The 57,671-nt window shown below is 71.2% G+C and carries 44 protein-coding genes (1 of these 44 running past the window's edge); 24 read left to right on the top strand and 20 right to left on the bottom strand.

Features of this window, described 5'->3' with window-relative positions; all coding sequences use genetic code 11:
- The 7 genes from ADL25_RS12660 to ADL25_RS12630 form a co-directional block, all read left to right on the top strand.
- Positions 1–1,960, top strand: the 3' portion of a protein-coding gene (locus tag ADL25_RS12660; protein WP_059127790.1) for an FHA domain-containing protein. It extends 1,457 nt beyond the left edge of the window; only the last 1,960 of its 3,417 coding nucleotides appear in the window; the start codon falls outside the window, past its left edge; its stop codon occupies positions 1,958–1,960.
- Between the two features lie 187 nt (positions 1,961–2,147).
- Positions 2,148–3,557 (top strand): ABC transporter substrate-binding protein, encoded by a 1,410-nt coding sequence (locus ADL25_RS12655; RefSeq protein ID WP_059127789.1) that lies wholly within the window; start codon positions 2,148–2,150, stop codon positions 3,555–3,557.
- A gap of 7 nt (positions 3,558–3,564) precedes the next feature.
- Positions 3,565–4,917: a carbohydrate ABC transporter permease gene (locus tag ADL25_RS12650; RefSeq protein WP_079050314.1), complete on the top strand. Its 1,353-nt coding sequence runs from the start codon at positions 3,565–3,567 to the stop codon at positions 4,915–4,917.
- Entirely contained in the window at positions 4,914–5,822 is a 909-nt protein-coding gene (locus tag ADL25_RS12645; RefSeq protein WP_059127788.1) for a carbohydrate ABC transporter permease, read from the top strand. Before ADL25_RS12650 ends, ADL25_RS12645 begins: the two co-directional genes overlap by 4 nt.
- A 165-nt stretch (positions 5,823–5,987) precedes the next feature.
- Entirely contained in the window at positions 5,988–8,258 is a 2,271-nt protein-coding gene (locus ADL25_RS12640) for a bifunctional glycosyltransferase/CDP-glycerol:glycerophosphate glycerophosphotransferase (protein ID WP_059127787.1), read from the top strand.
- Between the two features lie 146 nt (positions 8,259–8,404).
- Complete coding sequence (locus tag ADL25_RS12635; RefSeq protein WP_059127786.1) at positions 8,405–10,597, top strand: bifunctional glycosyltransferase/CDP-glycerol:glycerophosphate glycerophosphotransferase; 2,193 nt, start codon at positions 8,405–8,407, stop codon at positions 10,595–10,597.
- 5 nt (positions 10,598–10,602) lie between these two features.
- The gene (locus ADL25_RS12630; RefSeq protein ID WP_059127785.1) at positions 10,603–12,804 is read left to right on the top strand and encodes a bifunctional glycosyltransferase/CDP-glycerol:glycerophosphate glycerophosphotransferase; all 2,202 of its coding nucleotides are present in this window, start codon (positions 10,603–10,605) and stop codon (positions 12,802–12,804) included.
- Positions 12,805–12,901: 97 nt separating this feature from the next.
- Here ADL25_RS12630 and ADL25_RS12625 read toward each other — a convergent pair whose 3' ends face one another.
- Positions 12,902–13,315 carry an organic hydroperoxide resistance protein gene (locus ADL25_RS12625; RefSeq protein ID WP_059127784.1) on the bottom strand — a complete coding sequence of 138 codons (414 nt, stop codon included), beginning with the start codon at positions 13,313–13,315 and terminating at the stop codon, positions 12,902–12,904.
- Positions 13,316–13,442: 127 nt separating this feature from the next.
- Here ADL25_RS12625 and ADL25_RS12620 point away from each other — a divergent pair, with 127 nt between their 5' ends.
- The gene (locus ADL25_RS12620; protein ID WP_059127783.1) at positions 13,443–13,973 is read left to right on the top strand and encodes a MarR family winged helix-turn-helix transcriptional regulator; all 531 of its coding nucleotides are present in this window, start codon (positions 13,443–13,445) and stop codon (positions 13,971–13,973) included.
- Here the strand turns inward: ADL25_RS12620 and ADL25_RS49720 are convergent.
- Entirely contained in the window at positions 13,916–15,607 is a 1,692-nt protein-coding gene (locus ADL25_RS49720; RefSeq protein ID WP_059127782.1) for a glycosyltransferase family 39 protein, read from the bottom strand. The genes ADL25_RS12620 and ADL25_RS49720 overlap by 58 nt on opposite strands.
- 242 nt (positions 15,608–15,849) lie before the next feature.
- On the opposite strand from ADL25_RS49720, the gene ADL25_RS12610 reads away from it, so the two are divergent.
- From ADL25_RS12610 to galE, 3 genes are read left to right on the top strand one after another with little or no spacing between them, the layout of a single operon-like run.
- A complete protein-coding gene (locus ADL25_RS12610; protein WP_234380888.1) occupies positions 15,850–17,064 on the top strand; it encodes a glycosyltransferase family 87 protein in 1,215 nt (404 codons plus the stop codon).
- Between the two features lie 37 nt (positions 17,065–17,101).
- On the top strand, positions 17,102–18,703 hold the full coding sequence (locus ADL25_RS12605) for a glycosyltransferase family 2 protein (RefSeq protein ID WP_059127869.1): 1,602 nt from the start codon (positions 17,102–17,104) through the stop codon (positions 18,701–18,703).
- A gap of 43 nt (positions 18,704–18,746) precedes the next feature.
- Positions 18,747–19,721 carry a UDP-glucose 4-epimerase GalE gene (galE, locus tag ADL25_RS12600; protein ID WP_059127781.1) on the top strand — a complete coding sequence of 325 codons (975 nt, stop codon included), beginning with the start codon at positions 18,747–18,749 and terminating at the stop codon, positions 19,719–19,721.
- Between the two features lie 17 nt (positions 19,722–19,738).
- Here galE and ADL25_RS12595 read toward each other — a convergent pair whose 3' ends face one another.
- Positions 19,739–20,671, bottom strand: coding sequence for an oxidoreductase (locus ADL25_RS12595; RefSeq protein ID WP_059127780.1), 933 nt, complete (start codon positions 20,669–20,671; stop codon positions 19,739–19,741).
- A 98-nt stretch (positions 20,672–20,769) separates the two neighbouring features.
- Between ADL25_RS12595 and ADL25_RS12590 the strand changes: the two genes are divergently transcribed.
- Together ADL25_RS12590 and ADL25_RS12585 are read left to right on the top strand one after the other, a co-directional pair.
- The gene (locus ADL25_RS12590; protein WP_059127779.1) at positions 20,770–21,369 is read left to right on the top strand and encodes a TetR/AcrR family transcriptional regulator; all 600 of its coding nucleotides are present in this window, start codon (positions 20,770–20,772) and stop codon (positions 21,367–21,369) included.
- Between the two features lie 28 nt (positions 21,370–21,397).
- Positions 21,398–22,372: an ADP-ribosylglycohydrolase family protein gene (locus ADL25_RS12585; protein ID WP_059127778.1), complete on the top strand. Its 975-nt coding sequence runs from the start codon at positions 21,398–21,400 to the stop codon at positions 22,370–22,372.
- 127 nt (positions 22,373–22,499) lie between these two features.
- Here the strand turns inward: ADL25_RS12585 and ADL25_RS12580 are convergent, their stop codons facing one another.
- Positions 22,500–23,126, bottom strand: a complete 627-nt coding sequence (locus ADL25_RS12580) for a TetR/AcrR family transcriptional regulator (RefSeq protein WP_059127868.1) — start codon at positions 23,124–23,126, stop codon at positions 22,500–22,502.
- Between the two features lie 260 nt (positions 23,127–23,386).
- Here ADL25_RS12580 and ADL25_RS12575 point away from each other — a divergent pair, with 260 nt between their 5' ends.
- Both ADL25_RS12575 and ADL25_RS12570 read left to right on the top strand, forming a co-directional pair.
- Positions 23,387–24,304 (top strand): ABC transporter permease, encoded by a 918-nt coding sequence (locus tag ADL25_RS12575; protein WP_059127777.1) that lies wholly within the window; start codon positions 23,387–23,389, stop codon positions 24,302–24,304.
- The gene (locus ADL25_RS12570; RefSeq protein WP_059127776.1) at positions 24,297–25,169 is read left to right on the top strand and encodes an ABC transporter ATP-binding protein; all 873 of its coding nucleotides are present in this window, start codon (positions 24,297–24,299) and stop codon (positions 25,167–25,169) included. The genes ADL25_RS12575 and ADL25_RS12570 overlap by 8 nt, the downstream gene beginning before the upstream one ends.
- Positions 25,170–25,319: 150 nt before the next feature.
- On the opposite strand, the gene ADL25_RS12565 is transcribed toward ADL25_RS12570, so the two are convergent.
- From ADL25_RS12565 to ADL25_RS12555, 3 genes are all read right to left on the bottom strand, one after another.
- The gene (locus ADL25_RS12565) at positions 25,320–26,732 is read right to left on the bottom strand and encodes a hypothetical protein (protein WP_059127867.1); all 1,413 of its coding nucleotides are present in this window, start codon (positions 26,730–26,732) and stop codon (positions 25,320–25,322) included.
- Between the two features lie 179 nt (positions 26,733–26,911).
- Positions 26,912–27,424: a GtrA family protein gene (locus ADL25_RS12560; RefSeq protein WP_234380884.1), complete on the bottom strand. Its 513-nt coding sequence runs from the start codon at positions 27,422–27,424 to the stop codon at positions 26,912–26,914.
- Between the two features lie 222 nt (positions 27,425–27,646).
- Complete coding sequence (locus ADL25_RS12555; protein ID WP_059127775.1) at positions 27,647–32,587, bottom strand: NAD-glutamate dehydrogenase; 4,941 nt, start codon at positions 32,585–32,587, stop codon at positions 27,647–27,649.
- Positions 32,588–33,202: 615 nt separating this feature from the next.
- On the opposite strand from ADL25_RS12555, the gene ADL25_RS12550 reads away from it, so the two are divergent.
- Positions 33,203–33,769 carry a DJ-1/PfpI family protein gene (locus tag ADL25_RS12550; protein ID WP_059127774.1) on the top strand — a complete coding sequence of 189 codons (567 nt, stop codon included), beginning with the start codon at positions 33,203–33,205 and terminating at the stop codon, positions 33,767–33,769.
- Positions 33,770–33,806: 37 nt separating this feature from the next.
- Here ADL25_RS12550 and ADL25_RS12545 read toward each other — a convergent pair whose 3' ends face one another.
- Together ADL25_RS12545 and ADL25_RS12540 are read right to left on the bottom strand one after the other, a co-directional pair.
- Positions 33,807–34,472 (bottom strand): HAD family hydrolase, encoded by a 666-nt coding sequence (locus ADL25_RS12545; protein WP_059127773.1) that lies wholly within the window; start codon positions 34,470–34,472, stop codon positions 33,807–33,809.
- A gap of 82 nt (positions 34,473–34,554) precedes the next feature.
- Positions 34,555–35,070 (bottom strand): DUF6912 family protein, encoded by a 516-nt coding sequence (locus ADL25_RS12540; RefSeq protein WP_059127772.1) that lies wholly within the window; start codon positions 35,068–35,070, stop codon positions 34,555–34,557.
- 345 nt (positions 35,071–35,415) lie between these two features.
- Here ADL25_RS12540 and ADL25_RS12535 point away from each other — a divergent pair, with 345 nt between their 5' ends.
- Positions 35,416–35,940: an Rv3235 family protein gene (locus ADL25_RS12535; RefSeq protein ID WP_059127771.1), complete on the top strand. Its 525-nt coding sequence runs from the start codon at positions 35,416–35,418 to the stop codon at positions 35,938–35,940.
- Positions 35,941–36,013: 73 nt separating this feature from the next.
- Here ADL25_RS12535 and secA read toward each other — a convergent pair whose 3' ends face one another.
- A complete protein-coding gene (gene secA / locus ADL25_RS12530; protein ID WP_059127770.1) occupies positions 36,014–38,824 on the bottom strand; it encodes a preprotein translocase subunit SecA in 2,811 nt (936 codons plus the stop codon).
- A gap of 301 nt (positions 38,825–39,125) precedes the next feature.
- On the opposite strand from secA, the gene ADL25_RS12525 reads away from it, so the two are divergent.
- Positions 39,126–39,704 (top strand): GNAT family N-acetyltransferase, encoded by a 579-nt coding sequence (locus ADL25_RS12525; RefSeq protein WP_059127865.1) that lies wholly within the window; start codon positions 39,126–39,128, stop codon positions 39,702–39,704.
- Between the two features lie 81 nt (positions 39,705–39,785).
- Entirely contained in the window at positions 39,786–40,988 is a 1,203-nt protein-coding gene (locus tag ADL25_RS12520) for a winged helix-turn-helix domain-containing protein (RefSeq protein WP_059127769.1), read from the top strand.
- A 36-nt stretch (positions 40,989–41,024) separates the two neighbouring features.
- On the opposite strand, the gene ADL25_RS12515 is transcribed toward ADL25_RS12520, so the two are convergent.
- The 10 genes from ADL25_RS12515 to mtnA all read right to left on the bottom strand — a co-directional run bounded on the left by ADL25_RS12515 (position 41,025) and on the right by mtnA (position 51,804).
- Positions 41,025–41,771, bottom strand: a complete 747-nt coding sequence (locus tag ADL25_RS12515; RefSeq protein ID WP_059127768.1) for a response regulator — start codon at positions 41,769–41,771, stop codon at positions 41,025–41,027.
- A 206-nt stretch (positions 41,772–41,977) separates the two neighbouring features.
- A complete protein-coding gene (gene hpf / locus ADL25_RS12510; RefSeq protein WP_374203022.1) occupies positions 41,978–42,670 on the bottom strand; it encodes a ribosome hibernation-promoting factor, HPF/YfiA family in 693 nt (230 codons plus the stop codon).
- A gap of 315 nt (positions 42,671–42,985) precedes the next feature.
- Positions 42,986–43,879, bottom strand: coding sequence for a ComF family protein (locus tag ADL25_RS12505; protein WP_059127766.1), 894 nt, complete (start codon positions 43,877–43,879; stop codon positions 42,986–42,988).
- Between the two features lie 117 nt (positions 43,880–43,996).
- On the bottom strand, positions 43,997–45,820 hold the full coding sequence (locus ADL25_RS12500) for an LpqB family beta-propeller domain-containing protein (protein ID WP_107116585.1): 1,824 nt from the start codon (positions 45,818–45,820) through the stop codon (positions 43,997–43,999).
- Positions 45,810–47,843: an MtrAB system histidine kinase MtrB gene (gene mtrB / locus ADL25_RS12495; RefSeq protein WP_059127764.1), complete on the bottom strand. Its 2,034-nt coding sequence runs from the start codon at positions 47,841–47,843 to the stop codon at positions 45,810–45,812. Before mtrB ends, ADL25_RS12500 begins: the two co-directional genes overlap by 11 nt.
- A 1-nt stretch (position 47,844) precedes the next feature.
- A complete protein-coding gene (mtrA, locus tag ADL25_RS12490; protein WP_015659998.1) occupies positions 47,845–48,534 on the bottom strand; it encodes a two-component system response regulator MtrA in 690 nt (229 codons plus the stop codon).
- A 174-nt stretch (positions 48,535–48,708) separates the two neighbouring features.
- Positions 48,709–48,936, bottom strand: coding sequence for a hypothetical protein (locus tag ADL25_RS48935; protein ID WP_147317922.1), 228 nt, complete (start codon positions 48,934–48,936; stop codon positions 48,709–48,711).
- 78 nt (positions 48,937–49,014) lie between these two features.
- Positions 49,015–49,581 (bottom strand): GNAT family N-acetyltransferase, encoded by a 567-nt coding sequence (locus ADL25_RS12485; protein ID WP_079050318.1) that lies wholly within the window; start codon positions 49,579–49,581, stop codon positions 49,015–49,017.
- Positions 49,582–49,634: 53 nt separating this feature from the next.
- Complete coding sequence (locus ADL25_RS12480; protein WP_059127763.1) at positions 49,635–50,567, bottom strand: MerR family transcriptional regulator; 933 nt, start codon at positions 50,565–50,567, stop codon at positions 49,635–49,637.
- A gap of 94 nt (positions 50,568–50,661) precedes the next feature.
- Positions 50,662–51,804 carry an S-methyl-5-thioribose-1-phosphate isomerase gene (gene mtnA, locus ADL25_RS12475; RefSeq protein WP_059127762.1) on the bottom strand — a complete coding sequence of 381 codons (1,143 nt, stop codon included), beginning with the start codon at positions 51,802–51,804 and terminating at the stop codon, positions 50,662–50,664.
- A 141-nt stretch (positions 51,805–51,945) separates the two neighbouring features.
- Here mtnA and ADL25_RS12470 point away from each other — a divergent pair, with 141 nt between their 5' ends.
- The 5 genes from ADL25_RS12470 to ADL25_RS12450 are packed head-to-tail and all read left to right on the top strand — an operon-like array spanning position 51,946 to position 57,499.
- Positions 51,946–53,304, top strand: a complete 1,359-nt coding sequence (locus tag ADL25_RS12470) for a glycerophosphoryl diester phosphodiesterase membrane domain-containing protein (protein ID WP_059127761.1) — start codon at positions 51,946–51,948, stop codon at positions 53,302–53,304.
- A 4-nt stretch (positions 53,305–53,308) separates the two neighbouring features.
- A complete protein-coding gene (locus tag ADL25_RS12465; protein WP_059127760.1) occupies positions 53,309–54,013 on the top strand; it encodes a DUF4129 domain-containing protein in 705 nt (234 codons plus the stop codon).
- Entirely contained in the window at positions 54,010–55,200 is a 1,191-nt protein-coding gene (locus tag ADL25_RS12460; RefSeq protein WP_059127759.1) for a DUF4350 domain-containing protein, read from the top strand. The genes ADL25_RS12465 and ADL25_RS12460 overlap by 4 nt, the downstream gene beginning before the upstream one ends.
- Positions 55,200–56,189: an AAA family ATPase gene (locus ADL25_RS12455; protein WP_107116584.1), complete on the top strand. Its 990-nt coding sequence runs from the start codon at positions 55,200–55,202 to the stop codon at positions 56,187–56,189. The genes ADL25_RS12460 and ADL25_RS12455 overlap by 1 nt, the downstream gene beginning before the upstream one ends.
- The gene (locus tag ADL25_RS12450; protein WP_059127757.1) at positions 56,189–57,499 is read left to right on the top strand and encodes a DUF58 domain-containing protein; all 1,311 of its coding nucleotides are present in this window, start codon (positions 56,189–56,191) and stop codon (positions 57,497–57,499) included. The genes ADL25_RS12455 and ADL25_RS12450 overlap by 1 nt, the downstream gene beginning before the upstream one ends.
- Positions 57,500–57,671: the final 172 nt, after the last annotated feature.

Genomic DNA, 57,671 nt, shown 5'->3' with positions numbered 1-57,671 from the left:
CGCCGCGCTGCACTCCCCCGACACGCTGGAGCTGGTCCTGATCAGCGCGGACCGCTCCCGTCCGCTGGAGGAGCGCACCGCCGACTGGTCCTGGCTCGGCTGGCTGCCCCATCTGCGCCCGGCCCATGGGCAGGACTGCAGGCTCCTGCTGGCCTACGACCGCGAACAGGCGGCGGCACGCACGGACGAGCTGCTGCGCCGCCTCGAGGACCACCTCACCGACCAGGACGGGCTCACGGGTCCCCCGCACGGAACCGCCCCGGACGGTCCGGCCGGCGAGCCCCGGGGCCTCCCTCCGCACCCCGCCGATCCGGTCGGTCCCCAGGACGCCTCACCGCGCGGTGCCGCCCGTCGCCCCTCCTGGGCGCGGGAGGACGGCCCCGCGGGCGGCGCGTTCCCCGGGCCGTACACCGTGGTGATCGTCGACGGGGACCCCGGCGGTGCCGCCGTGCGCGAGGCCGTGGCGCGGCTGGCGCAGCAGGGCGCGCGGGCCGGGATCCATGTGGTCTGCCTGGCCGAGGCGCCTCCTGCCTCGCCCGCCTCGCCGATGACGGCGACCTTCGAGGCGGCGTGCGCCGTCTCGCCCGCGTTCCGCGAGTGCGGGGCCGTGGCACTGCTGAGCGGCGACGTGGCCACGGCACTGCGCCTGCTGCGGGTCGCGCCGGGTGAGGGCGCGAACGCCGCGCTCGGACTCCGCGCCCCCGTGGGTCACGGCACGGTCGCCGCGGTCGACGCGGTGTCCCCGGCGTGGGCCGAGCGGTTCGCGCGGGCCCTCGCCCCGCTGCGTACCGACGGCGGCGGTGACCGGCACACGCGCGTCTCGGCGCCGCTGCCCCAGGCGGCGCGGCTGCTGGACGAGTTGGGCCTGGCCAGGGCCACCCCGGCGTCGCTGATGGCGCGTTGGGCGGATGCGATGGACGACACCCAGGCGCCGGGCGGACGTGTCTGGGCCGTGCTCGGCGCCGGGCCGCGCGGCCCGGTGTGTCTGGACCTGGCGGCGGAGGGGCCGCATCTGCTGCTGGAGGGACCGCCCGGCAGCGGCCGTACGGAACTGCTGCGCTCGATCGCCGCGTCGCTCGCGTCGGCCGAGCGGCCGGACCGGCTCGGGATCGTGCTGGTCGACGGCCGTGACTGCGGGACCAACGGCAACGCCGGCGGAGACGGCCTGCAGGCCTGCCTGGACCTGCCGCACGTCACGACGCACCTTGCGGCCAACGACCCGGTGCGCATGCGGGACTTCGCCCAGTCGCTGACCGCCGAGCTGAAGCGGCGGGCCGAACTGCTGGGACGGCTCGGCTTCGCCGAGTGGCACGCGCGCCAAGGGGTGTCGGGCCGCATCGGGCCGCAGCGGACGGGGAGTTCGGACTCCGGCGACCTGGACACGCCGCCGAGCACCACGCTGAGGCTGCGCCCCGCGGCGACCCGGCAGCGGACGGAGCAGGTGCCGCCGCCGGCGCGGCTGGTCGTGCTGGTCGACGACCTCGACGCGCTGCTGTCACCGGCGCTCGGCTCGCCGGGACGCCCGGCGGCCGGATCGGTGGTGCGCGCCCTGGAGGCGGTGGCCCGTGAGGGCAATCGGCTGGGCGTGCATCTTGTCGCCGCCGCCGCCCCCGGTGGGCGGACGGCGCAATGGGAGCCGGCCCGGACGGCCGCACTGCGGATCGCGCTCGAGGAGGTCTCCCCGGGCACGGACGAACCGGCGCCCGGACGTGGGCGGCTGACAGGGGCGGACGGCAGGGTGACGCCCTTCCAGGGTGGGCGGATCACCGGCCGCATCCCCCGCACGGCGACGCTGCGGCCCACGGTCGTCCCACTGGAGTGGCAGCGCATGGGCGACCCGCCTGCCCGGCGTCCCGTCCGCGAACTGGGCAACGGCCCGACGGACCTGGCCCTGCTGGCGAGCGCGCTGGAGCGGGCCGCACGTTCGGTGTCGGCGATCGAGGTGCCTTCGCTGCTGTGACGCCGGGGGCCCGTGCCCGGCCTGTACCGAGTCGCACCGGGCCGCATCGTTGACGGTACGTCACGACGCGGTCACGATCGCGGGGTTGACAGTGCAGGCGCTCTTGCCGACCCGAAGGACCCCGCGTAGACCGGAGCGCACGGGACAGCACTCGAACGTTCGACGAGGAACGAAGAACGGGGCAGTGATGCACAGCACTCTTCGTATGCGCAAGTCGCCGAAACAGCCCACCCACTCGACCCGCAGAGCCGCGCTGACCGCGGCGGCCGCCTTCCTCGCCGGGGCACTCGCCCTCACCGGCTGCGGCGGCGGCAACGACAAGAGCAGCGACGACAAACCGAGCGCCGACGGCAAGGAGAGCGGTTCCACCGTCACGCTCCCCGAGCTGAAAGGCCAGAGCCTGGAGGTCGCCGCCGTCTGGACCGGTGGCGAGCAGAAGAACTTCAAACAGGTCCTCGCGGAGTTCGGGAAGCGCACGGGCGCCAAGGTCACCTTCGTGCCCGCCCAGGACCCGATCATCAACTTCCTCGGTTCGAAGATCGCCGGCGGACAGCCGCCGGACGTCGCGCTGCTCCCCCAGCCCGGCGCCATCAAGCAGGCCGTCGACAAGAAGTGGGCGAAGCCGCTCGGCCCCGAGGCCCAGGCCGAGCTGAGCAAGAACTACTCCCAGGGCTGGCAGGACCTCGGCAAGGTCGGCGGCAAGCAGTACGCCGCCTACTACAAGGCCGCCAACAAGTCCTTGATCTGGTACAACGCGAAGGTCTTCGAGAACGCGGGAGCACAGGAGCCCAAGCGCTGGGAGGAGCTGATGACGGCGGCCCAGGCCGTCTACGACTCCGGGGTCACCCCGTTCTCCGTCGGCGGCGCCGACGGCTGGACCCTCACCGACTGGTTCGAGAACGTCTACCTCTCACAGGCGGGACCGGACAAGTACGACCAGCTCGCCCAGCACACGATCAAGTGGACCGACCCGTCCGTGAAGGAAGCGCTGACCACGCTCGCCCAGATCTGGGGCAGGAAGGACTTCGTCGCGGGCGGCGCGAACGGCGCGCTGCAGACGGAGTTCCCCGCATCCGTCACCCAGGCCTTCACCGGGGGCGACCAGCCCAAGGCCGGCATGGTCTTCGAGGGCGACTTCGCGCAGGTCAACATCGCGGAGACCAAGGCGAAGATCGGCACGGACGCGAAGGTGTTCCCCTTCCCGGCAGTGGGCGGCCAGGCACCCGTGGTCTCCGGCGGCGACGCGGCCGTCGTCCTCAAGGACTCCGAGGCGGCCCAGGCACTGGTCACCTTCCTGGCCTCGCCGGACGCCGCGACGATCCAGGCGAAGCTCGGCGGCTACCTCTCGCCGAACAAGTCGGTCGCACTGTCCGCCTACCCCAACGACGTGCAGCGGAAGATGGCCGAGGCACTCGTCTCGGCCGGCGACAACTTCCGTTTCGACATGTCCGATCAGGCCCCGCAGGCCTTCGGCGGCACGCCCGGCAAGGGTGAGTGGAAGGACCTCCAGGACTTCCTGAAGAACCCGAAGGACGTCGCGGGGACCCAGGCGAAGCTGGAGAAGGACGCGGCGGCGGCATACGGAAGCGGGAGCTGATCCGGCGATGTCGTCGGCAGCCGCGGAGGACGTCGCCGGCACACCGGCGACGCCCTCCGGCCCCCGTCGGCGCAAGAGCGTGACCGGCACCCGCAGAACCGCGGCAGCGCTGTTCCTGCTGCCCGCCCTGGTGCTGCTGGGCGCGCTCGTGGTCTACCCGATCGGGTACTCGCTGATCCGCAGCTTCCTCAGCCAGTCCGGCGACTCCTTCGCCGGAGTCGACAACTACCGCGCCCTGTTCACGGACGACGGCATCCGCACCGCCCTGAAGAACAACATCATCTGGGTGGTGTTCGCGCCGACCGTCTCGACCGCGTTGGGCCTGATCTTCGCGGTGCTCACCGAACGGGTGCGCTGGGGAACGGCGTTCAAGCTGGTCGTCTTCATGCCGATGGCGATCTCGATGCTGGCGGCGGGGATCATCTTCCGGCTGGTGTACGACCAGGACCCGGACAAGGGCGTCGCCAACGCGGTGTGGGTGGGCGTCCACGACTCGTTCGCCGAGTCGTCCGCGTTCCCCAAGGCCCACCCGGGCCGCCGGTCGCCCCTCAGGTCCGATCAGGGCGGCTTCGTCACCGCCGGCACGGTGCACACGGGGCGGACGGTCGCGCTCCCGCTGGTCGGCGTCGCGCCCGACCGGATGCCGAAGGGCGCCGAGCCGGCCGCCCGGGCGCAGCCGCAGCCGGGCAAGGTCACGGGCACGGCCTGGCAGGACTTCACGCGCGGCAAGGGTGTCGGGAAGCTCGGCGCGGTGGACCCGTCCGAGCAGGGCTATGCGGGCATGCGGATCGAGGCCGTGAAGGACGGCAAGGTCGTCGCCTCCACCAAGGCCGCCGCCGACGGGACCTTCACCCTGCCGGCCGCCGCCGACGGGGCTCGGCTGCGGCTGCCGGCGAGCAACTTCAGAGAGCCGTACAACGGCGTGGACTGGCTCGGCCCCGCGCTCGTGACCCCGGCCGTCATCGGCTCCTATGTGTGGATGTGGGCCGGTTTCGCGATGGTGCTGATCGCCGCGGGCCTCGCGGGCGTGCCGCGGGAGCTGCTGGAGGCGGCGCGCGTGGACGGCGCGAACGAGTGGCAGGTGTTCCGCCGGGTCACGGTGCCGCTGCTGGCGCCCGTGCTCGCCGTGGTCACGGTGACACTGATGATCAACGTACTGAAGATCTTCGATCTGGTCTTCATCATCCCGCCGGGCTCGTCCCAGGACGACGCGAACGTCCTCGCCCTGGAGCTGTACCGCAAGGGCTTCTCCGAGGACCAGCCGGGCATCGCGAGCGCGATCGCGGTGTTCCTGCTGCTGCTCGTCATCCCGGTGATGCTGTTCAACATCCGCAGGCTCAGGCGGGAGGTGCGGCGATGACGACGCAGGCCGGAAGTCTGCCGAAGGCGGCGTCCGCCACGGCCGTGCGGCCCGAGCGGTCCCTGGGCGCACGCCTCGCGGAGGGCGTGGGCGGGGGCCTGGTGCGGGTCTTCCTCATCGTGGTCGGGCTGTTCTGGCTGGTGCCTACGGTGGGTCTGCTGCTCGCCTCGCTGCGCACACCGGCCGACATGAGCGCCTCCGGCTGGTGGAAGGTCTTCAGCGAGCCCTCGCAGCTGACCTTCGAGAGCTACCAGAAGCTCCTGGAGAACGGCGACATCACCAACTCCCTGCTGAACACGGTCCTGATCACGGTCCCCGCGACCCTCCTGGTCGTGGCGATCGGCTCCCTCGCGGGCTACGCCTTCGCCTGGATGGAGTTCCCGGGCCGTGACTGGTGGTTCCTGGGCGTGATCGGCCTGCTGGTCGTCCCCGTGCAGGTGGCACTGATCCCGATCGCCGAACTCTTCGGGAAGATCGGCCTGTTCGGCACGGTCCTCGGTGTGATCCTCTTCCACACGGGCTTCGGCCTGCCCTTCGCGGTGTTCCTGCTGCGGAACTTCTTCGCGGAGATCCCCCGGGAGCTGCTCGAGGCGGCCCGGCTCGACGGTGCGGGCGAACTCCGGCTGTTCGCACGCGTGGTGCTGCCGCTCGGCGGTCCCGCGATCGCGAGCCTCGGCATCTTCCAGTTCCTGTGGGTGTGGAACGACATGCTGGTGGCGCTCGTGTTCACGAAGTCCGGTACGCAGCCGATCACCGTCGCACTGCAGACGCAGGTACGCCAGTTCGGCAACAACATCGACGTCCTGGCGCCGGGCGCGTTCATCTCGATGGTGATCCCGCTGGTCGTCTTCTTCGCCTTCCAGCGGCAGTTCGTGTCGGGGGTCATGGCGGGAGCCGTCAAGTAGAGCCGACCGTACGGAGGTTCCGGGGTGGGCCCGATGCCGGGGTCCACCCCCTTCGTTCACCTGGGGTTTCCGTCGACGTTCCCCCGGATGCCACATCCGGCGTAACCGAAGCGGCCCTTCGGCCGTTTCCGGGCAGTATGCCCGCGCCGATCCCATGGATGCCCCTTGCCCAGGTTCAGTGTCATCGTTCCCGCGTACAAGGTTCAGGCGTACCTGGAGGAATGCCTCACATCCGTGCTGGAGCAGTCGTTCACCGACGTCGAAGTGATCGCCGTCGACGACTGCTCGCCCGACGCCTGCGGCGCCCTCATCGACGAGGCCGCCGCCCGTGACCCCCGCGTCCGGCCGCTGCATCTGCCGCACAACGTGGGACTCGGCCCGGCCCGCAACGCGGGTCTCGAGCTCGCGACCGGCGACTATGTGCTCTTCCTCGACGGTGACGACACCCTGACCCCGGACGCGCTGCGGGACCTGGCGGACCGGCTGAAGGCGACGTCCGAGCCCGACGTCCTGGTCTTCGACTACGCCCGTACGTACTGGACCGGGCGCGAGGTCCGCAACCAGCTGGCCGATCTGCTCACCGAGGAGGGTCCGGCGCCCTTCCGTCTCGACGACCGACCCGGCCTGCTCTCGTTGCTGATGGTGGTCTGGAACAAGGCCTATCGCCGGGAGTTCGTCGAGCGCGCGGGGTTCGTCTTCCCGCCCGGCTACTACGAGGACACCGCGTGGACGTTCCCGGTGCTGCTGACCGCGGACACCGTCGCCACGCTCGACCGGGTCTGCGTCCACTACCGCCAGCGCCGCCAGGGCAGCATTCTCGTCTCGACCAGCCGCAGGCACTTCGACGTCTTCGACCAGTACGACCGGGTCTTCGCCCATCTCGACGCCCGTCCCGAACTCGACCGCTGGCGCCCGGTGCTGTTCCGCCGCATGGTCGACCACCTGGCCACCGTCTACGGCCGACGCGGTCGGCTGCCCCGGGACAGCCGTGCCGAGTTCCTGCGGCTCGCCCGCGCCCACTACCGCAGATACCGCGTCCCGGGTGCGCCGCTCAGGCCGCGCCACCTCCTGATCGGGCTCGGCAGCCACCGCACCTACCGGACGCTGTCGCTGGCGTCCGGCCTGGTGCGCCGCACCCGGCGCCTGGCCGCCGGGGCCGGCCGACGGCTGACCGCCGCCGCGCTCCGGGCGCACTACCGCATCCAGCTCCGCCTTCCGCTGCGCGCGGACCGCGCCGTCTTCACCCGGGACGAGGGCGGCAGGTACGGCTGCAATCCGGGCGCCCTGGAGTCGGCGTTCCGCAATCTGGTCCCGCACATCCGCACCGCGTGGATCGCTCGCCCCGAGCACCACCACACCGTCCCGCTCGCCACACGCCGGCTGCGGCCGGACTCGGCGGCGTACTGGACGGCGCTGGCCCGCTCCAAGTACCTCGTGCACAACGACGACTTCGGCCCCGGCGTGGTCAAGCGCACGGGCCAGATCCTGATCCAGACCCGGCAGGGCACTCCGCTCAAGCGCATGGGCCTTGACCTCCAGGACCGTCCGGCCGCCGCCCGCACCGCCGACTCCGGCCGGATGCTGCGTTCCGCCGACTCCTGGGACTTCGTCGTCTCGGGCAACCGCCACTCCACCCTCGTCTGGGAGCGTGTGTTCCCTTCCGGGTTCACCACACTGGAGTACGGCCTCCCCCGCAACGACGTCTTCGCCCGCGCGACCTCGGCGGACGTGGCCCGGCTGCGCCAGACGATGGGCATCCCCGAGGGCTCGGTGGCGATCCTGTACGCGCCGACGTTCCGCGACTACCGCCGCGACCACCGCCCCGCCCTCGATCCCGAACGCCTTCTGCACCGGCTCGGACCGCGTTTTGTGCTGCTGACCCGCTCGCACCCGTCGTTCGGCGAACCTCTCTCCCGGACCACCGGCGACCGAGTGATCGACGTCTCCGACCATCCGAGCGTCGAGGCGGTGTGCCTGGCCTCGGACGCGCTCGTCACGGACTTCTCGTCGCTGATGTTCGACTACGCCAACCTCGACCGGCCGGTCGTCGTGTACGCGGACGACTGGGAAGCGTACGAGGCGAGCCGTGGCACCTACTTCGACGTGCGCGACTTCCCGCCCGGCGCGGTCGCGCGCGACGAGGAGGAACTGGCCGACATCTTCGCGACCGGCCACTGGTGCGGATCACGCTCACAGCAGCGGCGCAGGGCGTTCCGCGAGCGCTTCTGCCCGCACGACGACGGGCGTGCGGCCGAACGGATCGTGCGCAGGGTGGTGTTCGGGGAGAACGCCTGGCTGCCGTCCGTGGTCCCGCCGGCCGGCCGGCACCCGGTCCCGCCCGCCATGGCGGGCGGGACCACCGCACCACTCACCACCGCACCGCCCACGACCGTCCCGGTCCCCGGCAGTCGCGTACCGGTCACCGAACGCCTCTGACCACCGAACCGCCCGAACCCCCGGAGTTCCGCCATGCCTCACAGGCCCCCCACCGTCCTCCCCGGAAGGCCCGGGCGCTGACCCACCCGCACGCGTACGACGCCCCGGCCCCGGGACGGGGAGCGGGGCCCGAGAGAAAGAGCAGAATGCCCCGCTTCAGCATCATCGTCCCCGCCTTCGGCGTCGCCGGCCGCCTGTCCCAGGCCCTGGACTCCGTCCTCGCCCAGTCCTTCGGCGACCTCGAGGTGATCCCGGTCTGCGACACGCCCGACTCCACGGCCGGCACGGTCGCCGCCGCGTACGCCGAGCGGGACCAGCGGGTCGTCCCGCTCACCTCGCCTCCCTCCGGCGGCCTGGGGGTGGCCCGTACCACCGGGGCGGAGGCGGCGACCGGGTCCTATCTGCTGTTCCTCGACGGCGACGACGTCCTCGCACCGGGCGCCCTCGCGGCGATCGACCGGCACCTGGCGGCGGTCGGCGAGGTGGACGTCCTCTACTTCGACCACGAGCGGGTCCACTGGTGGGACGCCGAGCCGTCCACTCCCCCGCTCGGCAGGGCTCCCGAGGGCGCCTTCGCCCCCGGCCTGGCCCCGGAGCTGACCGGTGTGTCCGTGCCCGCGTGGAGCGCGGCCTACCGGAGCGCGTTCGTCACCGCCCACCGGCTGGCCTTCCCGGCGAGCCACTTCACCGACATCGGCTGGGGCGGCCTGGTCACCCTCGCCGCCGAACGCATCTCGGTGCTGCGCTCGGTCTGCGTACGGCATCTGGTGCGCAGGCAGGGCAGCCGGCTCCACACCCCAGGCGAGCATCAGTTCGACCTACTCGACCAGGCCGACATGGTCCTGAGCCGGGCCGCCGAACTCGCCCTTGCCGCGGACCGGTTGCTACCGCTGTTCGAGCAGATCTTCGCCGTGGTCCTGCGGACGGCCGCGCATCCGGAACGCCTGCCGACGCCGCGCCGCCGGGCCTTCTTCCGGCAGGCCGCACGCCTCTACCGCCGCCACCGCCCGTCGGGTTACCGGCCGCCAGCGGGCAGCGCCGGGATCCAGCACCGGCTGCTCTCCTGCGGTGCCTACAGCGCTTTCCGGGCGCTGCGCGGCGTCAACCGCGGCGCCGCGAAGACGGTGCGCAGGGCCCCTGTTCCGCGCATGCTGCGCACCCGGCTCCGGTACGCCCTGGCGTTGCGCCGCCCGCTCGAGGCCGACCTGGCCGTGTACTGCGCGTACTGGGGCCGCGGCTACGCCTGCAACCCGGCCGCGATCCACGCCAAGGCCCGGGAACTGGCCCCGCACATCCGCTCGGTGTTCCTGGTCGAGCCGGACGCGGTGGCGACCCTTCCCCCGGACGTGGAGTACGCGGTGATCGGAAGCCGGGCCTACTGGGACGTGCTCGCCCGCGCCACCTTCTGCGTCAACAACGCCAACTTCGCGGACGGCGTGGTCAAGCGCCGCGGCAGCGTGCATCTGCAGACCCAGCACGGCACCCCGCTGAAGAAGATGGGCGTCGACCAGTCGACGTACCCCGTGGTCGCGGCCGCGACCGGCAGCTTCGCCAAGCTGCTGACCCGGGTGGACCGCTGGGACTACAACCTCTCCTCCAACCGGCACTCCACGGAGATGTGGGAGCGGGCCTTCCCCGGCTCCTACGAGACGCTCGAGTACGGCTATCCGCGCAACGACGTCTACTACACCGCGACCGCGCGCGACGTCGCCCGCATCCGCCGCGAACTGGGCGTCCCCGAGGGCAGGACGGCGATCCTCTACGCGCCCACGCACCGCGACTACAGCTCCGGTTTCGACACACGTCTCGACCTGGAGGCGTTCTGCGAGGCGATCGGCGACGACTACGTGGTCCTGCTGCGCGCCCACTACTTCTACGACGTGGGCGCCGCGCGGAACGACGGCCGGATCATCGACGTCACGGGGCACCGCTCCGCCGAGGACGTGTGCCTGGCCGCCGACGCGCTGATCACCGACTACTCGTCGATCATGTTCGACTACGCCAACCTCGACCGGCCGATCGTCGTGTACGCGGACGACTGGGACGTGTACCGGGAGACCAGGGGCGTCTACTTCGACCTCATGGAGGCACCGCCGGGCCGGGTGGCACACGCGCCCGAGGACCTGGCCGCCGTCTTCCGGGACGGCTCGTACGCGGACGGCTCCGCCGCCGCCCTGCGCGCCGCCTTCCGCAAGCGCTTCTGCGGGTTCGACGACGGGCGCGCCGCCGAACGCGTGGTGCGCCGGGTGCTGCTGGGCGAGCCGCCGGAGTCGATCCCGCCCGTGATCCCGCTCGCCGAGCGCATCCCGGCCCCTGCCCCCGCCCTCGTCAGGAGCTGAATCCCGTGCCTCGTTTCAGCATCATCGTCCCCGTCTTCAAGGTGCAGGGCTTCCTGCGCGAGTGCCTCGACTCGGTGCTCGGCCAGTCGTACGCCGACTTCGAGGTGATCGCCGTCGACGACCGCTCCCCCGACGGCAGCGGGGCGATCCTGGACGAGTACGCCGAACGCGACCCCCGCATGCGCGTGCTGCACCTGCCGGAGAACGTCGGCCTCGGCCGGGCGCGCAACGCCGGGATGCCGCACGCCACCGGGGACTACCTGCTGTTCCTGGACAGCGACGACACCCTCACCCCGGGCGCGCTGCGGGCGATCGCCGACCGGCTCGAGGAGACCCGGGATCCGGACGTCCTGGTCTTCGACTACGCCCGTTCCTACTGGTGGGGCGGCACCCGGCGCAACGCGCTGGCCCGGGTGCTCGCGGACGCCACCGGCACGTTCACCGCGGCCGAACGCCCGGAGATCCTCGACCTGCTGATGGTGGTGTGGAACAAGACCTACCGCCGGGACTACGTCACCGACCACGGCTTCAGCTTCCCGCCCGGCTACTACGAGGACACTCCCTGGACCTTCCCCGCTCTGCTCAGCGCCGGGCGGATCGCCGCCCTCGACCGGATCTGTCTCCTCTACCGGCAGCGCCGCCAGGGCAACATCCTGTCCACCACCAGCCGCAAGCACTTCGACATCCACGACCAGTACGAGCGGGTCTTCGCATACGTCGACGCGCACCCGGAGCTGAACCGCTGGCGGCCCTACCTGCATCGCAAGATGGGCGAGCACTGTCTGGACGTCCTCGCCAAGCCGGACCGGCTCCCCGCGTCCGCCAAGGCCGAGTTCTTCCGCCGCACGGCCGAGCTCTTCCGCAGGCACCGTACGCGGGAACCGGTTCCCGCCGCACTGCGCGTTCTGGAAGGGGGTTACCCCCGCTACCGGGCCCTGCAGCGCACCTCGGCCGCCGGCCGCGCGCTCGGTCTGCGTGCCGGACGGGTCCGCCGGGCGGCCGCCGGCCGTGTCGGGCGCGGCTGGTCCTGGGCGCACGAACACCGGCCGCTCGACCCGAACCTGGCGGTGTACTCGGCGTTCTCGCACCGCGGCGTCCTCGGGGACCCGGCCGCGATCCACCACGCGGCCCGCGACCTGGCGCCGCACATCCGGGGCGTGTGGGTGGTGCACCCGGAGGAGGTCGAGCGTCTGCCGCCGGACATCGAGTACGTCCTCCCGGGCTCCCCGGCGTATCGGCGGGTCACCGCGCGGGCGACCTACTTCGTCAACAACGTGAACTGGCCGGGCTCCCTGGTCAAACGGCCCGGCAGCGTGCACGTCCACACCCACCAGGGCACCCCGCTGAAGTACATGGGAGCCGATCTGCGGGGCAAACCGGGCGCCCGGCACGGCCTCGACGTGCCGGGGATGCTGCGCCGCGCGGACCGCTGGGACTACAGCCTTGTCGCCAACCGCCACTCCGAACTGGTGTGGGACCGGGCCTATCCCTGCCGCTTCGCCTCGCTCCGCACCGGCAGCCCGCGCAACGACGTCCTCGTGAACGCGAAACCCGGCGACGGGGCCGCCTTCCGGCTCCGGCACGGCATCCCCGAGGACCACACGGTCGTGCTCTACGCGCCCACCCGCCGCGACCATGTGCGGGGCGGTCATACGGAGCCCTTCGACCCCGCTCGGTTCGCCGAGGACCTGGGTGAGGGGCACACCCTCGTGGTCCGGCTCCACCCCTCGCTCGCGGACGGTCCCGCCCGCGGGATGGGGCTGGCGGAGCTGGACCGGCGGGGCGTGCTGGTCGACGCCACCGACGAGCCGCATGTGGAGGAGGTGATGCTCGCCTCGGACGCCCTGGTCACGGACTACTCGGCGCTCATGTTCGACTACGCCAACCTGGACCGGCCGATCGTCGTGCACGCCGGCGACTGGGGGGCGTACCGGGCCAGCAGGGGCACATACGTCGACATCACGGCGAACGCGCCCGGGCAGGTCTCGCGCTCCTACCGCGAGCTGGCCTGGCTCTTCACCTCCGGCTGCTGGCAGGACGCGGACGCGGCGGCGCTGCGAGCCGCCTTCCGGGGGCGCTACTGCGAGTTCGACGACGGCCGGGCGGCCCGCCGGGTGGTACGGACCCTGATGCTGGGCGAGCCGGACACCGCCGTCTCCATCCCGGCCCCGTCTGCGGGCGACCACGACGTGCCGGCCTCGACATGACACGCGCCCGGAGCCGGGAGGAGGTTCCGGCGCCGGGCGCAGGTCCGAGGACCGCCCCGTACGTCCTCGAAGGCGCACGGGGCCGCTCGGGATGGGACTACTCGACGACGAGCTCCACCGGGATGTTGCCGCGGGTGGCGTTGGAGTAGGGGCAGACCTGGTGGGCCTGCTCGACCAGCTTGCGGCCGGTCGCCTGGTCCACCGACTCCGGCAGCTCGACGCGCAGGGTTACCGCGAGACCGAAGCCCTCGCCCTGCTTGCCGATGGTGACCTCGCCGGTCACGGCGGCGTCGCTGACGTCGACCTTGGCCTGCCGGCCGACCACACCCAGGGCGCCGGCGAAGCAGGCCGCGTAGCCGATGGCGAACAGCTGCTCGGGGTTCGTGCCCTCGCCGTTGCCGCCCATCTCGACCGGCGGGGACAGCTGAAGATCGAGCTTGCCGTCGGAGGTGACGGCGCGGCCGTCACGACCGTGGGTGGCGGTGGCGACGGCGGTGTACAGCGCATCCATGGGGAACCATCCCTCTCGAAGTCGTCGGGGGCGTCCGGGCCTTCCGTCCGGACCGCCTCACGGACATAAGTAGAGCACACAATTCAGTTGGGCACAACTTAATCATCCGCAGAGCTATCCTGGAGTCATGACGACCACGCCGACCCCCGGTGCCGAGGCCTCCGCAGGCGAGGAGTTCCTGCGCCTGGACCGCCAGATCTGCTTCTCGCTCCACGCCGCGTCCCGCGCCTTCAACAGCGTCTACCGCATCGTCCTCAAGGACCTCGGGCTGACGTATCCCCAGTACCTCGTGATGCTGGTGCTCTGGGAGCACGGCGAGCTGCCGGTGAAGAGCCTCGGCGAGCATCTGCGGCTGGACTCCGGGACGTTGTCGCCGCTCCTGAAGCGCCTGGAGGCCGCGGGTCTGGTGCGACGCGAGCGCAGCCGCGAGGACGAGCGGTCCGTGCATGTGCGTCCCACCGAGGAGGGGACCGCCCTGAAGCAGCGCGCGCTGCTGGTGCCGATCCGGATCGCCGCCGCGACCGGCTTCGAGCTGGAGGAGGTCATGGACCTCCACGCCCGGCTCGACCGGCTGACCCACGCGCTCGACGAGACGGCGCTTCAGGAGGCGCGCGGCTGTGTCGAGCCGGCGGACCAGGGCTCCTCGCGGCGTACGTAAAGTCGAAGGGTGATACCGCGGCGGACGTACTCCTCACGGGTGATGAACTCCTGGGTCATCATCGCGAGTTTGGCGCGCTCCGTGGGGTTCGAGGGAGCCCAGGTGGACCTCAGTGCGAACGGCTCACTGACCACCCACACATAGGTGAGGCCGCCGAGTCGGCGCCGCAGCTCGGCGGGGCCGGCCTCCCGTCCGTACAGCGTCCCGTCCTCCGCGGCGGGCACGTCGAGCGCCACGTCGCGCACCCCTTTGAACCCGGCCGGATAGGCCAGCGCCGACCGTCGCTCCAGGGACGGCAGGAACAGCACGGGGTCGCCCGGACGCACCACCCGGCCGACAAGAGCGGAGACACCGGCCAGGTCGTCCGGCCGGTGATCGGCCCGGCGATCGGCCCTGAGCAGGGGCAACTGCGCCACCAGCACGGTGCAGACGGCGAGCACACCCAGCAGGGCGCCGCCCCGGCAACGGACCCACAGGGAGGGCGGGACGGCATCGTGGGCGCGGGACGCGGAGATCCGCGGCGCGTCCCGGAGGGCGACGCCCCCACCGCGGCCCGCGGGTCCGCGCGGTGCGGGCAGCACGGGGGCGCCGACGGCCGCACCGTGGCCGTACGACGCCTGCCGGGGCACGGCGGGCAGGCGACGGCGTCCCGTGCGCAACCGGCCGAGGACACCGGCCGCCCGTTCGGCGCCCGCCGCGGCCAGCAGCGGCGCCCCGGCCAGCGAATACAGCACGTACCGGTCGTCGTAGAGCGGGGAGATCTGCGAGATCCCCATCAGCACCGCCGGCGGGACCACCATCAGCGGCAGCGCCACCCCCGCCGGCGACAGGTCCCGCTTGGACCTCGCCATCCCGCCGGCCAGCGCCATCAGCACGAGATACGGCCCCAGCAGCACGGGGGAGGACCCCGTGAACCGCTCCAGCAGCTCCTCGACGCTCCGCCCGTCGGGCGCGGTCAGCCACGCCACCTGTGCCGACTGCCCCCACGAGACCAGGACCAGCGGCAGCAGTACGACCACGACCGCCCCGGCCGCACAGCCCCAGCGCCGCCACGTCGCCCCCGGCACCCGGGCGAACGCCAGCGTGCAGGCGTGCGCGAGCAGCACCAGCACGGCGAACTCGTGCAGCACACAGGTGACGGCGAGGACCGCCCCGTACGGCCACCACCTCCCGCCCCGCACGGCCCGCACCAGCAGCAGCGTCGCGCCCGCGACCCCTGCCGCGACCAGCGCGTACGAGCGGCCCTCCTGCGCGTAGTGGCCGACCATCGGCGTGGCCGCGTACGCCAGGCCCGCCCACAGTCCGACGCGCGGCCGGCACAGCCGGGCACCCAGCGCGGCGACCAGGCCCGTCGCCAGGGCCGCCCCGAAGACCGAGGGCAGCCGCAGCGCCACCTCGCCCGGGTGGACGGCCAGGACCAGGTGCATCAGCAGGTAGTACAGGCCGTGCACCGCGTCCACACTGCCCAGCAGGTGCCGGATCTGCGGCACCGAGCGGCGGGCGACCTGAAACGTGACCGCCTCGTCGCGCCACATCCCGTCGCGGTCCAGTCCCCACAGCCCGATCGCGCACATGACGACGACGGGTACGAGGACGGCCAGGTACTCCGCGCGTCTCTCCGACAACCGACTCATGCCCGCATTCAACATGCCCGGTTTTTGTACTATTAACTAATCTTTGTGGGTAGTTGACGGCGTATCTACGCACATGCCGCGTACAGACGGCCTACTATCCGGGCTTGATGAGTGCCTTGAAGAGTGCCACGGGGTCCCGAACGACCGTAGCCGCGCCGCTTTCGCCGCCCCTCGTGAAGAGGATCCGCAAAAAGCATCGGTTGCTTCTCCTCGGTGCAGGCTGGCTTGCCACCCGCGCCCTGATGCTGTGGCTGCTCACCCACGACCAGTACCCCCTGCTCGGCCGGGGCGGGGTCGCCAGGGAAGTGTGGAAGCTGTACTTCCACTGGTACGGCGTCCTGCGGCACGGCGCGTTCCCGTCGGGCGACCAGCTGTGGCAGTACCCGCCCGGAGCGGGCGCGGTGCTTCTCTCGCCCGCGCTCGTGCCGGGCCTGACGTACTTTCAGGCCTTTGTGGTCCTCACGCTGGTCACGGACGCCGTGATTGTGGTCGCCCTCGCGCGCGCGGGCACCCGCCGGGGCAGTACGCTGCTCGGCGCCGCCCTGTGGACGGCAGGCCTGCCGCTGCTGCTGCACCTCCCGCTCGCACGGTACGACGTCCAGGTCACCGCCTTCGCGGTGATCTCCCTGCTGGCGGTGCCGCGCCACGCGCGGACGTCCGGCGTCTTCGCCGCACTCGGCGCCCTGGTGAAGGTGTGGCCGGCGCTGGCCCTGATCGGCACGCCGCGCGGCCGTACGACCCGGCAGGCGTGGACCGCCGCCCTCGTCACCGTGGTGACACTGCTCGCCGTCGTCGAGGCCCTCTTCCGCAACCCGTTCGACTTCCTGCGTCAGCAGGGCGGCCGGGGCGTGCAGATCGAGTCACTGGGCGGCACCGTCCTGATGTTCGCGCGCCGGGCCGGCTGGCCGGGTCGCACCCGCTACCAGTACGGGGCCGTGGAGTTCGTGGGCCCGCACGTGCACCTGGTCGCCGTCGGCTCGCTCGTGCTGACCGGTGCCGCCTTCGCCCTCCTGCTCCTGTGGCGGCTGCAGAACCGCCGCTGGACGCCCGCGACCCCCTACGACGCGGCCCTCACCGCGGTCCTGCTCTTCACGGTGACGAGCCGGGTGATCAGCCCTCAGTACATGATCTGGCTGGTCGGCCTGGCCGCCGTCTGCCTGACGTCACGTCACACCACTCAGCGGCCGGTGGCGGTGCTCCTGCTGGCGGCCACCGCCGTGAGCGCCGTCGAGTACCCCGCGTACTACGGGGAAGTCATCAACAGCACCTGGACGGGCTGCGTGCTCATGCTCGCGCGCAACGGACTGCTGATGTCCGCCGCGGTCGTGTCCCTCGTCCGCCTGTGGCGTTCCGGACACCCCCTGGCGGAACGGCCGGAAACGGACGCGTCATCCTGGATCTCCGACCGGATTCCTGCATACTTCCGCACAGGTGGAGAATTGCCTCTTAACCGATGATTACCAGGCATCCCTAATGTTTCGGCTCGTGGAATCGATGCACCCTCACGATGCACAGGTCAGCGTCGTCGTCATCGGGTACGACGACGCCACTCATGTGACGGACGCGGTGCGTTCCGCCCTCGCCCAGGGCGGCTGCGTCCGCGAGGTGATCGCGGTCGACGACGCGTCGACCGACGGCAGCCCCGAACTGCTCGACGCCCTCGCGGCCGAGAACCCGCGCCTCAGGGTCGTCCGCAGAACGGTCAACAGCGGCGGCTGCGGCACCCCGCGCAACGACGGGATCGACGCGGCCGCCGCCCCGTACGTGATGTTCCTGGACAGCGACGACCTGCTGCCGCCCGGCGCGGTGGACGCGCTGCTGATGGCGGCCGTCGCGCACGGGTCCCCGCTCGCCGCGGGGCTCTGCGTGCGCCGCGAGCTGCCCTGCGGCCGCGAGACGCCCTGGCAACCCGAGCTGTACGAGCGTCCGGCGCTGGTCTCCCGCCCCTCCAAGCGCCCCCGTCTGGCCTACGACACGCTGTGCGTCAACAAGCTGTACCGGACCGACTTCCTGCGCGAGCACGGCATCCGCTTCCCCGAAGGCCGCTTCCCCTACGAGGACTTCGTGTTCGGCGCACGTGTCCTGGCCGCCGGACCCAGCGTGGCCCTGGTCCCGGACCGGGTCTACATCTGGCACGTCCGGCGCTCGGCCCGGCGTCTGTCCATCTCCCTGGACCGCGCCGACATCGAGAACTGGAAGGCGCGTACGGAGGCGAACCGGCAGGCGCACGAGATCCTGCTGGGCGCCGGCGAGAAGCGGCTCGCGCGCGCCGCACGCACCACCTTCCTCGACCGCGGACTGCGTCTGTACGCCCGGGAACTCCCGCTCCGCGACACCGAGTACCGGGACGAGTGGTGGAGGCTCACCCGCACGTATCTGTCGACTTTCGACGCGGCCGACCTCGCCCAGGCCTCGGTGCCGGGCAGGGTCGTCGCCCAGGTGGTGCTCGCCGCCGGGCGCCCGCGTGACCTGCACCGGCTCAAGGAGCTGGCGGCACGCCCCGCGCGGCTCACCCCGCCGTACGCGAGCACGCGGGACGGCACCCCGGTCTGGTCGGAGGATCTGCCCCAGGTCCAGTTGGAGCACCTGCTGTACCGCCCCGTGCGGCACCTGCCGATCGCCGTCGACGCGGAACTGCGCCCCCGGGTGCGGGCCACCCTGCTGCGGCTGCGCCTGCACGAGCTGTACGGGCGGGTGGAGAACGCCCGACCGGGCCGGGTGGACGTGGAGTTCGTCCGCCGGGAGGGCGGTACCCGGGTGGGGCCTTCGCATCCCGCGGTCCTCGAGCGCGACGCGGACTCGGACGGCTGGACGGCCGAGACGCCCGTGGACCTGGCGGCACTCGGCACGGGCACCTGGGACCTCTCGCTGACGCTCCGCTTCGACGACGGCACGAGCCGCGCCACCACGCCCCGTGCCCTCACCGGGCCCGGTCTGCTGCGCCGGCGCGCGGTGCCGAACCCCAGGTGCGGTGTGCTGCTGGTGCAGCCGTACGCGACGCATTCGGGGGCCCTGGCCCTGCGGGTGGCATGCGGGGTGCGCGGAGCGGCCTCCGTTCTGGGCCGCAGGCTGCGGCGCCTGCTTCACTGGACGTGAACGCACCGACACGGTGGGCCAACTGACGAGGGGACGGCCGCACATGACCTGGCTGATCACCGGCGGCGCCGGTTACATCGGAGCGCACGTCGTCCGCGCGATGACCGAGGCGGGCGAGCGGACCGCGGTGTACGACGACCTGTCCACGGGCCTCGTCGAACGTGTGCCCGCCGAGGTTCCGCTGGTGGTGGCGTCCACACTGGACGCCGAGTCACTGCGCCGCGCCCTGACGGACCACGCGGTGACGGGAGTCGTCCACCTGGCGGCGAAGAAGCAGGTGGGCGAATCGATGGAACTCCCCCTGCACTACTACCGCGAGAACGTGGAGGGCCTGCGCGTCCTGCTGGAAGCGGTGACGGGAGCCGGCGTTCCCTCGTTCGTGTTCTCCTCCTCCGCGGCCGTGTACGGAATGCCGGACGTCAGCCTGGTGACGGAGGAGACACCGTGCCTGCCGATGTCGCCCTACGGGGAGACGAAGCTCGTCGGCGAATGGCTGGTGCGCGCCACGGCCCGGGCGACCGGCCTGTCCACGGCGTGCCTGCGCTACTTCAACGTGGCGGGGGCGGCCGCGCCGGAACTGGCCGACGTCGGTGTCTTCAACCTGATCCCGATGGTCTTCGAGAAGCTGACGCAGAACGCGCCCCCGCGCATCTTCGGCGACGACTACCCCACACCGGACGGCACGTGCGTGCGGGACTACATCCATGTGGTCGACCTCGCCGAGGCTCATGTCGCCGCGGCCCGCGCCCTGCGGACCTCACCCGGCGCCGACCTCACCCTCAACATCGGCCGCGGGGAGGGGGTGTCGGTCCGCGAGATGGTCGACCGGATCAACGCGATCACCGGCTACGGCACTCCGCCCACGGTCACCCCCCGCCGCCCCGGCGACCCGGCCCGGGTCGTCGCCTCGGCCGACCGCATCGCCCGCGAACTGGGCTGGACGGCCAAGCACGATGTGGAGGACATGATCACCTCGGCGTGGGAGGGGTGGGTACGCAGGCATCCGGCGCGGGCATAGGGCCCGGGCGGCGGCCCTCAGGTCGTCGCCTTCGTGCGCTGCGAAAGGCGCGGGAACACGATCCCGGTCAGTTCCTCCGAGACCGTCCACAGGCGGCGGGCCGACTCCGGGTCACTGGCCGCGTGGGAGCGGCCGACCAGGGTCGGCGCGCCGCGCATCTCCCCGAGACCGTCGGGTCCCACATAGCTCGCGCCCGGCAGATCCCGGGTCGCCGCGTACAGGGTGGGCAGCGCGCCCGACTTGTTGTCCTGGGCGAGCACGCGGTTGCCGATCCGCATGGCGACCCGGCGCACCGCGCTGGCATCGTGGCCCTGGAGGTTGGTCGCGGCCCAGCCCGGATGCGCGGCGAGGGCCCGCAACGGTGAACCCGCCTCGGCGAGGCGGCGCTGGAGCTCCAGCGTGAACAGCAGATTGGCGAGCTTGGACTGGCCGTACGCCACCATCGGCGCGTATTCACCGGTCAGGTTCAGATTGTCGAAGTGGATGTGGATACCGGCCGGCAGTCGGTGCGCGCCGGAGGAGACGGTGACCACACGGTCGGTGATGTGCGGCAGCAGCAGGTTGGTCAGGGCGAAGTGCCCCAGGTGGTTGGTGCCGAACTGCATCTCGAAGCCGTCCTTGGTGGAGGCCTCGGGGATGTTCATGACACCGGCGTTGTTGACCAGCAGATCGAGGTCCCCCTGCCAGCCCGCGGCGAACTCCCCTACGGAGGAGAGGTCGGCGAGGTCGAGGCGGCGCACCTCGACGCTTCCCTTCGCGCCGCGCACGGTTGCGGCGGCGGCCTCGCCGCGCCGCACGTCCCGCACGGCGAGCACCACATGAGCGCCCGCGTGGGCCAGTGCGTCGACGGCCGCGAGCCCGATACCGCTGTTGGCGCCGGTGACGACGGCGGTGCGGCCGCTCTGATCGGCGATGTCGGAGATGTTCCATTTACGCGATGTCTGAGGCATGACTTCAATGTAGGCGTCGCCAACAATGCTGTCAATGACAACAATGGTGTCGCTGCCCACAATGTAGGCGCCGATCACATCCTCGATAGACTGCCTTCATGCAGACCCCTCGTCGTTACCACCACGGAGACCTCCGCGCCGCACTGCTCGCCGGCGCGGAGGACACGCTCCGGGAGAAGGGACCCGCCGCGCTGTCCCTCCGGGAACTCGCGCGCGACCTGGGCGTCAGCCATGCCGCCCCGAGCCGCCACTTCAAGGACAAGCAGGCACTGCTGGACGCCCTGGCACTCGTCGGCTTCGACCGGATCACACAGAGGATGACGGCGGCCCTGGAGGAGGCGGGCGAGTCGTTCGCCGACCAGCTGGCGGCGGGGGCGCGCTCCTATGTCGACTTCGCCGTCGCCAACGCCGAGCTGCTCGACCTCATGTACTCGATCAAGCACACCCCCGAGGCGTCCGAGGCACTGGGCGCGGCCTCCCAGCGGTGGACCGAGCAGATGATGAGCCTGATCGTCGAGGGCCAGCGCCGCGGAGAGGTGCGCGAGGGCCCTGTGGAGCGCGTGGGCATCGGGGTCTTCTCCACCCTCCACGGCTATTCCGCTCTCGCCGCGAGCGACTCCCTGCCGGAGGAGATGCGCGGACAGGACTTGGACGAACTGGTGGCGTACATCCTCCGGGGCTGCGCCCCGGGGGCGTGAGCGCCGTCGGGTCACCCGTACGCTTCCGATGACCGACTCCCACGGCCCCGCCCCCCTCTCCCGCACTCTGCGCGCGATCGGCGCGGTCCTCGGCTCCGCCGCCGGCGACGCACTCGGCGCCCCGTTCGAGTTCGGCCCCGAGGGCGCGTTCTCGGCACGCTTCCCGGCACCGGCCGACGGCGCCGGGATGTGCGGGGGTGGCGGCTGGGAGCCCGGTGAGGCGACCGACGACACGCAGATGGCGGTGCTCGTCGGGGAGTCGCTGCTGGAGCACGGCGGACTCGAGCTCCCGGACGTGTTCGCCCGGTTCCGGCGCTGGGCGGCGGCCGGCCCCAAGGACATCGGCCTGGCGACCGAGGCGGTTCTCACCGGCGGCGACCCCTGGGACCTGGCGGCGGCACTGCACTTCCAGACGAACGGGCGGGCGGCGGGCAACGGTGCGCTGATGCGTGCGTCGACCTCGGCCGTGTACTTCGCTCCGCACGGCCGGGAAGCCACGATGGACGCAGCCCGCCGGATCGCGGCACTCACCCACGGGGACCGGGCGGCCTGGGAGGGCACGGCGATCTTCCACGAGCTGATCCGCGTGGCACTCACCGGAGGGGACCCGCTCGAGGCAGTTCCCGAGACCCTCGGCGCCGTCCATCCGGGCCACCGCGCCCGCTACGCGCAGGTCCTGGCCCCTGACTGGCATCCGGACCTGGCGACGGAGTTCAACGGCGCGGTCTGGCCGTGCCTGGGCTCCGCCGTCTGGGCCCTGCGGACCACCACGTCGTACGAGGACGCCGTACGCGCCGCCGTCGACCTCGGCGGCGACACGGACACGGTCGCGGCGGTGACAGGGGGTCTCGCCGGAGCCGTGCACGGCCCGGCCGCGATCCCGGTCCGCTGGACGCAGCCGCTGCACGTGCCGCTGCCGGGCTTCGGCGACCGTGTGCTGAGCGGGCCGGAACTCGTGGGTCTGGCGCGGCGGCTCGCGTCCCCGGGAGGCGAGGCCGGCTGAATCGTCGTGGAGCGACCGCCGTCACGTGTCGCATCTCACCGGTCGGTTGTGCGACTGGACACCGCTTCGGCGCGCCATCGGCGCGGCGGTGGACCGGGCCGAGGCGCCGCCGTACGCGCCGGCGCCCTCACAGCGCCTTGAGTGCCCCCGCCGTGGCCCGGGCCAGTCCCGCCAGGTATCCCTTCGGCAGCTTCGGGCCGCGTACCACGACCGCCCGCCAGTACAGCGGGCCCGAGATCAGGTCGAGGGCCAGGTCCACGTCGATGCCGTCGCTGATCTCACCGCGAGCGGCGGCCGCGGCGACGACACCGCTCGCGACGCTCTGCTGGCCCTCGCGCAGCGCCTTCTGCATGGCCTCCGCGATGTCCGGATTGCGGGCCGCCTCCGCCTGGAGGTCCGGGATGATCTGGCCGGCCACCGGATGGCGCAGGGCGCGGGACGTCACCTCGTACAGGAGTCTCAGATCCCCCTCCAGGGAACCCGTGTCGGGGGCCGGCAGGCCCTGGACCGCCACCGCCGAGACCAGGTCGAGGACCAGGTGCAGCTTGGAGCGCCATCGGCGGTACACCGCCGTCTTGCCGACGCCCGCCCTGCGCGCGATGCCCTCGATGGACATTCGGGCGTAGCCGACCGCCGCGAGTTCCTCGAAGACGGCTGCGCGAATGGCCTCCGTCACGTCCTCGCGGAGGACGGCCGCGCCCGCTGGGGCCCGGCGGCGCCGTTTCACCTGGGAAGTGCCGGCGTTCGTGGTCATGCCGACCAGCATAGGGCGTTACGACGATACGGTTGCGTTCCGACGTCAGATCGGCTTAGGCTCGCGATGCGACGATACGGTCCCGTCCCGACGCAAAGAGCAGTCGTCCGAACCCCCAAGAGCTGTACAAGACCCTAAAGCAGAGCAAGACCCCGGCAAGAAAACGTGAGAAAAGCCGGAAAGCGGAGTCACCGGGGTCGATCCAGCGGAAGACTGCGGACCGGTTCGCGCACCCGACCCCCCGAGCGAAAGCAGCGGATGTGAGCCAGGTCCTCGACACACCGCCCCCCACGGCCACCGAATCGGCCGAGACCCCGGCGCAGCTCGCCGCACGGTACGGCCTCTCGGTCAGCGGTGCCCGTCCCTCCCTGCCGGAGTACGTCCGTCAGCTGTGGGCGCGGCGACACTTCATCTCGGCGTTCGCCACCGCCAAGCTGACCGCCCAGTACGCCCAGGCGAAGCTCGGCCAGGTCTGGCAGGTCATGACCCCGCTGCTGAACGCGGCGGTGTACTACTTCATCTTCGGTGTTCTGCTGCACACCAAGAAGGGCGTGCCGGACTACATCCCGTTCCTGGTCACGGGCGTGTTCATCTGGACGTTCACATCGAGCTCGATCCTGACCGGCACCCGTGCGATCTCCGGCAACCTCGGGCTGGTCCGGGCCCTGCACTTCCCGCGAGCCGCGCTGCCCATCTCGTTCTGCCTCCAGCAGCTCCAGCAGCTGCTGTTCTCGATGGCCGCCCTGCTCGTGATCCTGCTCTTCTTCGGCGTGCCGGTCGCCGCCTCCTGGTTGCTGGCGATCCCGGCCCTGATCCTGCAGTTCACCTTCAACGCCGGCGTCTCGATGATCATGGCGCGGTTGGGTGCCAAGACCCCGGACATCGCCCAGCTGATGCCGTTCGTGCTGCGCACCTGGATGTACATCTCCGGCGTCATGTGGAGCATCGACAAGCTGACCGATCAGCAGAGCGGTCTGCCGAGCTGGGTGGCTCCCGTACTCAAGGCCAACCCGGCCGCCGTCTACATCGACCTGATGCGTTTCGCCCTCATCGACAGCTTTCACGCGAGCCAGCTGCCGCCCCACGTGTGGGTGGTCGCGACGGGCTGGGCCCTGCTCGCCGGTGTCGGCGGCTTCATCTACTTCTGGAAGGCTGAGGAGACGTACGGCCGTGGCTAACCCGAACAGCGACCAGCGCATCCCCACCGTCATCTGCGACGGCGTCGACATCGTCTACCGCGTCAACGGCACCGGGGCCGGTCGTGGCTCCGCCACCGCCGCGCTCAACCGCATGCTGCGCCGCAAGACGGCGGAGAAGGCGGCCGGCGTGCGCCGCGTGCACGCCGTCAAGAACGTCTCCTTCACCGCCTACAAGGGCGAGGCCATCGGCCTGATCGGCACGAACGGGTCCGGCAAGTCGACCCTGCTCAAGGCCGTGGCCGGGCTGCTCCCGGTGGAGAACGGCGCCATCTACACCGATGGTCAGCCCTCCCTCCTCGGCGTCAACGCGGCCCTCATGGGCGACCTGACGGGCGAGAAGAACGTCTACCTCGGCGGCCTCGCCATGGGCATGTCCCGCGAGGAGATCAAGGAGCGCTACCAGGAGATCGTCGACTTCTCCGGCATCAACGACAAGGGCGACTTCATCACCCTCCCCATGCGGACCTACTCCTCCGGCATGGGCGCCCGGCTGCGGTTCTCCATCGCCGCCGCCAAGGACCACGACGTCCTCCTCATCGACGAGGCCCTGGCCACCGGTGACGCTTCCTTCCGCAAGCGCTCCGAGAAGCGCATCCGCGAACTGCGCCAGCACGCAGGCACGGTGTTCCTGGTCAGCCACAGCAACGCGTCCATCCGCGACACCTGCGAGCGGGCGCTGTGGCTGGAGCGCGGTGTGCTGCGCATGGACGGGCCGACCGAGGAGGTCCTCGAGGCGTACGAGGAGTTCACGGAGGGCAGCAGCAAGCCCAAGCGGCCGAATCCGAAGAAGCCGAAGCCCCAGAAGCAGGAACCCGCGGCCGCGGAAGCGCCCCTCTCCTCCTGAGGCGCGGCAGCGTGCCAGGCCCCCGGCGAGACGGTGCGCCGGGGGCGGCCGGGTGACGCTCACGGTCGTCGTGGATCGCGGGGCCATGGTCCGCCGCTCGGGCGGCGGGTGCGGGACACGTGGTGCCGGCCGGCCGCGCGAGGCGACCCCTCAGCGCTCCACCTCGTACAGAACCTGTCCCCCCGGCCCCGCGGCCACCCGCCGCAACGCCCGGTCTCCCGGCGGCAGTCCGCCGTCCGAGGGCCCCTGCACCACCCAATGCGCGCCGTAGGACCGCAGTGCACGAAGACGCGCGTTCCGCGGCACGGCCCTTGCGAAGTACGTCTCCACGGCCGACATCCGGCGTTCCTCGTCCGGCAGGAAGAAGTCCGGATACCCCGGAGCCACGGTGTACGCGCCGTACGCGGGAATCTGCCGCGCGGGATAGGTCTTCGCCATCACCACGTCCCCGTACCGCACCCAGGGCGTGATCCAGTGGTATCCGGTCCACGGCACCCGGTACTTCGCCGCGACCGGCCCGGGCAGTGCGCTGCGCCCCACCACATAGCCCACGGTCTGCACCTGCGTCCAGGCCCCGACGGCCAGCGCGGCGGCCAGCACACCGGCTGCGGCCCTGCGCAGCGTCCCGTATGCCGCCCCGGCCGCCTCCACGGCCGCCGCGATCTGTGCGGGGATCAGCACCGCCGGAAGCGCCCGGCCCCAGGAGTAGTGCCCGCTCAGCCCGCCCGCCGCGAACACCGCCACCCCGAGCAGGAAGAACAGCGCCAGAGGGTCCCGCGGATCGCGCCGCGCCCGGACCGCCAGCGCCGCCACCCCGATCAGCAGCAGGCAGAAGCGTGCGAACAGATCCTCGTAGAGCGCCCGGTGGATCGTCTCGAGGCCCCCCACGCGGAACAGTGCGAAGAAGTCGTAGTACGGCCATACCGACAGGATCAGGACCCCCAGCAGGATCCCGGCCCCGAGCCGCGGCAGGGCCCGGCGGCCGGCCCGCGCCCCCACCACCGTCGCCAGTGCCCCGAGCGTCGCCACCACGCCGGTGAACTGATGGCTCAGCAGGATCACCGCCCACAGCGCACCGAGCCCGAGGAAGACGGCCGGAGCCGCGGGCTCCCCCTTCAGCGCCCGTGCCAGCGCGGCCCAGAAGTGGAAGGCGAGTCCCAGCGCGAACACACTCGGGTAAGCCACCGTCAGCGCCAGCGAGTTGAGCCCGAGGAAGCCGCTCCATTTGAAGACCTGGGTGCCCCACAGGAACACCACGCACATCAGGGCGAGCGGCGGTGCGGCACTCCGATCGCTCAGTGTGCGGACGTATCGCCACAGGCCTGTCACCAGCAGCGCCAGACCGATCAGCGCGCCGATGCGCAGCACGACCCAGACGGACAGTCCCGTGAAGCGCGCGACAACGCCGAGAAACACGGTCCACGGCGAGTAGTAGGGGCTCGGCGTGTTCTCGTCGACCAGCGGATTGCCCGGGTCCAGGAGCCGGTGCCGCAGCCGTTCCACGGTCGCGGCGTGCATGCCGAGATCGCCGTCCCACGGCAGCCGGACGATCACGAGCAGCATCAGTACGACGATCAGGCCGGCAATCGCCCACTGCGCGGCCCCGGTCGTTCCGCGCCGCGCTCCGGTGCGGGTGCCTGCGTCACGGGAGCGCTTCGGTCCCTCACTCCCCGTGCCCGACCCGGCCGTCCCGGTCGTTCCCCCTGCCCCCTCTGCCCCGCCCGCCCCCTCGGACGCCAGGCTCATCGCGCTCCGGCGCCCTGCTTCGCCTCGTGCTGGAAGACCCACGTCCGGTACACCAGGAAGCGGAACGCCGACGCCAGCACGATCGACAGCGCCTTGGCGGCGTTGGAGCCGAGCGAACCGTTCATGCCCAGCCCGTGGTAGCCGATGTAGAACAGCAGGCTCTCCATCATCACGCCGATCCCGCTGAAGACGAAGAACAGCGCGATCTGCTGCCGGGTGCGCGAGGACCGGTCCCGGTAGGCGAAGAAACGGAAGCCCAGGTAGTTGGTGCCCATCGCGACGACGCTCGCCATCACGGTCGCCGTCATCGGTGCCCAACTCACCCCGTGAAGCAGCAAGTTGAAGACGAGGAAGTTGACCGCGACACCACTGCCGCCGACGACCCCGAACTTGGCCACCTCGACTGCGAGCCGCCGGACCCGGGCGAACGCCGGGACGGGGGCGGGCACGACGGTCTCGGCGACCGGGCGAGCGACCTGGGGTCGCTGCTCGGAGAGGTTCACTGTCACGGGTACGGGTCCTCCACACTCGTCCGGCGATCAGGCCAAACCCTAGCCCAAATGTCCCGTTTAGCAGGAAACGGTAAATTCAACGCCGGAATTGCCCAAGGTGTTGGCAAGAAAGCGGGGCAGGGAGGGCGCGCCGGAGGAGGACGCCCGGACACGCGGACGGGGGCGCCCCAACGGTGTTGGGACGCCCCCGTCGTCGACCGGGGACCGGCCGCACCCGGCCTAGCTGTGCGCCCGGAGCATCGTGCGCATCGTGCGCATCGCGACCGACAGATTCGCGAGATCGAAGGAGTCCGAGCCGGAGATCTCGTCGAGGGTGGTGCGCGCCCTCGCGAGGATCGCCGCGTTCTTCTCCTCCCAGGCCTTGAACCGCTGTTCCGGCGTGGAGCTGCCGTTGCCCACCGCCAGGACGTCGGAGGTCAGGCCGGCGTGGGCCGCGTACAGGTCCTCACGGATCGACGCGCGGGCCATGGACTGCCACCGGTCGGCGCGCGGCAGTTCGATGATGCGGTCCATGAGCCGGGTGATCCCCAGCCGGTCGGCGAGTTCGTAGTAGACCTCGGCGACGGCCATCGGGTCCTTGCCCATGCGATCGGCCACCGAGACGATGTCGAGCGCCGGGAAGGCGGAGGAGAACCCGGCGACACGCGTGGCGAGTTCGTCGGGGACCCCGGCGCTCGTCAGCTCGTCGTAGATCTTCTGCCACCATTCCAGGTCCGCGCCGCGCAGCAGCTTGGGCAGCTCCCTCCAGACCTGCTCGACACGCTCCGCGAAGAACTCGACCGTCTCGGCGAGTTGCAGCGGCTGCGGCCGGTTGTTGAGCAGCCAGCGCGTGCCGCGCTCGACCAGCCGGCGGGAATGCAGCCGGATCCGGGTCTGGACGTCGGCGTCGACCTTGTTGTCGAGGTCCTCCACCGCGTCCCACATCGCGCCGGAGTGGAAGATGACGCGGGACGCGGTCTGCGCCCGCACGATCTCCTCGAGCGAGGCGCCGGTCTCCTCGCGCAGACGGTGCAGGAAGCTCGTACCGCCCGTGTTGACCGTGTCGTTGACCAGCAGGGTCGTCACGATCTCACGGCTCAGCGCGTGGCTGTCGATCTGCTGCGGGAACCGCTCGCGCAGTGCCGTCGGGAAGTAGGCGTGCAGCAGGCTGCGCAGATACGCGTCGTCGGGCAGCTCAGTCTCCAGCAGCTGCTTGGCGACCGTGATCTTCGTGTACGCCAGCAGGACGGCGGTCTCCGGGCCGGTCAGGCCCTGGCCGGAGTTGAGCCGCTCGCGGATCTGCCGGTCGGTGGGCAGGAACTCCAGCGCCCGGTCGAGGTGGCCCTCACGCACCAGGTGGCGGATGAACCGCTGCTGCGCGTTCAGCATGTCCTTCGACTGGAACAGCGCGTTGGCGATCGCCACGTTCTGCGCGTAGTTGTTGCGCAGCACCAGGGTGCCGACCTCGTCGGTCATCTCGGCGAGCAGCTGGTTGCGCTGCTTGACCGTGAGATCGCCGTTGGCCACGACAGCGTTGAGCAGGATCTTGATGTTCACCTCGTGGTCGGAGGTGTCCACGCCCGCGCTGTTGTCGATGGCGTCCGTGTTGATCTTTCCGCCCTGCTGCGCGCACTCGATCCGGCCGAGCTGCGTCAGGCCCAGGTTGCCGCCCTCGCCGACCACCTTGGCCTGGAGGTCGCGTCCGTCCACGCGGATCGCGTCGTTGGCCTTGTCGCCGACATCCGCGTTCGACTCCACGGAGGACTTGACGTAGGTGCCGATGCCGCCGTTCCACAGCAGGTCGACCGGCGCCTTCAGAATGGCGCGCATCAGGTCGGCCGGGGTCATCTTGGCGATGCGGCCGTCGATGCCGAGCGCCTCGCGGATGTGCGCGTTGATCGGGATCGCCTTGGCCGAGCGGGGGAACACCCCGCCGCCGCCCGACAGCAGTTCGGTGTTGTAGTCGGCCCACGAGGAGCGGGGCAACTCGAACAGCCGGCGGCGCTCGGCGTACGAGGTCTCCGCGTCCGGATGGGGGTCGATGAAGATGTGCCGGTGGTCGAAGGCCGCGACCAGGCGGATGTGCTTGGACAGCAGCATGCCGTTGCCGAACACGTCACCGGACATGTCGCCGATGCCCACGACCGTGAAGTCCTCGGTCTGGGTGTCGACACCCAGCTCACGGAAGTGCCGCTTCACGGACTCCCAGGCACCGCGGGCGGTGATGCCCATCTTCTTGTGGTCGTAGCCCGCCGAGCCGCCGGAGGCGAAGGCATCGCCCAGCCAGAAGCCGTACTTCTCCGCGACCTCGTTGGCGATGTCCGAGAACGTCGCCGTGCCCTTGTCCGCGGCGACCACGAGGTAGGTGTCGTCCGAGTCGTGCCGGACCACGTCCGCGGGCGGTACGACCTCGCCGGCCACCATGTTGTCGGTGATGTCGAGCAGGGCCGAGATGAACATCCGGTAGCTGCGGATGCCCTCCGCGAGCCAGGCGTCACGGTCCACGGCCGGGTCGGGCAGCTGCTTGGCGACGAACCCGCCCTTGGCGCCCACCGGCACGATGACGGTGTTCTTCACCATCTGCGCCTTGACCAGACCGAGGATCTCGGTGCGGAAGTCCTCACGCCGGTCGGACCAGCGCAGACCACCGCGCGCGACCTTGCCGAAGCGCAGGTGCACACCCTCGACACGCGGCGAGTACACCCAGATCTCGTACGCCGGACGGGGCGCCGGAAGGTCCGGGATGGCCTGCGGGTCGAACTTCATGGAGATGTAGTCGTGCGGCTTGCCGCCCCTGGCCTCCTGGAAGAAGTTGGTGCGCAGGGTCGCCTTGATCAGCGTGAGGAAGGAGCGCAGGATGCGGTCCTCGTCGAGCGAGGCGACCTGGTCGAGAGCGGCGTCCAGCTCCTCCAGCAGCGCGTCGGTCAGCTCCACCCCGGCGCGCTGCCGCTCCGGCGACATCCGCGCCTCGAAGAGGGAGATCAGCAGCCGGGTGGTGTGGACGTTGTTGCGGAGGGTGTCCTCCATGTAGTCCTGGCTGAAGGTCGAACCGGCCTGGCGCAGGTACTTGGCGTATGCGCGCAGCACCATCGCCTGACGCCAGGTGAGCCCGGCGCTCAACACCAGGGCGTTGAAGCCGTCGTTCTCCGCCTGCCCGGTCCAGGTGGCGGAGAAGGCGTCCTGGAACCGCTCACGGGCGTCGTCGCCGAGGATCTCGCCGTTGTCGGTGAGCGAGGTGGGCAGCCGGAGGCCGAAGTCGTAGATCCACGCGATCGTGCGGTCCGCGCAGCGCAGCTCGTACGGGCGCTCGTCGATGACCTCCACGCCGAGCCGGTTGAGGACCGGCAGCACGGCGGACAGGGACACCGCCTCGCCCTTGCGGTAGATCTTGAAGCGGCGCTCACCGGGACCGACGCCCACGGGCTCGTACAGGCTGAGAGCGAACTTCCTGCCGCCCTCCTCCGTGGTCAGCTGCTCCAGGTGCACGAGGTCGGCGACCGCGGCGCGCGGCGTGTGGTCGGCCTTGTACCCCTCGGGGAAGGCGCCCGCGTAACGGCGCTGCAGCTCGGCCGCGCGCTCCTCGCCGAGTTCCGCGTTCAGCGCCTCGGTGAAGGCGTCGCTCCAGGAGCGGGCCGCCTCGACCAGGCGCGCCTCGATGCGATCCCTGTCGACGTCGGACAGCTGCGGCAGCTCCGTGCCCTGCGGGACGCGGACCACGAAGTGCAGCCGGGAGAGGATCGATTCGGTGTTCCAGGCCGTGAAGTCGACGCTGGTGCCGCCGAGCTCCTCCTTGAGGATGTCGATGATCCGCAGTCGGACACCGGTGGTGTAGCGGTCGCGCGGCAGGTAGACGAGGGCCGAGTAGTAGCGCCCGTACTCGTCCTGACGCAGGTACAGCCGCAGCCGGCGACGCTCCTGGAGGTAGAGGACCGAGGTGGCGATGGAGCGCAGCTCGTCGGTCGGGGTCTGGAACAGCTCGTCGCGCGGGTAGGTCTCCAGGATCTGGAGCAGGTCGCGGCCGTCGTGGCTGTTGGGTGAGAACCCGGCACCCCTGAGCACCTCTTCGACCTTGCGCCGGATGACCGGCACACGGCGCACGGACTCGGTGTAGGCGGCGGACGAGAACAGGCCGAGGAAGCGGCGCTCGCCGACCACGTTGCCCTGCTCGTCGAACTTCTTCACGCCGACGTAGTCGAGGTACGAGGGCCGGTGCACGGTGGCACGGCTGTTGGCCTTGGTGAGGACCAGCAGCTTGTGCTCACGGGCCTTGGCACGGGCGTCGGCGGGCAGCCGCTCGAAGGACGGGCTCACCGGGTGCTGGTCGTCGCCGGCGTGGCTCGGGTCCGATCGCAGTATGCCGAGCCCGGTGCCGGGCACCGCGGCCAGCACGTCGTCCTCGCGCAGCTCGTACTCGCGGTAGCCGAGGAACGTGAAGTGGTCGGCGGCCAGCCAGCGCAGCAGCTCGCCGGCCTCCTCCAGCTCCGCCACCGGCAGGTCCGTGGGCACGGCCTCCTTCTGGAGCCCCTCGGCGATGCGCAGCGCGCACTCGCGCATCTTCTCCCAGTCCTCGACGGCCTCGCGGACGTCGGACAGGACACGCATCAGATCCGCGGTGATCTGCTTCAGATCGGCGCGGTCGGTCTCCCGGTCGATCTCGACGTGGATCCACGACTCGATGTGCGCGTCGTGCGGCAGCTCGCCACCGGCCGCGTCGGGCAGCACCTCGAGGAGCTTGCCGGTCAGGTCGCGGCGGACGACGAACTGGGGGTGGATGACGACGTGGATTCCGCGCCCCTGCCGCGACAGCTCGTTGGTGACGGAGTCGACCAGGAAGGGCATGTCGTCGGTGACGACCTCGACGACGGAGTGGCTGCAGGTCCAGCCGTTCTCCTCCACGGTCGGGGTGTGCACCCGCACGCTGGCCGTGCCCTGCGGGCGCGTCTCGGCCAGTCTGTAGTGCGAGATCGCGGCTCCGAAGACATCGACCGGGTCACGGTCGGCGAGGTCCTCCGGGGCGGTGTGCAGGTAGTAGCGCTGGAGGAACGCGAGCACGGTGTCCCGGTCAGGGGTGCCCTCGCCCGTCGTCCCAGTCGGTAGGTGCCCCCCGACCGGGCTGTTCTCAGCTACCCGGGCAGCCCTCTCGAGCAGCTCGGCCTTGGCTTCGTCCAGCTTGGTCTGCATTGTCCTCTGGCTCCTGTCGCGCGCCGTTGCGTGACGTAGAAGGAAATACGGTCTCTTCTCCGACGTAACGCCGCGACGCGGGGTGTCCGGTCTGGTTCGACGCTATGCCGCACGGAGAGAAAGGTGGGGGCTTATCGGCCAATTCCGGCACCCTCGGCGACTGTGACGCTCGTCTCGGCGCACTGGGCGCCTCTCGCGTCCCCGGCGCTCCGGTAGCCGTGCCGGGCGCCTGCGGCGCCCTTTGCGACCGGCCCCGCCTGCCAGGATCAGCGACCGCCGCCCGGTCACGGATGTCGTCCGTGCTCACCGGGCGCAGGGCAGGGACGACGACGTCCCCGCGATGTATCGCGCTGATCACGCCACAAGGCTATCGCTCATCACGGGGGGCACGTCATGAGCCGTATGTGTACAAAACAGGGGGTCGAACTTTGACGTTCTGCACAGGGGCGCGGGGAGCGCTGCCGTGCACTCCCGTCGGTGCGAGCATGGCTGTACGAACAGCGAGCACGTCTGTACGAGTGGTACGAGGCCCCTTGGCAAGCACCCTCGACCTCGGGCACGTTGCCAGAAGCACCCGACGGAGCCGTCCGCACGACCGAGGGGAGCACGGCGAACATGACGCAGAAGATCCTGATCGTCACCGGCGACGCGGCAGAATCACTGGAAGTCCTGTATCCCTACCAGCGCCTGCGCGAGGAGGGGTACGAGGTCCATATCGCGGCCCCCACCCGCAAGACCCTCCGGTTCGTCGTCCACGACTTCGAACCCGGATTCGACACGTACACCGAGAAGCCCGGCTACACCTGGCCCGCGGACCTCGCCTTCTCCGAGGTCGACCCCGGTGAATACGCCGCCATCGTCATCCCCGGCGGCCGCGCCCCGGAGTACCTGCGCAACGACCCCGAGCTCCGCAAGATCCTCAAGTCGTTCTTCGACACCGACAAACCGGTGGCCCAGATCTGCCACGGCCCCCTGCTCACGGCCGCGGTCGACGCCCTGCGCGGGCGGCGCGTCACGGCCTATCCCGCGCTGGAGCTGGACATGCAGGCGGCGGGCGCCACCTTCCAGGACGCCGAGGCGGTCGTCGACGGCACGCTCGTCTCCTCGCGGGCCTGGCCCGACCACTCCGGCTGGATGCGTGAGTTCCTGACGGTCCTGCGCGCCAAGGCGCCGGTGACCTGATTCCGGGCGGTGCGGCGTCCTCGGACGCCGCACCCGCTCACGCCGCCAGCCGCTCCGCCTCCGCGACCGCCTCCGCCAGTGTGTCCACCACCGGGACGCCGACCTCCTCCAGGCTGGCACGGCTGTGGGAGCCCCCGGTGTACAGGACGGCCTGCGCTCCCACGTGCCGGGCCGCGACCGCGTCGTCCGCGGCATCCCCGATGATCACCGTGCGCGCCGGCTCCACGCCGTCCAGTGCCCGCAGGTGCCGGACCATGTGCTCGGCCTTGCTGCCACCGGAGGGCCCGGTCCGTCCGTCCACGCGCAGGAAGTGCGTCTCGATCCCGAAGCCCCTGACCAGCGGGACGAGCTCGTCGTGCCCGTACATGCTCAGAAGCGACTGGCTGCGGCCCGCCGACCGCCATCCCGCGAGCAGATCCGCGGCGCCCTCGGTCAGCCCGCACCGCACCCGGTGCAGCATGTAGTACCGGTGGAAGACCGCGTCCATGACCTCCCACTCGGCGTTCGTCGGCAGCCGCCCCATCAGCCGCTCGTAGAACTTCGGCACCGGCACGCAGTACAGCGTCCGGTACTTCTCCAGCGTGATCGGCTCCAGGCCCAGTTCGGCGAAGGCCGCGTTCGTCGCCCCGATGATCGCGTCATTGTCGTGGAACAGCGTGCCGTTCCAGTCCCAGACGATGTGCGCGCTTACGTACGTCCCCATGCCCGAAAACGTACCCGGCCACGGTGACAATCACGTGCCGACAGGCGCCGACGCGGACAGGGCTCGGAGAAAAAACGCCAGGTCAGACGCTCGGGCCGAGCAGTTGGGGAATCTCCTGCGTCGCGTACCAGAGCAGCTCGTGGTCCTCGGCGCCGTCCACGACGAACTGCGCGTCGTCGTCGCCGCCGTCCGCCGCCTCCAGCGCCTCGGCAGCCGCGGTCAGGTCCGCCTCCGCGTCGTCGGCGTCGGCGTGCACCGCGGCCGCCTTGCCGAGCGGTACGGGTCCGACGACCCGCACCTCGCCGAGGGCCGCCGGGTCCAGTGCGCGGTCGGGATCGGCGGCCGCGGCTCCGTCCGGTACGTCCACCGCGACGACCACACGTCGCCGCGGCGCCCCCGGGTCGGCCGCGAGCAGCCGCAGCGAGGCCAGCGCGGCCCGGTTGAGCGCGGCGTACTCCAGTTCCTCGATGTCGTCGGAGAGGTACCACTCGCGCAGTGCGGGCGTGACGGCGTAGGCCGCCATCTGCCCCGCGCCCAGCTCACCCGTCTTGTACGCCTCGGCGAGACCGTGGAGGGTCAGGGGGACGTAGACGCGCATGGCGAGCCGCTTTCGTAGTCGGAGAGGGCGGCCGGAGGGCGTGTACGAGGACCCTGTGGAGGTCGCCCGCGCGCCTTCGGCGAGTCACCCCAGGATACGTGCGGGCGTCCCCCTTCGGGTCTCGGCCGGAGCCTTCCCGGACGTCAACCGGGGCGCCCGTGGCTCACCCGGTGCGCCCCCGCGGTTCCAAGGCATCCCGCCCTGCTTCTCATCCTGATAGGTGAACCCACGGGCGGTCCCGGCGCGCTCCCGGCTTCCTTGCGGACGGGGTCCTCCACCTCGTACAAGATCCCCATCGAGAAGTTACCGACCGGTATCAGCCGGTCCCGCGAAACGGGGATTCCCATGAACAAGGTGATGACCAGGAACAAGCCGACGACCGGGGCCCGGCGGCACCCGGGCGGCCGTCCACCGGTCCGCCACGACACCCGCCGGCCGGGCCCCACACCCCGCCGCTCCGCACCGGGCCGCGGCACGTCCCGTACGGCGGCCGCTCCCGCCACGCCGGACCCGTCCGGCCCGGTCCCCCAGCCCCGTCCGACCGACCTCTTCGCCGACCGGCTGGTGTCCGTGCTGAGCGGCCGGCGGCCGGTGCACAGCATGCTCCGCCACACGGCCGGCCGGGCCTATGACGAGCTGGCGTGGCTCGCCGAACGCGGCCCGCTGCGCACCCGCGGCAGCCATCCGGTCGTCCGCGACATCGGCTACTACGTCCCGCGCCCGGGCGCCATCGAGGCGTTCGCCCGCATCGGCGCGGGCGACACGCTGCGCGCGATGGCATTCCGCCTGGAGTGCGGTCCTGACCACCGCTGGCGCTGCACGGCGGTGGAACTGGGCGGGCCGCGGATGCCACGGGCGGACGGCGACTGAAGGCAACGACACGAGGGGCCGGGCACCCTCGGGTGCCCGGCCCCTCACCACGGCAGTGTCGCCGGCGGCAGCGTCACTTCCTGCGGCGCCGTCCGCCCTTCGCCTGCTTGCGGCGCTCCGCGCGCGTGAGGCCGTCCGCCTCCGAGCGCACCGGCTCGTCGTCGCCGACGAAGTCGCCCTCGATGACGCCGCCCTCGCCGTCCACGGTCGGCGCGGAGAAGTGCAGCCGCTCGCGGCGCTGCGGGGCGTCGAGGCCCTTGGCACGGATCTCCGGGCGGGCGGCCTGCGCCGCGACCGCCTCTTCCTTCTCCAGGGACGGCTTGGCGTCCTCGACGGGGACCTCCTCGACCTGCTGCTCGACCTGGACCTCCAGGTTGAACAGGTAGCCGACGGACTCCTCCTTGATGCCCTCCATCATCGCGGTGAACATGTCGAAGCCCTCGCGCTGGTACTCGACCAGCGGGTCCTTCTGCGCCATGGCGCGCAGGCCGATGCCCTCCTGGAGGTAGTCCATCTCGTAGAGGTGCTCGCGCCACTTGCGGTCCAGGACCGACAGCACGACCCGGCGCTCCAGCTCACGCATGATCTCGGAGCCGAGCTGAGCCTCACGCTGCTCGTACTGCTCGTGGATGTCGTCCTTGATGGACTCGGCCACGAACTCGGCGGTCAGCCCGGCCCGGTCGCCGGTGGCCTCCTCGAGCTCGTCGACGGTGACCCGCACCGGGTAGAGCTGCTTGAAGGCGCCCCACAGCCGGTCCAGGTCCCACTCCTCGGAGAAGCCTTCGGCGGTCTCGGCGGCCACATAGGCGTCGATCGTGTCGTCCATGAAGTGCTGGATCTGCTCGTGCAGGTCCTCGCCCTCCAGGACGCGGCGCCGCTCGCCGTAGATGACCTCGCGCTGCCGGTTGAGGACCTCGTCGTACTTGAGGACGTTCTTCCGGGTCTCGAAGTTCTGCTGCTCGACCTGCGACTGGGCGGACGCGATCGCGCGCGTGACCATCTTGTTCTCGATCGGCACGTCGTCCGGCACGTTGGCCATCGCCATGACGCGCTCGACCATCTGGGCCTTGAACAGACGCATCAGGTCGTCGCCCAGGGAGAGGTAGAAGCGGGACTCGCCGGGGTCGCCCTGACGTCCGCTACGACCGCGCAGCTGGTTGTCGATACGGCGCGACTCGTGCCGCTCGGTGCCCAGCACGTACAGTCCGCCGAGCTCCTCGACCTCGTCCTTCTCGGTCTTGACCGCGAGCTCGGCACGCTCCAGGGCGGTGGGCAAGGCCGCGGCCCACTCCTCGATGTGCTCCTCGGGGTCGAGCCCGCGCTGGCGCAGCTCGGCCTCGGCGAGGTCCTCGGGGTTGCCGCCGAGCTTGATGTCCGTACCGCGGCCGGCCATGTTGGTGGCCACGGTGACGGCGCCCTTGCGGCCGGCCTGGGCGACGATGACGGCCTCGCGGTCGTGCTGCTTCGCGTTGAGCACCTCGTGCTGGATGCCGCGCTTGGCGAGCTGCTGCGAGAGGTACTCGGACTTCTCGACCGAGGTGGTGCCGACGAGGATCGGCTGGCCCTTCTCGTGCTTCTCGGCGATGTCGTCGACGACCGCCTCGAACTTGGCCACCTCGGTGCGGTAGATCAGGTCCGACTGGTCCTTGCGGATCATCGGCTTGTTGGTCGGGATCGGGACCACGCCGAGCTTGTAGATCTGGTGGAACTCGGCGGCCTCGGTCATCGCCGTACCGGTCATGCCGGAGAGCTTGTTGTAGAGGCGGAAGAAGTTCTGGAGGGTGATCGTGGCGAGCGTCTGGTTCTCGTCCTTGATGTCCACCCCTTCCTTCGCCTCGATCGCCTGGTGCATGCCCTCGTTGTAGCGGCGGCCGGCGAGGATACGGCCGGTGTGCTCGTCGACGATCATGACTTCGCCGTCGATGACGACGTAGTCCTTGTCGCGCTTGAAGAGCTCCTTGGCCTTGATCGCGTTGTTGAGGTAGCCCACCAGCGGGGTGTTCACCGACTCGTAGAGGTTGTCGATGCCCAGCCAGTCCTCGACCTTGCTGACCCCGGACTCGTGGATGGCGACCGTGCGCTTCTTCTCGTCGACGTCGTAGTCGCCGGTCTCCTCGGCGCCCTTCAGCGGGTTGCCCGCCTCGCCCCTCTTCAGGCGCGTGACCAGCTTGGCGAAGTCGCCGTACCACTTGGTGGCCTGGTCGGCCGGGCCGGAGATGATCAGCGGCGTACGGGCCTCGTCGACCAGGATGGAGTCGACCTCGTCGACGATCGCGAAGTTGTGACCGCGCTGGACGAGCTCGTCCTGGGCCCAGGCCATGTTGTCGCGCAGGTAGTCGAAGCCGAACTCGTTGTTCGTGCCGTAGGTGATGTCGCAGCCGTACTGCTCACGGCGCTGGGCCGGCGTCATGTTGCCGAGGATGCAGCCGACGCTCAGGCCGAGGAACTTGTGGACGCGGCCCATCATCTCGGAGTCGCGCTCGGCGAGATAGTCGTTGACCGTGACGATGTGGACGCCGTCTCCGGACAGGGCGTTCAGGTACGCGGGCAGGGTGCCGACGAGCGTCTTGCCCTCACCGGTCTTCATCTCCGCGACGTAGCCGAGGTGGAGCGCGGCGCCGCCCATCATCTGCACGTCGTAGTGACGCTGGCCGAGGACGCGCTTGGCCGCTTCACGGACGGTCGCGAACGCCTCGGGCAGCAGGTCGTCGAGGCTTTCGCCGTCGGCGTACCGCTGCTTGTACTCATCGGTGAGGGCCCGCAGCTCGGCGTCGGAGAGGTCGACGAAGTCCTCTTCGATGGAGTTGACCTGGTCCGCGATGCGGTGCAGCTTGCGCAGGATCTTGCCTTCGCCTGCACGCATGATCTTCGAGAGGACGGACACGGGGGTTTGTCTCCTTGCCGGTCGGGCCTGGGACGGTCGGTTACGTAGGACAGCTTGAGCAACGGCCATCGTAAGCGAGGACCCCACCGCGCCGGGAGGTCTGCCGGTGACAGCCACTAGGACAACGGACGGGCGTGGCGGAAGGTGCCGAGTCCGTGCCACGAAAAGTAACCGTCCATTCACGCAGTGACGAGCCCGCGGGCACAACGGCGTGGCGGGACCGCGCGACCGATGCCGGGGCGACGGCGACCGGGTGTGAAAAATCATGGCGTCGCGGCGGGAGGCCGAGCAGAATCGGGCGATGGACCCCGTCACCCTGACCACCGAACGTCTCCTGTTGCGCACCGTGGGTGCGCAGGACGCGGACGCGGTGTACGCGGCCGCGCAGGACCCGGACATCCAGCGCTGGACCACGATCCCTTCGCCGTATCTGCGTGAGCACGCGGAAGGGTTCGTCGGGCAGCTGGCACCCGACGGCTGGGCCGACGCCTCGATGTTCACCTTCGGAGTGTTCCTTCCCGCGGGGACTCTGGTGGGCATGCTCGGCCTCACGATGCGCTCACTGGGCGTCGCCGAGGTGGGCTTCTGGACGGCGAAGGAGCACCGGGGGAACGGCTACATCACGGAAGCCACGCTCGGCGCGTCGCGCTGGGCCTTCATCCGTCTGTCGGTGGACCGTGTGGAATGGCGCGCGGAGGTGGGCAACGCCGGCTCCCTGGCGGTCGCGGAACGCGCGGGTTTCACCATCGAGGGTGTCCTGCGCTCCGCGATCAACAACAAGGGGGTGCGCCGGGACTGCTGGGTGGGCTCACTGCTGCCGTCGGACCTGGGACTGCCCTCGACGGCCCCCTATCTGCCGACCCCCTCCCGGACGCCCTAGCGGGCCGTCGTCCCGTCGGCCTGTTCAGGACAAAAGACCAGCTCAGGCCGCTTTGTCAGTGCGGGGCCTTACCGTGTCACCATGCCGAGTCTTCCGCGTCCCGTCACCGAACTGACCGCCGACGAAGCCCGCCGCATCTTCCTGCGCGCCCAGGGTTTCCTCGGTGCCCCCGACCGCAGGGCCGGGGTCCGCGGCGTGCTGCGCCGTCTCGGCGCGGTCCAGCTCGACACCATCTCCGTCCTCGCCCGGTCACACGAACTGATCCCGTACGCCCGCCTGGGCGCCATAGGTCGCAAGACGGTGGACTCGGCCTACTGGACCCCGGCGTCCGACGGCGCGTCCGAGCCCCGGCCCCATGCGTTCGAGTACTGGTCCCACGCCGCGTGCGTCCTCCCCATCGAGGAGTGGCCCCACTTCGCCTTCCGGCGCCGCGCCTACCGCTCCCGTCCGCACTGGAACCACAGCCTCCCGGACGGTGTCTACGACCAGGTCATCAAGCAGCTGCGCAGCGAAGGCCCGCTGACGGCGACCGACTTGGGCGGCGCCAAGAGGACCAGCGAGTGGTGGGACTGGTCCGGCACCAAGGTCGCGGTGGAGCGTGCGTTGATGTACGGCGAGGTGGTGTGCGTCGAGCGGCGCGGCTGGAAGCGGGTGTACGACCTCGCCGAGCGCGCCGTCCCCGAGCCGCTGCTGCACGACGAGTTGGACGACGCCGAGTGCCTTCGCCGCCTGGTCCGCCTGGCCGGTCAGTCCCTCGGCGTCGGTACGCGCGCGGACATCGCGGACTACCACCGTCTCAAGGGCGAGCAGGTGGACGCGGTGATCGCGGACTCGGGCCTGGTTCCGGTGACGGTCGAGGGCTGGGGCAAGCCCGCCTGGGCGGACCCGGAGGCGCTGGCCACCCCGCCGCGCGGCCGCCACCGTACGACGCTGCTGTCGCCCTTCGACTCCCTGGTCTGGGAGCGGGCACGCACGGAGCGCATCTTCGGTTTCACCCATCGCCTGGAGGCGTACGTGCCCAAACCGAAGCGGGTGTACGGCTACTTCGCGATGCCGGTCCTCGCGGGCGGTCGGCTGGTCGGCCGTGTGGACCCCGCACGCGAGGGCCGCACGCTGGTGGCCAAGCAGGTCACGCTCGAGGGCCCCAGGGCCGTTCCGGGGGTGGCCCAGGCCCTGCTGGAGGCGGCGGCATGGGTGGACTGCACGGACGTACGCGTGGAGCGGGTGGACGTCCCGGATCTGCGCGAGCCCCTGGTCCAGGAGCTGGCGCGTGCCGTGGGCTGACCCACGGTACCGGCGGATCGCCACGGACCCGTCCCGCTAGCGGATCTCGAGGATCTTCTCCCGCATCGCGTAGACCACGGCCTCCATCCTGGAGTGCAGCTGCAGCTTCTCCAGGATGTTGCGCACATGGTTCTTCACGGTGTTCTCGGAGATGAACAACTCCTTGGCGATGTCCCGGTTGTTCATCCCCGTGGCGACGAGTTTGAGGACTTCCAGCTCCCGGTCGGTGAGCCGCGGCGCAGGGACCAGCCGGCGTTCGTCGGTCCGCTGGATCATCGACTTGAACTCGGTGAGGAGTTTCGACGCCATGGACGGGCTGATCTGCGACTGCCCGTCGGCGACGGCTCGAATGGCCGTGGCGACCTCGTCCGTGGAGATCTCCTTCAGGAGATAGCCGGTCGCGCCGGCCTTGATCGCATCGTAGAGATCGGCCTCTTCGTCGCTGATCGTCAACATGATGATCTTCGCGCTGGGCGCCACCTCCTTGATGGAGGTGCACGCCTCGATCCCGCCGCGCTTGGGCATCCGCACATCCATCAGCACGATGTCGGGGAGCAGATCGGCCGCCTTGTCGACCGCTTCCGCGCCGTCCCCGGCCTCGCCGACGACCTGGATGTCCTCCTCGGCCGCGAGCACGATCTCCAGGCCGCGACGGAAGAGCGCATGGTCGTCCACGACGAGGACACGGATGGGCTCCTTGCGTGCAGAGCCCTCCTCCGGGCCCATGCCGGCGACGCCGTCGTCGGCGTCCCCGTCTCGCATCGGTCCGAAGCTGTCCGCCATCGTTCCTCCCCCTGAAGGCTGTGGCCCGTGGTCCTGTGCCATCGCCAACCCAAGGCAACGGCCCACCGGTTGGGCCGTTGCCGCCATGATTCCATGCCCGGGCGACACTCCGGTGCCGGAGCACGGCGCGAACTGGTCGCACACCGGTGCCCCTGGGGGCGCACAGGCCCGCCAGAGGCACCGGTTACCGCGTTCACCCGGCGGGATCAGCCGCCGAGTGCTCCACCTGCGGCGGCCATCTGCGCCTGAGCCACCATCTGGTCCGTGCTCAGGTGGATGACGCCGTAGTCGTAGGCATGCCGTCGGTAGACGACGCTGGGCTGCTTGGTCTCGGAGTCGACGAACAGGTAGAAATCATGCCCGACCAGCTCCATCTCGTAGAGCGCCTGGTCGAGCGACATCGGAGCGGCGACGTGGGTCTTCTCGCGGACGACGAGGGGGCCTTCGCCCTTCACCTCGAGCGATCCGATCTTCTTGGTCGGCACACCGTCCGGCTCTTCCTCCGACACGAGCCCGCCGTTGCCGTTCAGGGTCACCGCACCCGGGACGTGGTCGGGCACCTCGGCTGCCGTGAGCCTGCGGACCCCGCGGCGGGTGTGGCGCTTGTCGTGCTGCTTGCGCAGCCGGGCCTCGAGCTTCTCCGCGGCGAGGTCGAGCGCCACGTACGGATCGTTGGCCGCCGCCTCCGCCCGGATCACCGGACCGCGCGAGCGGAGCGTGATCTCCACTCGGTCGGAGCGGTCGGCCTGCCGGGGGTTGGGCTCCTTGGACACCTCAACATCGAGGCTGATCACCTTGGCATCCAGCTTCTGGATCTTGTCCAGCTTCAGCTTTTCGGCCACGTGCTTCCGGAACCGCTCGGGCACCTCGGTCTTGCGGCCCTTGACGACGATGTCCACGCAGAACTCCGTTCCCGGATCGCTCCGCATCCCTGGCGGAGCATCTCCCTTGTGCACCAGGCTCCAGTGACCACCGGAGCCCCGGACTCGGTGACGTCCACCTCCTCCTCCCCCGTGGGCGAGATCTCCACCTCACCGCAACGGGTGATTGCAGAAAACCCGCAGCACGGCAATGGAATAAGCGAGGGACGGCCGGCGCCTTTCCCTCACAACCGAACATATCTCGCCCGGCAGGATGTCGTCACCCTCTACTGCGGCGTACCTCCATTCAGGTGAATTGGCCTAGCCATGACCTGCGGCAATGCAAGTTCTCAGTCAGTTCCGGTTCATTTCGAAAGATTCCGGCGAGGAGGCGACCACCGCCGCACAGATCCGGTCTTCGAGGCCGTTCCCAGCGGCCATTCCCTGCGGCTCAGGCGCCCGGTGCGACCGCGCCGCCGTCCGTATTGCTCTCCGTTCCCCCCTTGCTTCCCCCGCCACACGCGCATACACCTCCGTGTCCCCCGTCCGTGCATCCACGAGCGCCGTACGGACCGCACGCGCCGCCTCTCCCAGGGAGGCGCCCGTGGTCATCAGGTCGTCGACAAGAACGATCCGGCCGCCCGTGAGCAGCGCCGCGCCCGCGCCGGCCACCTCGAGGGCTCCCGCGAGATTGGCCAGCCGCTGCCGTGCGCCGAGTCCGGCCTGGTCGACCACGGCCCGCCGATGCCGCAGCACCGCCGCGACCCGGGCCGCCGTCCCGCTCCTGCGCAGTTCCGCCGCCGCCGCGAGCGCGATCCGCCGTGCGGGGTCATGGCCTCTCGCCCGCACGGCGCGTCGGGAGGAGGGCACGGGCACGAGCAGCACGGGCACCCGGCCGGCGGCGGTACGCGAGGACACCGCGCGGGCCGCGGCCACGGCTGCCCCGGTCCCGCCCGTGATCAACCCCGCCCGTACCGCCCCGGCCAAGGCCGTCCCGAGGGGGCGCGCCAGCATCAGTGCACCGCGCTCCTTATGTGCCAGGAGCGTGGCGCGTACGGCGCCCTGGTACGCGGCCGCCGCGTGCACCACCGGCAGTCCCGCCGGCTCCGGCGCAAGTCGCACCCGGCGCGGCGCCCTTCCGTGGAGCGCCGCGCGGCACTCCGGGCACAGCACCATGCGCGGCCTGCCGCAACCGCCGCAGTCTGCCGGCAGCACCAGGTCGGTGAGGTCCTGCCACCACGCCCGCATGTCCACCACTGTGCCAACGCCCGCGGCGGCGTGCCAGGCCTGTGGACAACCGCCTGTGGACAACGGGGGCACGGAGCCCGCACCCGGACACCTGTGCCCGGGGCGTGCCTGCCCGGCTCACCCCGGGTAGACGGGGGCCGTTCCCTCCTTGACCACCTTCTGCCACTGCGCCCCGGCCGACAGACGCACGATGCCGTCCTCGGAGTAGGCCACGAGCGGCAGCCGCTCGTCCTCGGACGCCGCGATCTGCTTGACGCCGGTGAGCGAGGTCGGCGCGGTGACCGTCGGTGTCGAGCCGTCGACCTGTACATACCGCAACTGCTGCACACCGCCGGACTCGCGCCCGACCACCACGAGCCGGCTGTCCCCGGCCCACGACATGGCCGAGACCTCTTCCAGCTGCGGAGTCACCGAGTGGAGTTCGAGGATCGACACGGAACGCCGTCCGTCACCCCCCTCGTCCCGCTCGACCCGTCCGATCTGCAGCGACGTCTTTCCGCCCTGTTCCACGATCAGTGCGATCCGCACGCCGTCCGCGGCCACCCGCACCGCGTTGATACGCCCGTCGAGGCCCGGCGTGCTCACCTCCACCGGTTCGCCCGCGCCCTGCTGCAGCATCACCAGACGGGCCCGCTTGGGGTCGCGATCGGCCACCCATAGGTCGCCCCCGCCGTCCCAGCTCGGCGTCGTCAGCCGGTCGCCCGGCAAAGCGCCCTGGCTGGTCAGTACCGGGTCACCGAGCGAGGAACCCGAGACCAGGGACCCCACGTACAGATTCCGCCCGTCGTCCGAGACCCCGGCCGCCCTCTCCTCGTCGAGCGAGATCGCGGCCGCCCGCAGCTTCTTGCCGCCTTCGCCCAGCGCGCCCGGTACCGGCTCGGGGTCCTTGGAGGTGCTCGACAGACTGACGAGCCGCTGCTTGCCGTCGAGGAAGTACTCGTCCGCCCCTCCGCCCGTGCTGTGCGAGGCGATGATCTCGGCGCGGTTCTCGTTCAGGTCGCACAGCTTCTTGCCGTTCGACCGCTGCAGCTCGACCTGGCTCACGCCGGTGGGCGTCAGGTCCCGGAGCGTGAACAGCAGCTGCGCCGCCATCCTGCTGCACTGCGTCGGCCCGACCCGGTCGGCCTTGCCGTTGAGCGGCACCGTCAGCCTGTTCTGGTCGTCCGGCGACAGCGAGGTGACGCCCTTCCCGAGCGCCGTGCCCGAGGGGAAGCTCGACGTCGCCACGGGATTCAGCCAGCGCGTCGGCCCGGCCAGCAGCGAGCGGACCATCGACGTCACCGGATCCACCTTGCCGCGCACATACACCGGGTCCGCCACGGTGCTCAGCTGTCCGGTGACCGCCGCGGGCACGTTCGAGGCGTAGTAGTACTTGTTGACCGACACGTAGTTGCGCTGGAAGTCGGACTTGCCCATCACCACGCCCTGCGGCAGCGAGTCGATGCGCCACTGCTTGGACTTCTTCTCCAGCGTGAGATGCACCGCCGTGCTGTACGCGCCCGAGTCCGGCGCGAACGCGTGCTGCGAGTCCACGACGGCGAGCCTGCTTCCGCCCAGCGTGTAGGCGTAGTCGTCCTGCGCCTCCCCGCTCCTGCTGTGCGCGCCCTCGAGGTTCGGCCCGTCGGACAGCACGGTGGTGGAGGCGTCCGGGTTCCAGCTGCGGCGCGCGCTGTCGGTCAGATATTCGCGGGCCGTCTCATACCTCGGGTCGTCGCTGGTCAGTGCCTCCAGGAAGCCCCGCACGATCTCCCCGGGCCCGGCGTTCTCGCGCGGCGGCACGGCGAAGACCCGCACCTGGGCGTCCTGCCGCGGCGTGGACTCGACCCCGCTCAGTCCGCCGCTGTCCGGCATGGACGCACACCCCGCCAGCAGCAGGGCACCGCAACCGGCGAACACCCCCATACGCAGCGCACGCCGCCGGCCGCCCCCCTCAGCGCCCACGAAACGCCTCCCCCTGTTTCCGCTCGTCCGGCCCGCCGCCGAGCGGAGGCTCCTGTGTCCTGTCGTCGTGGGGCCGCACGGGCCCGGCCGGACGCGGCACCACCCGCGCGCCGTTGCCGGGCAGTGCGGTCGGGTCGGCCGTGGGCATCACCGTGGCCGACCGCGAAGCGATCGGATCACGCGGCGGGGTCGACTCGCCGGTGGACTGCCTCGGTACCGTGGCGAGCTTGCCGTCCGAACCGCCGTGGGGCAGGCCGGCGTCGTTGAGCCCGCGGTTGCGCCGGGAGTCCATGGGCTCCAGCGGTATGGGCGAGCCGCGCAGGGGCTCGTCGGCGGTGCGCGGCAGCGTCAGCCGGAACTGCGAGCCCCCGCCGGGCTCGCCCCACGCCTGCAGCCAGCCGCCGTGCAGACGTGCGTCCTCCAGTGCGATGGACAGTCCAAGTCCCGTACCGCCGGTGGTCCTGGCCCGTGCCGGGTCCGCCCGCCAGAAGCGGCTGAAGACCCGGGTGGCCTCGCCGGGCTTGAGTCCCACGCCGTAGTCCCGCACCGCGATCGCGACCGCGCCGCCCGCCGTGGCGAGCTTGACGACGACGTCCTTGCCCTCGCCGTGCTCGACCGCGTTGACCACGAGGTTGCGCAGCACACGCTCCACGCGCCGGGCGTCGGCCTCGGCCACGACCGGCTGCTGGTCACCGACCACGCGGATCTGCGTGCCCTTGCGCTCCGCGAGCGGCTCGGCACCGCTCACCACCCGGCGCACGACGTCCCGCAGGTCGATCGCGTCCGCCTCCAGCGCCGCGGCGCCCGCGTCGAAGCGGCTGATCTCCAGCAGGTCGGCGAGCAGCGACTCGAACCGGTCCAGCTGGTCGGCGAGCAGTTCCGCCGAACGCGCGGTCACCGGGTCGAAGTCGACACGCGCCTCATGGATGACGTCGGCCGCCATCCGCACGGTCGTCAGCGGTGTACGCAGCTCGTGCGAGACGTCGGACACGAACCGCCGCTGCATCCGCGACAGGTCCTCCAGCTGCTGGATCTTCAGCTGCAGATTCTGCGCCATCTTGTTGAAGGCTTCACCCAGGCGGGCGATGTCGTCCTCGCCGGTGACCTTCATACGTTCCTGCAGACGGCCTGCGGACAGGCGTTCGGCGATGCCCGCGGCCATCCTTACGGGTGTGACGACCTGGCGCACCACGAGCCAGGCGATGGCCCCGAGGAGCACGACCACGAAGAGCCCGGCCGTCGCGAGCGTCCCCTTGACGAGGCTCAGGGACTTCTCCTCCTGCGTCAGCGGGAAGAGGTAGTACAGCTGGTACGGATCCCCGTTGGGGTCGTTGATCTGCTTGCCGATGATGAGTCCCGGCTGCGGATCGCGGTGGCTGTCCGTGTAGAAGATGCGGGTGTAGCTCTGGGCCACGCCCAGACCCGCGTCCAGACGCCTGCGCAGATCCTCCGGAACGCTCCGGCTCGGGTCCACACCGCCCGAGGCGCGCGGTCCGAGGCCGGGGTTGTCGTGGTCCGCGGCGGACGTGCTCAGCGTGACCACGTCGAAGGCGCCCTGGCCGCCGCTGGAGAGCGACTCGACGAGGTCGCCCATCCAGCCGCTGACGTTCTGGACGGGGTTGTCGGCGCCCGAGTTGTCGTCGCCGCCGCTCGCGCTGGCGGCGCTGTCGGCCCTCTGCCCGGCGACCGTGAAGCCGCCCGCGGCCTGGCTCTGCGACGCCTTCACCTTGGCGTCCAGCAGGCCGTTGCGGACCTGTCCGATGACGACGAATCCGAGCAGCAGCACCACGCCGAGCGACATGAGCAGCGTCGTGACGACGATCTTGAGCTGGATGTTGCGTCGCCACAGCCGCATCACGGGCAGCAGCGGACGGCGTACCCAGCGCATGAGGAGCCGGAGGACCGGGCTGCCCTGGACTCCGCCCTGGAGCAGCCCACCCTCGAAGAACCGTCCCCGGCCGACAGGCCGCCCCGGCAGGGCGCCCGCCCGACCGGGCGCCGAAGCGGCGCTGTCGCGGGACATGTCAGCTGGGCCCGGCCTTGTAACCGACACCACGAACGGTCACCACGATCTCCGGCCGCTCCGGGTCCTTCTCGACCTTCGAGCGCAGCCTCTGCACGTGAACATTGACAAGACGGGTGTCCGCCGCGTGGCGGTAGCCCCAGACCTGCTCCAGCAGGACCTCGCGGGTGAACACCTGCCACGGCTTGCGGGCCAGGGCCACCAGGAGGTCGAACTCCAGCGGTGTCAGCGCGATCGACTGCCCGTCCCGCTTCACGGAGTGACCGGCCACGTCGATGACGAGGTCACCGATGGCGAGCTGCTCGGGTGCGGGCTCCTCCGACCTGCGCAGCCGCGCGCGGATGCGGGCGACCAGTTCCTTCGGCTTGAACGGCTTCACGATGTAGTCGTCCGCGCCCGACTCGAGCCCCACCACCACATCGACGGTGTCGCTCTTGGCCGTGAGCATCACGATCGGCACACCGGACTCGGCCCTGATCAGGCGGCACACCTCGATGCCGTCCCGCCCGGGCAGCATCAGATCGAGCAGCACCAGGTCGGGCTTGGTCTCACGGAAGGCGGCCAGCGCCTTGTCGCCGTCGGCTACGAAAGACGGCTCAAAACCTTCACCTCGCAGCACGATGCCGAGCATCTCGGCCAGTGCTGTGTCGTCGTCGACGACAAGGACTCGTCCCTTCATAAACGACATCATCCCATTCTCATAACGGCGACCGGGGCGCTGGTGAACAAGGTCACTGGCCTGTGACGATAGTCGTACGCGACCATCACTGTCTGCCCTCGTTCGCCGACGCCGATGTCAGTGCCGGATGTCGGCCCTGTTTGCCCGGCGGTCCGGCACAGCGGCCGCCGTGCCGGACGGACCGCCTCACCGCTGTACCGAGGGCCCGCCCCTGCGGCCGCGTTTCCGCCACTGACGCACCCGCTCCACCACCGCCACGGCCGCCATCAAAGTTCCCACCGTCGCGGCGGAGTCGGCGAGATCTTCCGGTCCGCCGAGGACGTGGGCCACGCCCCACCCTGCGAGTGACAGCGTCGGCCAGACGACCAGCACGGTGATGGCAGGTCGACGTCGCGGCGGTGTGTTGTCGGCCATGAGCTGAGAGTACTGGCTGATCCGAGCGAGTACGCACGGTTGTGCGACTTCGCGGCTACGTACTGCCGCCGGTGGATCTCAGTCGCCCCTGCGCCGTATGTGCAGATGACCCTCGCGGGGAAACGAGGGCGGCGCCGCGGGCAGGACCCTGTCGAGGTTGTATCCGCTCTTGTGCGCCACACGGCACGAGGCCGGATTGTCCACCTGGTGCAGGAGTTCCAGACGCTCCAGCCCGTCGGCGCCCAGGGCGTCGAAGGCCCAGCCGGAAAGAGCCTCCAGAGCGCGCGGCGCGACCCCTCGCCCGCGGGCATGTGCAGCGGTCCAGTAGCCCACCTCGGCCGACGGCCGGCCGGCGACGGCCTCCTTCAGCACCACATGGCCCACCAACTGCTCGTCGTCCGGTCCGGACCGCGCCTCGAGGACCGCGAAACCGAACCGCTCCCCCGCCGACCAGCCCCGCTCCTGGCCCCGCACCCACCGCGCCGCATCGGCCTCGTTCTCCACGACCGAGCTGGTCCACTGGCGCAGTACGGGATCCCGGAACACTTCGACGAGGGCGGCGACGTCCTTCGCACACCAGGGACGAAGGGCGAGGGCCGCAGCGGACGGCGTGGCATCTGCATGCAGGACGACGGTGTCGTTCACCGGCAGATCGTATGCTCCGGCGTTCTGCTCCGTTGCCGACGATTCCCGGCCCACTACCGCTCCATTCGGACCCGCACGGCCTGGACCGACCAACCGAGCGCCGGTGCCAGGCTCTCCGGGGCAGGCCAGCCGTTGATCACTGCCAGCAGCTCGACGTACCGATCCCGGCGCGGGTCGCTCACGCTCTCCAGCCGGGCCAGCAGCAGTCGGCGCAGCTCGGCGTCGTCGGGGCGGCCGAGAACCTGTGCCTGGTGGGCCGCCAGTGCCGCGACGATCGGATCGGCCCGGCGGGAAGCAGGATCGATACCAGCCGCCAGAGCGGGGCCGACCCGGTCACGGACGACGGCGGCGAGGTCGCGACGCGGGGTAGCGGTGTCGCCCAGTGCCTGTTCGGCCGCGTGGTCCTCGGCCATCCGCCGCATGCCGGCGCGGAAATCCGGGTCCAGGATCAGTTCGGCCCACTCCACCCACGCCCGCACCTGCTCCGCATCGGGACTGTCGGGCATCTCGGGTGTCATCGAGCGTCTGACTCCCGCGAACGCGGCGCCGAGACCGCCGAAGGCGGCATCGAGGAATTCCCCGATCAGACGCCGGCGCTCGTCCTCGGAGAGCTGGGCCAGTTTGTGCATGAGATCCGCCTCCTCAGCAGTCAGCCCCCGCTCGGCCACCGCCGTCAGCAGCGCATGCCGCAGGCGCAGGACGCGGATCTGCACGGCCAGGGCTCCGGCGTGTGCCGCCGCGACCTCGGGAAGCGCGAGCTCCCGATTCACGACCCTGCGGATCGTGGGCAGGTCCAGCCCCAGGTCCCGCAGGGTCCGTACCAGGTCCAGGCGCGCGACGGCGTCGCCTTTGTACCGGCGGTAGCCGGCCGGGCTGCGGTCCGTGGGCGCCACGATTCCGCGATCGGAGTAGAACCGGATCGTCTTGACCGTCAGACCGGTCCGCCGGGCCAGTTCGCCGATCGAGTAGAGCGTGTCGCCGTCCATGCCCCCACCTTGGCGTCTCCCCTTACGGGAGACTCAAGCCCATCCGTCCGCCGGCGGCCGACCCCTGAGGGCCCGGACGCGCGAGCCCTTGCACTCAGAGCGGCTGACGTGAACCGTCACGCAGCGCGGCCAGTGCCTCCGAGGTCACGGGCGAGACGACACCCTCTTCGGTGACGATCGCCGTCACCAGCTCGGGAGGCGTCACGTCGAAGGCCGGGTTGTACGCCTGAGTCCCCAGAGGGGCCACCGGTATCCCGCCTCCCGCTTCCGCTCCCGCCATCGGCGCCCGCGGTGCGGCGACTTCCGTCACCTCGTGTGCGGCCCGCTGCTCGACCTCGATGGACGCCCCGTCCGGCGTGTCCGGATCCACGGTGGTCACGGGCGCCACCACGATGAACGGCACATGGTGATACCGGGCCAGCACCGCGAGCGGATAGCTCCCGACCTTGTTCGCCACCGAACCGTCGGCGGCGATCCGGTCCGCCCCGATCAGTACGGCGTCCACCTCCCCGGCCGCGAACAGCGAGCCCGCCGCGTTGTCCGTGAGCAAGGTGTAGGCCATCCCGTTGCGGGCCGCCTCGTACGCCGTCAGCCGAGCGCCTTGCAGCAACGGACGCGTCTCGTCCACCCAGAGCCTGCGCAGCCGGCCCGCGCGATGCGCCTCGAGCGCCACCGCGAACGCCGTGCCCTCCCCGCCGGACACCAGCGCTCCGGAGTTGCAGTGCGTGAGCACCCGGTGTCCGCCGCCCGGCAGCAGTTCGTCCAGCAGGGCCGTGCCGTGCCGCGCCATCCGGGCGCTGGCCTCGGCGTCCTCCCGGTGCAGCGCCCGGGCCGCGCCGAGCGCCGCTTCGGCGGCCCGCTCCCGGCCGCCGCCGTCGGCGAGCACCGCCCCGTACGCCTCCCGGGCCCTGCGCACGCCGACGGCCAGGTTCACCGCGGTGGGCCGCGCGCCGGCCAGCGCGGCGGCGGCCTCGTCCACGTCGAAGCCGCGTACTGCGGCCAGCGCGACCCCGTACGCCCCGGCGATCCCGAGCAGCGGCGCACCACGGACCGCGAGCGTGCGGATCGCCTCCACCAGGGCAGGCGCATCCGTGCACACGAGTTCGACCTCGTCCGTGGGCAGCCTTCTCTGGTCGAGAAGCACCAGCACGGGCCCCTCGGGCGGCTCGTCCCAGCGGATCACGGGTATTCCCGCCGACTGCTTGTCCTCGCCGAATTGCGCGTACTGATCAGCCATGCGGTCAGTCTGCCCCGTACCCGGCCGACAATTGAAGGTATACAGCGGGCTCTCCCCCCGGTCCCCTGACGAACGCAGCGTGGCACGATGGCTGCCTACTGGCCGCCGCGCCCCGCGGACGGGCACCGTGAAGGAGCGATGATGGAAGACACTCCGGGCTGGGCCTCGCCCGGATCCGCCCCCTCCGACGGGCAGCAGCCGGACGCCTCCGGCGCGCAGCCCCCAAGGCAGCCCTCGGACCAGGGCGGCGATCAGCCGCATGGCCCGAACTGGTCCAAGGAGCAGCCCCCGCCCGCCCAGTGGTCCGCTCCCCAGCCTCAGGGACAGCCCCAGGGGCCAGGCCAGGCGCCTCCGCCGCCGCCTCCCGGCCCGGGCTGGGGCGGCTACCCGCCCGCCGCTCCCGGCGGCTACGGAGGCCAGGGCGCCGGATACGGCGGCTGGGGCGGTCCCCAGCAGGGCTACGGCGGCGGCCACGGGGCCTGGGGAGGCAACTGGGGTCCGCCCCCCGCCGCCAAGCCCGGAGTGATACCGCTGCGCCCGCTCGGCGTCGGCGAGATCCTCGACGGCGCCGTCTCGACCATGCGCACCCACTGGCGCACTGTGCTCGGCATTTCGCTGGCCGTCGCCGTGCTCACGGAGACGCTGGTCATCCTGCTGCAGAAACTCGTCCTGAACGACAGCGCCACCGCGGACACCCTCAACGACCCCAACGCCTCCTTCAGCGAGGTGAGCCGCACTCTGGGCGGCGTGCTGGTGAGCTCCGCCGTCGTCTCGATCATCGCCCTGCTCGGGACGATCATCGCCACGGCCCTGCTCACCACCGTCACCAGCCGAGCCGTCCTCGGCAGGGCGGTGACCACCGCGGAGGCCTGGCGGGACGCCCGCCCGCAGTTGCTGCGGCTGCTGGGCCTCACACTGCTGCTGCCGCTCATCGCCTTCGGCATCATCGCCGTGGGCACACTGCCGGGCATCATCGTCGCGGTGACCGCGTCGGTGCCCGTGGGCGTCGCGCTGGCCGTCGTCGGCGGAGTCGCCGGCGGTGTCGTCGCCCTGTGGCTCGTCATGCGCTTCTCGCTCGCCTCGCCCGCGCTGATGCTGGAGAAACAGAGCATCCGCAAGTCGATGAGCCGCTCCGCGAAGCTGGTGCGCGGCTCCTGGTGGCGGGTCACCGGCATACAGGTGCTCGCCCAGATCATCGCGAGCATCGTGTCGTCGCTCGTCGTGGTCCCCTTCGCCGTCCTCGCCGGAGCACTCGGCGGCAGCGGCTTCGGCGGCTTCCTCGACGGCACCGAGACCGGCATCGGCTGGACGTTCCTCATCGTCAGCGGGATCGGCTCGGTGATCGGACGTACGCTCTCCTTCCCGATCACCGCGGGCGTGACCGTGCTGCTCTACATCGACCAGCGCATCCGGCGCGAGGCCCTCGACCTCGACCTGGCCCGTGCGGCCGGCGTCCCGGAGCCCGGCTCCGCGGCCCCCGGCACCACCCCCGGGAGCTGATGCGGTGAGCCTGACGGGGGGAGTGCTCGAAGTCGTGCCGGTGCTGTGGCACTCGGGCGACGAGCCACCGGTGACGATCCCGCGCGATCCGGCGCGGGAGGCGGCCCGGCGTGAGCTGGCCAAGCGGATGTACCACGAGAACGACCCGGGGCTGCTGCAGCGTGCTCTGAACGCCTTCTGGGACTGGGTCGAGCGGCTCTTCACCGCCGCCTCGACCGCGACGCCCGGTGGAGCGCTGGGGCTGGTCGTCATCGTCCTGGCGGTGCTGGCGGTTCTCGGGGCCCTGTGGTGGCGGCTGGGCACCCCCCAGCGCACACCCACGGCCTCAGCGACGCTCTTCGACGACCGCCCCCGCAGTGCCGCCGAACATCGCGCGGCCGCCGAGGCACATGCCGCCCAGGGCCACTGGAGCCAGGCCGTCCAGGAACGCATGCGCGCCGTCGTGCGCTCCCTGGAGGAACGCGCCCTGCTCGACGTCCGGCCCGGCCGCACCGCCGACGAAGCCGCCTCCGAGGCCGGCCGCGCCCTGCCCGGCCATGCGGACCGACTGCGCGCCGCGGCCCGCGACTTCGACGACGTCACATACGGCGGACGGTCCGCCGGCGAAGGAACGTACCGCCGGCTCGCGGACCTCGACGCCGATCTCGAGCGCACCCGGCCCGCGCCGGCCGCCACGGCCCTCGACGCCCGCCAGGGAGCCGCCGGATGACCATCGAGGCCCCACCCGCGTCCACCTCGGCCTCGCCCACCACCCGTCAGGTGTGGACCCGGGCGCGCGGTGTCCTGCTCGCCGTCGTGCTGCTCCTGGTCGGCGCGGTCGTGATCGCCGTCGTCCGCTCCGACGCCCATCACGGCCGTCTGGACCCGCGGTCCGCCGACCCGTACGGCAGCCGGGCCGTCGCCGCCCTGCTCGCCGACCGGGGTGTGTCCACCCGCGTCGTCACCACCCTCGCCGAGGCGCGTGATACGGCCGGCTCCGACACCACGCTCCTGATCGCAGTGCCCGATCAGTTGACGAGCCGTCAACAGCGACTGGTGCACGAGGCGATGGAGGGCTCCGGCGGCCGCACGGTCCTCGTCACCCCCACGGCCTCGGTCCGCACGCTCGCCCCCGGGATCTCGCCCGACCCCGCCGTCGCCTTCGCCTCGACGCTGGAACCGGACTGCGCACTGCCCGCGGCCCGGCGAGCGGGCACGGCCGACACGGGCGGAGTCCGCTACGTGGCGAACGCGGCCGGCGCCGACATCTGCTACCCCAGCGACGGGCTGCCCACCCTGGTGCGCCTCCCGGCCGCCTCGGGGGGCGGCGACACCGTCGTCCTCGGATCGCCGGACATCCTCTACAACAACCGTCTCGACGAGGAGGGCAACGCTTCGCTCGCCCTCCAACTGCTCGGTTCCCGCCCGCATGTGGTCTGGTACCTCCCCTCGTTCTCCGACCCCTCGGCCACGGATTCCGGCCGTAAGAGCTTCTTCGACCTGCTGCCCTCGGGATGGCTCTGGGGCACGCTGCAGCTCTTTGTCGCCGCGGCACTCGCAGCGCTCTGGCGGGCACGCCGACTCGGCCCGCTGGTCCCCGAAAAACTCCCCGTGGCGATCCGCGCCTCCGAAGCCGTCGAAGGCCGCGCCCGCCTCTACCGCAAGGCCAATGCCCGCGACCGCGCGGCCACCGCCCTGCGCTCCGCAACCCGCGCCCGCCTCGCCCCTCTTGTGGGCGTCCCGCTCGCCCAGGCACACACGCCCGAGGTCCTGCTCCCCGCGCTGTCCGCTCACCTCCACGGCGACGGACCGTCCTTGCACTCCCTGCTCTTCGGCCCGCCGCCCGGCGACGACGCGGCCCTGATCTCCCTCGCCGACCAACTTGACGCCCTCGAAAGTGAGGTACGCCGTCCATGATGGACCCGACCACTGACAACGCCGGGTACACCGGGGACGCGGGCACGGCCCGCGCCTCGCTGGAGGCCCTGCGCGCCGAGATCGCCAAAGCCGTGGTCGGCCAGGACCCCGCCGTGACCGGTCTCGTCGTCGCACTCCTGTGCCGTGGCCACGTCCTTCTCGAAGGAGTGCCCGGAGTCGCCAAGACGCTGCTCGTCCGGGCCCTCGCGTCCGCCCTCGAAATCGAGACCAAGCGCGTCCAGTTCACGCCCGACCTGATGCCGAGCGACATCACGGGCTCCCTCGTCTACGACGCCAGGACCGCCGAGTTCTCGTTCCAACCGGGCCCGGTCTTCACCAACCTGCTGCTCGCCGACGAGATCAACCGCACGCCGCCGAAGACCCAGTCGTCCCTCCTCGAAGCGATGGAGGAGCGCCAGGTCACGGTCGACGGCACCCCGCGCCCCCTCCCGGAGCCGTTCCTGGTGGCGGCGACGCAGAACCCGGTCGAGTACGAGGGCACGTATCCGCTGCCGGAAGCCCAGCTGGACCGCTTCCTGCTCAAGCTGACCGTGCCGCTGCCGTCCCGGCAGGACGAGATCGACGTCATCACCCGGCACGCCGCGGGCTTCAACCCCCGTGATCTGCGCGCCGCCGGCGTACGCCCGGTGGCGGGTCCAGCCGATCTCGAGGCCGCACGCGCCGCCGTCGCGAAGACGACGGTCTCCCCTGAGATCGCCGCCTACGTCGTGGACATCTGCCGCGCCACCCGCGAGTCCCCGTCCCTCACCCTCGGGGTGTCGCCCCGAGGCGCGACGGCACTGCTGTCCACCGCACGCGCCTGGGCCTGGCTGACGGGCCGTGACTACGTCACCCCCGACGACGTGAAGGCGCTGGCCCTCCCGACACTCCGTCACCGCATCCAGCTGCGCCCCGAGGCAGAGATGGAGGGCGTGACCGCCGACTCCGTCATCAACGCGATCCTCAACCACGTCCCCGTGCCCCGCTGATGGCGCTCACCGGACGCGCCGCCCTGCTTGCGGCACTCGGCACCCTCCCGGTAGGCATCTGGGAACCGGGCTGGACGGGCATCCTCGCCGTCAACGGCCCGCTCGCACTGGCGTGCGCCTGCGACTTCGCGCTGGCCGCACCCGTGCGCCGGCTCGGTCTGACCCGCTCCGGCGACACCTCGGTACGCCTGGGCGAATCCGTCGACGTGACGCTCACCGTCACCAACCCCTCGGGGCGCCCGCTGCGGGCCCGAGTGCGGGACGCCTGGCCGCCGAGCAGTTGGGAACCGGGGACCGAGAAGGCCGCATCCCGCCACGGTCTGACGGTCCCTCCGGGGGAGCGCCGTCGCCTCACGACCCGTCTGCGGCCCACCCGCCGGGGCGACCGGCAGGCGGACCGTGTCACGATCCGCTCCTACGGTCCGCTCGGCCTCTTCGCCCGCCAGGGCACCCACAAAGTCCCCTGGACGGTCCGGGTCCTGCCGCCCTTCACCAGCCGCAAACACCTTCCTTCCAAGCTGGCCCGCCTCCGCGAACTGGACGGCCGCACGAGTGTGTTGACCCGCGGCGAGGGCACCGAGTTCGACAGTCTGCGCGACTACGTTCCCGGGGACGACACCCGCTCCATCGACTGGCGCGCGACAGCGCGCCAGTCGACCGTCGCGGTACGCACCTGGCGCCCGGAACGGGACCGCCACATCCTGCTCGTCCTGGACACCGGCCGCACCTCGGCCGGACGGGTCGGTGACGCCCCGCGCCTGGACGCCGCCATGGACGCGGCACTGCTGCTGGCCGCCCTGGCCTCCCGTGCCGGCGACCGCGTGGACCTGCTCGCCTACGACCGCCGGGTACGGGCCCTGGTACAGGGCCGGGCCGCGCGCGAAGTCCTGCCGTCCCTGGTCAACGCCATGTCGACGCTGGAGCCGGAACTCGTGGAGACGGACGCACGAGGTCTGGCGGCCACCGCTCTCCGCAGCGCGCCACGCAGCTCTCTGATCGTCCTCCTGACCACGCTCGACGCGGCACCCGTCGAGGAGGGACTCCTCCCCGTGCTGTCCCAACTCACCCAGCGCCACTCGGTACTGCTCGCTTCGGTGGCCGATCCGCACATCGCCGGCATGGCGACGGCTCGGGGTGACACGGACGCGGTGTACGAGGCGGCCGCAGCGGCCCAGGCCCAGACGGAACGCACACGGACGGCCGAACAGCTTCGCCGCCGGGGGGTCACCGTCGTGGACGCGACTCCCTCGGAACTGGCGCCGGCACTCGCCGACGCCTATCTCGCGCTCAAGGCCGCGGGTCGTCTCTGAATTCGTATCAAGGATTTCGCATCAAGGGCGGAAGGGGAGTCCGGACTCCCCTGAAACCCGACGCCAAAAGGGCCCGGAAATGCGGAAAACCCCGTACCAACGGTACGGGGTTTCCCTCACAATTTGTTCGGCGGTGTCCTACTCTCCCACAGGGTCCCCCCTGCAGTACCAT

This window comes from Streptomyces sp. NRRL F-5122, from assembly GCF_001507435.1.
Classification (GTDB): Bacteria; Actinomycetota; Actinomycetes; order Streptomycetales; family Streptomycetaceae; genus Streptomyces; species Streptomyces lannensis.
Note: the sequence above shows the minus strand (reverse complement) of the source record. Positions and strands in the feature narration are given on the sequence as shown.

Excerpts from the sequence above, each read along its gene's own strand:
- ADL25_RS12655 (WP_059127789.1), top strand. The coding sequence starts at position 2,148 with ATGCACAGCACTCTTCGTATGCGCAAGTCGCCGAAACAGCCCACCCAC.
- ADL25_RS12650 (WP_079050314.1), top strand. The coding sequence starts at position 3,565 with ATGTCGTCGGCAGCCGCGGAGGACGTCGCCGGCACACCGGCGACGCCC.
- ADL25_RS12645 (WP_059127788.1), top strand. The coding sequence starts at position 4,914 with ATGACGACGCAGGCCGGAAGTCTGCCGAAGGCGGCGTCCGCCACGGCC.
- ADL25_RS12635 (WP_059127786.1), top strand. The coding sequence starts at position 8,405 with ATGCCCCGCTTCAGCATCATCGTCCCCGCCTTCGGCGTCGCCGGCCGC.
- ADL25_RS12625 (WP_059127784.1), bottom strand. The coding sequence starts at position 13,315 with ATGGATGCGCTGTACACCGCCGTCGCCACCGCCACCCACGGTCGTGAC.
- ADL25_RS12620 (WP_059127783.1), top strand. The coding sequence starts at position 13,443 with ATGACGACCACGCCGACCCCCGGTGCCGAGGCCTCCGCAGGCGAGGAG.
- ADL25_RS49720 (WP_059127782.1), bottom strand. The coding sequence starts at position 15,607 with ATGAGTCGGTTGTCGGAGAGACGCGCGGAGTACCTGGCCGTCCTCGTA.
- ADL25_RS12610 (WP_234380888.1), top strand. The coding sequence starts at position 15,850 with ATGCTGTGGCTGCTCACCCACGACCAGTACCCCCTGCTCGGCCGGGGC.
- ADL25_RS12605 (WP_059127869.1), top strand. The coding sequence starts at position 17,102 with ATGCACCCTCACGATGCACAGGTCAGCGTCGTCGTCATCGGGTACGAC.
- galE (WP_059127781.1), top strand. The coding sequence starts at position 18,747 with ATGACCTGGCTGATCACCGGCGGCGCCGGTTACATCGGAGCGCACGTC.
- ADL25_RS12595 (WP_059127780.1), bottom strand. The coding sequence starts at position 20,671 with ATGCCTCAGACATCGCGTAAATGGAACATCTCCGACATCGCCGATCAG.
- ADL25_RS12590 (WP_059127779.1), top strand. The coding sequence starts at position 20,770 with ATGCAGACCCCTCGTCGTTACCACCACGGAGACCTCCGCGCCGCACTG.
- ADL25_RS12585 (WP_059127778.1), top strand. The coding sequence starts at position 21,398 with ATGACCGACTCCCACGGCCCCGCCCCCCTCTCCCGCACTCTGCGCGCG.
- ADL25_RS12580 (WP_059127868.1), bottom strand. The coding sequence starts at position 23,126 with ATGACCACGAACGCCGGCACTTCCCAGGTGAAACGGCGCCGCCGGGCC.
- ADL25_RS12565 (WP_059127867.1), bottom strand. The coding sequence starts at position 26,732 with ATGCTGCTCGTGATCGTCCGGCTGCCGTGGGACGGCGATCTCGGCATG.
- ADL25_RS12555 (WP_059127775.1), bottom strand. The coding sequence starts at position 32,587 with ATGCAGACCAAGCTGGACGAAGCCAAGGCCGAGCTGCTCGAGAGGGCT.
- ADL25_RS12550 (WP_059127774.1), top strand. The coding sequence starts at position 33,203 with ATGACGCAGAAGATCCTGATCGTCACCGGCGACGCGGCAGAATCACTG.
- ADL25_RS12545 (WP_059127773.1), bottom strand. The coding sequence starts at position 34,472 with ATGGGGACGTACGTAAGCGCGCACATCGTCTGGGACTGGAACGGCACG.
- ADL25_RS12540 (WP_059127772.1), bottom strand. The coding sequence starts at position 35,070 with ATGCGCGTCTACGTCCCCCTGACCCTCCACGGTCTCGCCGAGGCGTAC.
- ADL25_RS12535 (WP_059127771.1), top strand. The coding sequence starts at position 35,416 with ATGAACAAGGTGATGACCAGGAACAAGCCGACGACCGGGGCCCGGCGG.
- ADL25_RS12525 (WP_059127865.1), top strand. The coding sequence starts at position 39,126 with ATGGACCCCGTCACCCTGACCACCGAACGTCTCCTGTTGCGCACCGTG.
- ADL25_RS12520 (WP_059127769.1), top strand. The coding sequence starts at position 39,786 with ATGCCGAGTCTTCCGCGTCCCGTCACCGAACTGACCGCCGACGAAGCC.
- ADL25_RS12515 (WP_059127768.1), bottom strand. The coding sequence starts at position 41,771 with ATGGCGGACAGCTTCGGACCGATGCGAGACGGGGACGCCGACGACGGC.
- ADL25_RS12505 (WP_059127766.1), bottom strand. The coding sequence starts at position 43,879 with ATGCGGGCGTGGTGGCAGGACCTCACCGACCTGGTGCTGCCGGCAGAC.
- mtrB (WP_059127764.1), bottom strand. The coding sequence starts at position 47,843 with ATGTCCCGCGACAGCGCCGCTTCGGCGCCCGGTCGGGCGGGCGCCCTG.
- mtrA (WP_015659998.1), bottom strand. The coding sequence starts at position 48,534 with ATGATGTCGTTTATGAAGGGACGAGTCCTTGTCGTCGACGACGACACA.
- ADL25_RS48935 (WP_147317922.1), bottom strand. The coding sequence starts at position 48,936 with ATGGCCGACAACACACCGCCGCGACGTCGACCTGCCATCACCGTGCTG.
- ADL25_RS12480 (WP_059127763.1), bottom strand. The coding sequence starts at position 50,567 with ATGGACGGCGACACGCTCTACTCGATCGGCGAACTGGCCCGGCGGACC.
- mtnA (WP_059127762.1), bottom strand. The coding sequence starts at position 51,804 with ATGGCTGATCAGTACGCGCAATTCGGCGAGGACAAGCAGTCGGCGGGA.
- ADL25_RS12470 (WP_059127761.1), top strand. The coding sequence starts at position 51,946 with ATGGAAGACACTCCGGGCTGGGCCTCGCCCGGATCCGCCCCCTCCGAC.
- ADL25_RS12460 (WP_059127759.1), top strand. The coding sequence starts at position 54,010 with ATGACCATCGAGGCCCCACCCGCGTCCACCTCGGCCTCGCCCACCACC.
- ADL25_RS12455 (WP_107116584.1), top strand. The coding sequence starts at position 55,200 with ATGGACCCGACCACTGACAACGCCGGGTACACCGGGGACGCGGGCACG.
- ADL25_RS12450 (WP_059127757.1), top strand. The coding sequence starts at position 56,189 with ATGGCGCTCACCGGACGCGCCGCCCTGCTTGCGGCACTCGGCACCCTC.